Here is a 57,671-nt window from a genome sequence, read left to right on the forward strand (position 1 = left end):
AGGGCTATCTGGGGAATTAACGACTGTGGAGTGTACAAGAACTTGTGAGTAGACAGAACTTCGGTTCGTCAAAAGCATACACGATGAAGCAGTAAGTAGTGTTTGTGAGAACCTACAATTCTCAATATGAGTATATTTGCACATATTTTGAGTAGCAGAACATATGCCAAGAAAAAAGACAGCCGTATTTGTGACTGTGATCACAGCACTTCTTGTTGTAATGGTGCTGTCAGTTGCAATGAGCGTGCATCACTATGAGAAAACTGTTTTAATTACGCTGGATGCTGCAGGTGAACAGGCAGCAGAAAATGAGACTGGATTAGCAGAAATTCGACGACAGCTAGAGGCTGATAAGGCAGATGCTTCAACGGGAACCATGTTTTGGAATGGTTCTGTTTGTGTTACAAAGTATCGCGCCTGGGGCGGCAGAACGACAACATATTATGTATGCCCTTATTTAAGTGCAGTATCGACAGAAACAATAGGTGATACACCAAAGGAGTGGACAGTTTCGCTTTCATTTGCCATGTGTGCAACACAGGGAGAGGAACTTGTTAATTTTAATAAAAAATTTGCTGTGCGAGATATCGAATTAAATTGCCGTGCAGGAAAGGATGCAGCAATCTTGTCAGCGGCATATAATGATATGGATATGACAGATATTAATGGAGATCTTCTTTCGTATACATTCCGTGACAAGGAAGAACTGACAACTGATACAAGTGTTTATGCGAAGTTGATGATGGTATCAAAAAAATCGCTGAATCAAATTGAGGCGGAAGCTAAGGAAGGAACAGATGAGAAAGATAGTGTTATGGTAAACTGGGCATTTCGTCTTGAGGAAGATGGCCGCCTAGTCAATAATTTTGATGGCGTTCAGGTGGAAATTCCGTACACAATGGAGGAAACAAATGATTGATCATGGAACATTGCTGTCCATTCCGTTTCTGAAAAAGAGCCGTTTTACCGGATCAGACAGAGGAATGCGCTACAGCATCTATAAAGTAGAAGAAACGCGTGTAATACCAAACGATGCATCTGAGGAAGCACCAAAGGAAGAAAAAGTAACGCTTCTAGAGGCAGCCGCCTGTCCAGGACCATTTTCCGTGGATTTTACAAAGCCAGAGCTGTTTACAAAAAAGCGTTTTTCATTTGATGATGAAGGTCGTGCAGCCGCAGTTGACTGGCTCAATGAGCTCTACGAAGAAAAGCGCGAGTTCTTTGAGGATGTTTATATTCATCCGGATAAATATTATAAAGAGCATCATAAAACGGACGAATAAAAGGTTTGTATGGCAAGACACTTGCATATTTATCAAAATGTGGTATGATAGCAAAGGCAAACATTGCAGCTTTTGTTGTTAAGAATTGCAAAGAAAGGGAAAAATTATGAGCAAGCAGAATCTGGCGGTTATTTTTGGAGGACAGTCCTCTGAGCATGAGATTTCATGTATGTCCGCATCTAATATTATTCAGTGCATTGATGCACAGCGTTACAATATCATTTTAGTAGGAATTACAAAGGAAGGTCATTGGGTAGAGGCCGCTGATCTTAATGCAGTTCAGGATGGATCCTGGAGACAGTCAAAGACAAGTATTGTATTGTCACCAGATGCAACTAGAAAAGGTCTTTATCGTATGAGCGAGGACGAAAAGGCACAGTTTGTTCATCTTGATGTGATTTTCCCGGTACTGCATGGTTTATACGGAGAGGACGGAACTGTTCAGGGCTTATTTAAGCTTGCAGGTATTCCGTTTGTTGGATGTGGTCTCTTTGCATCAGCTGCCGGTATGGATAAGCTTTACACAAAGATTATAGTCGATACCCTTGGCATACGTCAGGCAAAGTATGTTCCTGTTTACAAGGAAGAGCTGCCTAAAATGGATGAGGTAGTTGCAAGAGTAGAGAGTGCACTGGAATACCCAGTATTTGTAAAGCCGTCAAGAGCTGGCTCCTCTAAGGGTGTAAATAAGGCAGCAAACAGAGAGCAGCTTAAGAATGCATTGATTGAAGCAGCAGATAACGACAGAAAAATTCTGGTAGAAGAGACTATTATCGGCCGTGAGGTTGAGTGTGCAGTTCTCGGAAATCTTGATGTAAAGGCATCTGGTGTTGGTGAGATTCTTTCAGCAGATGAGTTCTACGATTTTGATGCAAAGTATTACAATTCCGAGTCTAAAACACTTGTTGATCCGCCGATGCCAGAAAATATGCGTGAGCAGATTCGTGAGGATGCTGTAAAAATCTTTATGGCACTTGATGGAAGAGGACTTTCAAGAGTTGATTTCTTCTTAACTGAGAGCGGTGTTGTGTTTAACGAAATCAATACCCTTCCTGGATTTACAGCAATTAGTATGTATCCGATGCTTTGGGAAGCACAGGGCATCCCGAAGAAAGAGCTTGTTCAGAAGCTGATTGATCTTGCATTCGAGCGCTGATTATAGTTGTGCAGGCAGGGTCTATATATAGAAAGGCAAGTGAAAAACATGACAAAGGACGTACTTGTAACGGTGCGTGGACTTCAGATGACACCGGACGGAGACGATACTATCGAAGTGACAACGACTGGAAAGTATTATGAAAAGGATGGAAAACGCTATCTTTTCTATGATGAGATTGGCGATGATACCAACCTAATTGTAAAAAATTCGATCCAGATTACAGAAGAACATGTATCTGTCAGCAAAAAAGGGCTGATCAATGCGCAGATGAATTTCGAGAAGGAAAACAAGCTTGTCAGTGTATATGAGACGCCTTATGGACAGATGGAGATGGGAATTTACACCACGGGGATCTGTCTGGATGAACAGGATGATTTTTTGGAACTGAAGCTAAAGTATCTGCTTGAGATCAACAACCAGCATATCAGCGACAGTGAAATTCTGGTTCAGATTCGCCCACAGCAAAACTGATCAGAAGATAGTAAAATAAAAAGCCATGTATCAATGCGATACACGGCTTTTTGTTTGCTGCTTTATTTATTTTTCTTTCCCTTAGACTCTGTTTTCTCAGCAGTTGTATTCTTTGCGCTCTTATCTTTTTTGAAGCGTGCAAAGAAACCTTTCTTCTTCGGCGGTGCCGGGATTGCTCCGCCGCGTACACTCTTAATTTCGGTGATGTAAATACCGCTGACAACAGCCTTGACTTCTTTCTTTACCGGAAGGATTTCATATACCTTCGGGTCGGCAATAAGAGTCATGATTCTAGGACCAACCTTTGCTTTTACAAAAGGCATCTTCATGCGGCGCATGTACTTTGGAGTCTGTTGCAAAACCATATCAGGAAGATTTGCATCCTTAAGTTTCATTTTCTTTTTGTCGATAATTAACATGGATAGCGTTTGTTTCATCGCATCCATCTGCTCTTGAGAAACGGCCTGTTTTCTCTGCATTTTGGAGCCTACAAAATAAAGCACTACCAAAAGCACAAGAATTACGGCAAGAATAATGAGCAAAATTTGCCACCAAGTCATTTGGCTTCCTCCTATCTGTCGTTCTGCCTTCTGCAGAACATTATCAGAAATATTATAACATCTTAACAAATAGGTTGCAACACAAATTTATCTTGAATTTGTCTTGAAATAAGTCATATTGAAAGAAAACGCAGAATAAAATAGATGGGGAAATAGATTTGCTTAGGAAAGGCGGTGCTATAATGAAGGGAAAGATCGTGACATTAGTATTATTATTTTTGGCATCGCTTTTGTTTCCGTATACTATGACGATTCTTTGTTTTGATACTGGTTTTATGTCTTATCAGCCAGAAGATTTGTATAGCGTGGTTCTTGAAAATGAAAAAACAGTTTCAGCAGAACAGTATCTTGTTGGCATTTTAGCGCAGGAGATAGATCCTTCAATGGAGCAGGAAACATTGAAGGCACAGGCTATTTTAGCAAGAACGTGGCTGTATCGTGCTATGGGAACAAAAACTTCTGTCTCAGAGAGTGAGCTTGCCATTCATGCGATGACGCTTTCACAGATGAAAGCAGTGTGGGGCGATGATGAATATCTATATTATGAAAAATTATATGCAGCAGTGATTGAAACTGCCGGGCAGTGCCTTTATTATGGTGATGGGCTTGCAGCACCGCTTTTTCATAAGATCAGCGCCGGGATGACGCGCTATGACCAGACAGGAGATTGTCCGTATCTTGTTGGTGTCGATTGTGTGTATGATGCTGAATCACCGGGATATCAGACGGTAAAACAATTTACAAAAGAAGAATTTGCAGGTAAGCTTAACCAGATTGATGATACGAGACAGCTTTCGGTACAGGTGAATGCAGCGGATGTGGCGCTGACACTTGATGCACAGGGTTATGTTATGAATTTACAGGTGTCAGAGATTAGTTTTTCAGCAGAGGAAGCAGCGTTGGCACTAGGTATTCCGTCACTTTGGTTTCGACTTGAAGATTACGCAGATACGATTAGAGTAATCGCAAAGGGTATTGGACATGGATATGGAATGAGTCAGTATGGAGCAGACAGGTATGCAGGGGAGGGACGAGATTATAAATGGATTTTACAGCATTATTTTCAGGGATGTGAGGTAAAGGACAGTTCAAGCAGATAAAAGCTTTAAATATTTCTTTGTTTCTTCGTATAACCGCACAAATATTGGCAAGAATAGGACTAAAGGGAGCAGGAGAAAGTTCCTGATCGCCTAATATACATTGTGCAGTTGTAATCGCACAGAAATGGAGATCATTATGAGAAAGTGGTATGCGTTTTTATCGGGGAAGAAGATGCTTGGCATTGGACTTGGCGCAGTCGTAGCACTTACTGCACTTTTGGCAGTGAATTTTTATCGTGAGCAAAATGACAGGTATGTGACAACAAATGGGAGTGAAGCGCTGACACAAGCAGAACAGGCTAATAAAACACAATCAGATGGGATGCCGTCTGAGGCAAATCAGGTGGCAGAGGAGATGAACCATGAGCTTCCAGTTGGAAGTGAAGTTGGCGAGCAGCAGCTCGCAGAGCAGTCAGGGGAAAGTGAGGAGCTTGCCGCAAATGATGCGTCTGGACAGAATGCAAATCAGGACAGTATCCAGAATACAGAACAGGCAGCATCAGATGAAGTGGCAGAGGTTGCAGGTCAGACAAGCCTTGTATCCATGAATTTAAATTTTGACTCATCAAAGAAGCTTCAGTGGCCAGTTGCAGGAAGAGAGCTTATCAAGTCTTTTTCAATGGACGGACTTGTATATTATCCAACATTAGAGGAATATAAGGTGTGCCCGGCAATTATGGTACAGGCAAAACCAGGTGATGCCGTTTTAGCGCCGGCAGACGGCGTTATCTCAAAAATCGCAGCAAATGAGGAGATTGGAACATATCTTTGCGTAACGCTTGGCGATGAATATCAGGCGATTATCGGAAATATGGACAATGTTTCAGTGGCAGAAGGTGATTATGTATTAAAGGGAACTGTGCTTGGCGGACTGGCAGAGCCGACTAAATATTATGTCACAGAAGGACCTAATTTATATTTTGAACTGCAAAAAAATGGAGAGCCGGTTGATCCGCTTGATTATCTTGAGTGACAGAGCTTTGATACCAGATTGCAGGCAAGCTTGTACCGATTTTGGCTTTATGCTCTTTTAACCTAGGTATCTTCAAAAATAAATCATGAAAAAACGCGCAGGACCTAAATTCTGCGCGTTAAAATTATTGCAGCAATATAAAGCCGCATCTCGATGTTAGATTGTTTCATGTAATTACGGCCGAATGCCCTTTGACATGTTGCTGTTGTGGTAGCGCGGATCAAGAGTTACATCCTCGCCAAACCACTTTGGAGGAATAAAGCTTCTGGCAGCAGATTCATCAGGAAACTCAACCTCAACGAGCAGTACACCGTTTAAAGCACCGTCAAAAATATCTAGCTCGGCAGTCAGATCGTTACCAATCGGGATGCGGTAGCGTGTCTTTGAAATTACAGTGCCGTCAGCTTTTACAATAAGATGCTCATAGGCTTCTTTTGTAAGCGGCAGGTTATATTCCTCACGAACCATCATGCCAGCTCCTTTGTATGTCATATAATAAGAATCACCGTCTCTTCGCACGCGCACGACAGGGGCAGTACACAGATATCCCTGTTCGATGCGTGTGTGTGGATATGATTCCAAATTGTCAGGAAGCTTAACTGGGACAAATTTACGTTCAATTTCCATAATAAATACCAGGCCTTTCTATTGTTTATTGAAGTTCACGAGAAAAGTTTGCGAACCGTGAACGCCTATAATGATTTTCAGAAATCAGTATATCCCATGTTGACAGATTCATCAAGATTTTTTATACTGAGGTCAAAAAAAGAAAGGCAGGAAAAAAATATGGTTTACGCATTTATGGCAGATGGCTGTGAAGAGGTTGAGGCATTAGCAGTGATTGATCTTCTTAGAAGAGCAGGAGAAGAGGTAGAGCTTGTTTCTATACATAATAAAGATATGACACAGGGCTCTCATGGAATTGGAATTAAAAATGATGTCATGCTAAAAGATATTTTTGTTGATGCAGCAGATACTTTATTTTTGCCGGGCGGCGGTGTTGGAACTAAGAACTTAAAAGCGTGCGAAGAGCTTTCTAAGCTGCTTGTTTCACACAATGCAAAGGGTGGACGTATTGCAGCAATCTGTGCAGCGCCGAGTGCACTTGGCATTTTAGGCATTTTGGAAGGAAAGAATGCAACATGTTATCCAGGCTTTGAAGACCAGTTAAAGGGAGCTAAGTTTAAGGCCGTTCCAGTTGTTACCGATGGAAATATTACAACAAGCCGCGGCATGGGTACATCTATATTGCTCGGACTTGAGTTAGTAAAGCTGCTAAAAGATGAGGAAACATCAAAGAAGCTCGCAGAAGCAATTATGATGCCGTAATTATCGCTTGCAATTTTGAGGCTTGTGTTGTATAATCGTATATTGCAGACATATGACTAAAATAGATAGTAGTTAGATGTGGCAAGCGTCATATGATAAGGACGAAAGTTTTTTTAGGAGGAACCAGTAATGAGTGTACAGGTAGAAAATCTGGAAAAGAGCATGGCAAAGCTGACAATTGAAGTCAGCGCTGAGCAGTTTGAGGCAGCCATGCAGAAAGCATATATCAAGAACAAGGGCAGAATTCAGCTGCCTGGTTTCCGCAAGGGCAAGGCACCTCGTGCTATGATCGAAAAGATGTACGGCGCAGGTATCTTCTATGAGGACGCGGCAAATGAGATTATTCCGGAAGCTTACGAAGAGGCAGCAAAGGAGAGTGGTTTAGTAATCACTTCTCAGCCAGAGATCGACGTAACACAGATCGAGAAGGGCAAGTCCTTCATCTTTACTGCAACTGTAGCAGTTAAGCCGGAAGTAACTCTTGGCGAGTATAAGGGTCTTGAGTATGAGGCACAGCCGGTAGAAGTTACCGACGAAGAGGTTGAGGAAGAACTGAAGAAGGTTCAGAATCAGCAGGCAAGAACTGTAACTGTAGAGGATCGTCCGGTAGCTGACGGTGACATCGTTACCATCGACTATGAGGGATTTGTTGACGGAACTGCATTTGCAGGCGGCAAGGGTACAGATTATGATCTGACCATCGGCTCTCACAGCTTCATCGATACTTTCGAGGAGCAGTTAGTTGGCAAGAATGCTGGCGAGGAGACTGAGGTTAACGTTACCTTCCCAGAGCAGTATCATGAGGCTAGCCTGGCAGGAAAGCCGGCTACATTTAAGGTAACTGTTAAGGCAATCAAGGCTAAGGAACTGCCAGAGCTTGATGATGAGTTCGCAAGCGAGGTTTCCGATTTCGAGACTCTTGATGAGTACAAGGCTGATTTAAAGGCTAAGGCTTTAGAGCGCAAGGAGAAGGAAGCTAAGACTGCAAAGCAGAACGCTTTAGTAGACAAGGCTGTTGAGAATGCATCCATGGAGATCGCAGACGCTATGATCACTTCTCAGGCACGCAACATGGCAAATGATTTCGCACAGAGACTGCAGATGCAGGGCATGACTGTTGATCAGTATCTTCAGTACACTGGTCTGACAAGAGAGGCTCTTGTTGATCAGATGAAGCCGCAGGCTGAGACTCGTATTAAGAATCGTCTTGTTCTTGAGGCAATTGCTAAGGCTGAGAACATCGAAGTTTCTGACGAAGAGGTTGAGGCTGAGATGCAGAAGATGGCAGACGCATACAAGATGGAACTTGACAAGGTTAAGGAGTATCTTGGTGAGGCTGGCAAGGATAGCTTAAAGGATGATCTGGCTGTACAGAAGGCAGTTGATCTGATCGTAGACAGCGCAAAATAATTTGTAACTATAAACAGAGGCAGCGGCAGGAAGCCGCTGTCTTTTGGAAAGGATATGGTGACATATATGGCATTAGTACCTTATGTGGTGGAGCAGACAAACCGCGGAGAGCGTTCTTATGACATTTATTCCCGTCTTCTCAAAGAGAGAATTATTTTCTTGGGCGAGGAAGTGAATAATGTAACAGCAAACCTGATCGTGGCACAGCTGCTGTTTTTGGAGTCTGAAGATCCAAACAAGGATATCAGCTTTTACATCAACAGCCCGGGTGGTTCCATCAGCGATGGTATGGCAATTTACGATACGATGAAGTACATCAAGTGTGATGTATCTACAATCTGCATCGGTATGGCAGCCAGCATGGGCGCATTCCTTTTATCAGGAGGAACCAAAGGCAAGCGTTATGCGCTTCCAAATGCGGAGATCATGATTCATCAGCCGTCTGGTGGTTCCCAGGGTCAGGCAACTGATATGAAGATCGTTGCTGAACATATTCTGAAAACAAAGGCACGCATGAACAGACTTATGGCAGAGCATACAGGCCAGCCAGTTGAGAAGGTTGAGGCAGATACCGAGAGAGATAACTGGATGACAGCTGAAGAAGCAAAAGCATATGGCTTGATTGATGAGATTATCACGAATCATTGATGATTAAAGGGGATTGACTATGGCAACAAGATCAGAGGATTTACGCTGCTCTTTCTGTGGAAAGTCGCAGAGACAGGTGCGCAAGCTGATTGCGGGATTAAACGGAAGTTACATCTGCGATGAGTGTACTGAGATTTGCTACGAAATTCTTCAGGAAGAAGAAAATGGCGAGGAAGAAGCAGGCGGATATAATCCAGGAGACATTAACCTGTTAAAACCAAAGCAGATCATGGAGCATCTCAACCAATACGTAGTTGGACAGGATGAGGCAAAAAAAGCACTGGCAGTAGCTGTGTACAACCATTATAAGCGCATTACCCACATTGAAGAGAGCAGTGACGTTGAGATTCAAAAGAGTAATATTCTCATGCTTGGTCCGACTGGTTCAGGAAAGACTTACATGGCACAGTCGTTGGCGAAGTTACTCAATGTTCCGTTTGCAATTGCAGATGCAACTTCTCTGACAGAGGCCGGTTATGTGGGTGAAGATGTTGAAAACATCCTGTTAAAGCTGATTCAGGCAGCCGATTATAACATCGAGCGTGCAGAATACGGTATCATTTATATTGACGAGATTGATAAGATCACGAAGAAGTCTGAGAATGTATCTATTACCAGAGACGTTTCCGGTGAAGGTGTTCAGCAGGCATTATTAAAGATTTTAGAGGGAACCGTAGCAAGCGTTCCGCCGCAGGGTGGAAGAAAGCATCCGCATCAGGAGCTTTTACAGATTGATACCACCAACATTTTATTTATCTGCGGAGGTGCATTTGACGGTCTTGAAAAGATTGTAGAGAGCCGTCTTGGAAGTGGATCAATTGGATTTGGCGCTGAGATTATTGGAAAGGATGAGCGCAGCATCAGTGAATTGTTTGCGCAGGTGCTTCCAGAAGATTTGGTAAAGTTTGGACTTATACCAGAGTTTATCGGACGTCTTCCTGTTATGGTATCGCTTGAGCAGCTTGACGAGGCAGCTCTTGTAAAGATTCTTACAGAGCCGAAGAATGCGATTACAAAGCAGTACACGAAGCTGTTTGATATTGACGGTGTAAAGCTCACCTTTACAGAAGATGCAGTCAAAGCGGTTGCGAAGAAGGCACAGGAAAGAAAGACCGGTGCAAGAGGCTTACGAGCAATTCTGGAGTCCGTCATGATGGATACCATGTACGAGTTGCCTTCTGATGATACAGTAGGAGAATGTATCATTACTGAGCAGACAGTAGAGGGAACAGAAAAGCCGCAGATCGTGCGCCGCGATATTGAGGTTGTAAAGCGGGAAGAAAGAGCCCGCAGATTCCTGAATAAATCCGGGGAGACTGCCTGACAGTCTCCCCCTTTCTATTTTTATAAGGGAGAAAAAAAGTGCAAAATACATTAATTACAATCGCTCTGCGTGGAATCACCGTATTGCCGCGTATGAGGATTTATCTGGATATGAACAGGCCGATGTCGATTGCAGCGGCGACCAATGCACAGAAGACAAATCAGAATGTATTTCTGGTTGCACAGAAGGATCCGAGTGTGGAAAATCCGGGGCAGGAGCAGCTAGAGCAATTTGGTGTTATTGCGCAGGTAAAACAAATTATTAAGGGGCCCGAAGACAGCTTCCGTGTGCTGGTCACAGGTCTGCAGTCGGCAAAGCTAGAATCAATTGAGGAATATGTGCCAAATTTGATTGCAAGGGTGACTGTTTTTGAGTCAGAAAAAAGCGATGAACAAGAAATACTGGCAGATGATTTAGACAAAGAGGATCAGGAAAAAGAAATTGAGAAAGAGGCTAAAATTCGTGTACTCAAGGATCTGATTGAACAATACTGCCGTGTTCAGCCAAAGGCCAGCAGGGAACTGGCCAATTTGCTGCTGCAGCACATGGATATCGGAGGCTTTTGTGCACTTATCGCATGCAATTTGCCTATGAAGCAGCAGGAACGTCAGAAATATTTGGCCGCATATCCGGATGAGGAAAAACGCTACGAATTTATTTTGGAGTGGCTAAGCAACGAAACGCTTGTAGAGCGATTTCGCGCAGAATACCAGAGCAAGGTGAAAAATGCGCTTGATAAGCAGCAGCGTGACTATATTTTGCGTGAACAAATGCGCCTTATTCGAAAGGAACTTGGTGAGGGAGCAGAATCTGCGGCAGACCGCTACGAAAAACAGCTAAAAGAGCTTAAAGCACCAGAAGAAGTAAAAAAACAGCTTGAAAAAGAAATTAAGCGTCTGCGCAGCAATCCGATGGATGGTCCAGAAAGCAAGGTTAGTCAGAATTATATTGAGACATTGCTTGAGATGCCATGGGAGGAGCGCACCAAAGAGCATATCTTGATACGTGCAGCAAGAGAGGAACTTGATAAGGATCATTATGGTCTTGAAAAGGTAAAGGAGCAGGTGTTAGAATTTCTTGCTGTCAGACAGCTGCAAATGAATGCGCAGGAAGCTGATAAAGAGCAGGAAAAAACACAGCCGCGAAAAGGCGGTCGTATTCTTTGCCTTGTAGGACCGCCTGGAACTGGAAAAACATCAATTGCCCGCTCCATTGCTTCTGCATTAAATCGTAAGTATGTGCGCATCAGCCTTGGTGGTGTGCATGATGAGGCTGAGATTCGCGGTCATAGACGAACATATGTCGCGGCGATGCCGGGGCGTATTGCGCAGGCCATCAAAAAGGCAGGTGTTATAAATCCTTTAATGCTTCTTGATGAGCTTGATAAAATGGGAAGCGACAGTTTGCATGGAGATGTATCATCTGCTATGTTAGAGGTACTTGACCCAGAACAGAACGCAACATTTACAGATCACTATCTTGAGGTACCGCTTGATCTTTCCAATGTATTATTTGTCGCAACAGCAAATAATTTACAGACAGTTCCGCAGCCATTACTTGATCGTATGGAGATCATAGAGGTCAGCAGCTATACTGAAAAAGAAAAATATCAGATTGCCAGTCGTTTTCTGCTTCCAAAGCAGATTGAAGAGGCAGCGCTGCCAGAAGGTCTATTAAGAGTGGATCAGAGTGCACTTGAAAAGGTGATAAGCGGATATACAAAAGAGGCGGGTGTTCGTGGACTTGAAAGACAGCTTGCTATTATTTGCCGCAAGGCTGCTCTAAAATATCTTGAGGAAAACTGCGAACAAATTGAAGTCACACCAGACAATTTATCAGATTATTTAGGCAGAGAGCGCTTCCGCAAAGAAGAAATAGCAGCAAAGGGCGAGCCAGGAATTGTCAGAGGTTTGGCATGGACAAGTGTAGGTGGTGTAACTCTTGAAGTTGAAGTAAATGTAACACCGGGTAAGGGTCAGATGAAGCTGACAGGAAAGCTTGGTGATGTCATGAAGGAGTCAGCGCAGGCAGCACTTAGTTGTGTACAGAGTGTGGCAGGTGAGTATGGTATTGAAAGTGATTGGTTTGAAACACATGACATACATATTCATATTCCAGAGGGTGCAGTGCCAAAGGATGGTCCGAGTGCCGGAATTACGATGGCAACGGCAATTCTTTCTGCAGTAACAAACCGTGCAGTGCGGCCGGATGTAGCAATGACTGGTGAGATTACGCTTCGTGGTCGTGTACTTGCGATTGGTGGCTTAAAGGAAAAACTTCTCGCGGCGAAGGCAGCAGGTGCAACGCTTGTATTTGTGCCGGCTGATAACCGTGCAGATTATGAGGAGTTGACAGATGAAGTAACAACAGGGCTGTGTGTGCGCTTTGTAACGCATATGCGCGAAGTTATAAAGGAGGTTTTTGAGGCATGATTATCAAATCAGTCAATCTGGAGACAGTCTGCGGTATAACGAGCAAGCTTCCAGAAAATGAATTTTCAGAATTTGCATTTGCGGGAAAATCAAATGTAGGAAAGTCTTCTTTGATTAACGGTCTGATCAGCCGTAAGGCATATGCGCGTACATCAGCAGAGCCGGGAAAGACACAGACGATTAATTATTATAAGGTCGAGTATCGCGAGAAGTCTCAAAAAGAGATAGAAGCACAAGGCCTTGACGCTTCCTATGCGCAGGAAAAAAGTGTTTATTTTGTTGACCTGCCAGGATACGGCTTTGCAAAGGTTTCAATGGAAACAAAGGAAAAGTGGGGAAAAATGATAGAGAGCTATCTGCACACCTCAAAGCCGTTAAAGGGAGTATTTTTGCTCGTAGATATTCGTCACAAGCCGTCCGCAAACGACTGCCAGATGTTTGACTGGATGGTTAACTCAGGCTTTTCACCAGTTGTCATTGCAACAAAGCTCGATAAGATTAAGAGAAGTCAGCTTTCAGCAAGAGTAAAAGAGATACGAAGTACACTTGGAATGAAATCAAGTGAGGTATTAATCCCGTTTTCTGCTGAGACTAAGCAGGGACGCGAGGAGATCTGGGCGTATATAGATAGTAAGAATGAAGAATAGTTTTTACTTGCAGTTTCTCCACATTTATGTTATACTTCACTGTGAATTATCAGATATTCGAGATAGGAGGATGAAGATATGAAGGAAACTAAGACCTTAACAAGCAAGACTTTGCAGAACACCATGGCAAAGGGTGGCTGTGGCGAGTGCCAGACTTCTTGCCAGTCCGCATGTAAGACTTCCTGTACAGTAGGAAATCAGAGCTGCGAAAACAACAAGTAATTTTTCTGGACTTGGTTGATGGAAAGCCGGGGAGGAAACTCCTCGGTTTTCCATTGTATGCATTTTTATGATACCAGGGTCAAAAGCTCCAAAAGCCGTTCGTGCTTGCACGATTAGGTTTTTGAGCTTGGGACCCGCAAAAACATGAGGATGCAGCGATTTTCAAGGAAAATCAGCGAATCCGAATGTTTTTAGAATTGCGAAAGTTGCATAGCAACGGAGCAATTCGTGGATATCAGTTGGGGGCAAAATACCTTTTGACCCCAACATCATTTTTATGAAGAAGGATAAAGATAAGAAAGGTTGAATAGTAGTGATACATCAATATAAGAGCCATGGCTACAACATTGTTATGGACGTAAACTCCAGCGCTGTACATGTAGTAGATGACGTGGTATATGATATGATTCCTGTATATGAGAAGCAGGAAGACAAGGAAGCCATTTTTGCTTCTCTTGACAGTTACCCAAGAGAAGAGCTTGAGGCGGCCTACGAAGAGATCACCCGTTTAAAGAATGAGGGAATGCTGTATACAGAAGATATTTATCAGAAGTATATGACAGACTTCAAAAAGAGAAAAACGGTAGTGAAGGCACTTTGCCTGCATATTGCCCATGATTGTAATCTTGCCTGCAAGTATTGCTTTGCTGAGGAAGGTGAGTATCACGGACGTCGTGCACTTATGAGCCTTGAGGTCGGCAAGAAGGCACTCGACTTTTTAGTTGCAAACTCTGGAAACCGCAGAAATCTTGAGGTCGATTTCTTTGGTGGTGAGCCTCTTATGAACTGGGATGTCGTAAAAGAGCTTGTAAAATATGGAAGATCTCTTGAAAAAGAGCATAATAAGCTGTTTCGTTTTACACTGACCACAAACGGTGTGCTTTTAAACGATGAAGTAATGGAATTTTGTAATAAAGAGATGAGCAATGTGGTGCTTAGTCTTGATGGAAGAAAAGAAGTAAATGATAAAATGCGTCCTTTTAGAAACGGAAAGGGAAGCTATGATTTAATCGTTCCAAAATTCCAGAAGTTTGCAGAAAGCCGCAATCAGACAAATTATTATGTTAGAGGAACATTTACAAGAAATAATCTTGATTTTTCAAAGGATGTGCTTCATTATGCTGATCTTGGTTTTAAGCAGATGTCTATGGAGCCGGTTGTTGCATCACCAGAGGATGATTATGCAATCCGTGAAGAAGATCTGCCGCGTATCCTTGAAGAATATGATAAGCTTGCTGATGCTTATTTGGAATATCGAAAAGCTGGAAAAGGATTTAATTTCTTCCACTTTAATATTGATTTGACACAGAGTCCATGCGTGGCAAAGCGTTTGTCAGGCTGTGGCTCTGGAACAGAATATCTGGCTGTCACCCCGTGGGGTGATTTCTATCCGTGCCATCAGTTTGTTGGACAGGAAGAGTTTTTACTTGGAAATGTTTATGATGGTATTGTAAAGCAGGATATATGCGATGAATTTAAACAGTGCAATGTATATGCAAAGCCAGCCTGTCAGAATTGCTTCGCGAAGTATTATTGCAGCGGCGGCTGTAATGCAAATGCATACAACTTCACAGGTTCTATCACAGGTTCCTACGATGTTGGATGTAAGATGCAGCAGAAGCGTATCGAGTGTGCCATCATGATTAAGGCAGCACTTGCTGACATGGAAGAAGAGACAGGGGCATCTGCTGATGTTGCCGGTGAAATCTCCCACGTGTGTTAACATGAATTAGTACGGATCTTAGATCTGTATGAAAAAGGAGACTATCTTAGACAGCCTCCGAATAGAGAAGGAGATAGAAAGATGAGCAAGAAAAAAGGGATTATCCGTCTGGTTGTGCTTTTGGCAGTCATCGCATTTGTCGTATACACAGCCGTCAGCGGCCTTGGAAGTGATCGTTCAGGAAGTTTAAACGACATCAGCCTTGGTCTTGACCTTAGAGGCGGTGTCAGCATCACCTATGAGGCAGTAGGCGATGTAAACAGCCAGGATATGTCCGACACGAAGGCAAAGCTTGAAAAACGTGTGCAGGATTATTCAACTGAAGCACAGGTTTATTTTGAGGGATCTGACCGTATTACGGTAGACATTCCAGGTGCAACAGATGCAAATGCAGTTTTGCAGGAGCTTGGAAAACCAGGTACCTTGATTTTCTGTACGGATTCAAGTGATCCAGAGGGAACCAAGGTCATGGACGGAAATCAGATTAAGGACGCACAGGCCGGTGCAAGAAGCAATGCAACAACAAATGCAAGAGAGTATGTTGTAAATCTGACGCTGACATCTGATGGTGTCGAGGCATTCTCAAAGGCAACAGAGGAGTTAGCACCTAAAAAGGGCAGAATTTACATTATGTATAACGGCGAGGTGTTAAGTGCCCCGACTGTAAATGAGCATATTGCGTCTGATACATGCTCCATCACTGGTATGGGTGATCTTGAGGCAGCACAGACACTTGCTTCCAATATTCGTATCGGAGCACTGCCTGTTCAGCTGCAGGAGATGCGTTCTCAGGTAGTTGGTGCAAAATTAGGACAGGATGCAGTTCGTACAAGCCTTATGGCAGGTGTGATCGGTCTGATCTTAGTATTTGCTTTCATGATTATCTACTATCGTATTCCAGGTTTGGCAGCATCTATCGCGCTTGTTATGTATACTGCGTTTGTAATTGTTCTGTTAAGTGCGTTTAACGAGGAAATTACACTGACACTTCCAGGTATTGCCGGTATTATTCTTGGTATTGGTATGGCTGTAGATGCAAACTGTATTATCTTCGCACGTATCCGTGAGGAGATCGGAGCTGGAAAGAGTGTTCGTACAGCAATTGATGCAGGATTTGCTAAGGCATTTTCTGCAATCATCGATGGAAATGTTACTACATTGATCGCAGCAGGTGTTTTGTATTTTATCGGTTCTGGTACAGTAAAGGGCTTTGCTCAGACATTGGCTCTTGGTATAGTTGTATCCATGTTTACAGCACTTGTAATTACAAAGAATATCTTGAAGAGCTTTTATGCAGTTGGTCTGCAGGATGAAAAGCTGTATGGAAAGACTGTTTACACAAAAACATTTAACTTTATTGGAAAAAGAAAGCTGTTCTACAGCGCATCAGGTATTGTTATTGCAATCGGTATTGTTGCGATGGTAGTCAGTGGTGTAAAGGGTCATATCTTCAACTACAGTCTTGATTTTATTGGCGGTGCTTCCACTAGCGTAACCTTTAATGAGAATTACAGTGTTGAGAAACTCGAAAGTGATGTACAGCCAGTTGTAAGCGAGGTAACAGGTGACAATGATATCCAGATGACACCTGTAACAGGAAGCAACGAGGTTATCATTAAGACAAGAACACTTACTGTAGATGAAAGAGATGCACTTTACAGTAAGCTGTCAGAGACCTTTGGAGTAGATGAGAGTACCATTCAGACTGAAAATATCAGTGCTGCAGTCAGCAGTGAGATGAAGCGTTCTGCAATTTTGTCTGTCATTATTGCAGCAATCTTTATGTTAATTTACGTATGGATTCGTTTCAAGGAGTTTAGCTTTGGTGCAAGCTCTGTTCTTCCGCTTCTTCACGATGTCTTTGTTTTACTGGCATTTTATGCAGTGCTTCGCTGGACTGTAGGAAATACGTTTATTGCTTGTATGCTGACTCTCGTTGGATATTCTATCAATGCGACAATTGTTGTATTTGACCGTATCCGTGAGAATTTGCACACTAACAAGAATTTGGCAGAAGTTGTCAATGTTTCTGTTACACAGACATTGTCACGAAGCATCAATACCTCTTTGACAACTCTTATCATGGTAGTAGTTCTTTATATTCTTGGTGTAACATCCATCAAGGAGTTTGCACTGCCGCTTATCGTAGGTGTTATCTGCGGATGCTATTCTTCTGTATGCATCGCAGGCTGCCTGTGGTATGATTTAAAGAACGCTCTTGACAAGCGTAAGGCAAAGAAGGCTTCTAAATAAGGTAAGTAATAATGGAATATGAAATTTTAAAAACAGAGGGACGGGCTAAAAGAGCCCGTGTCTCTACCGTTCATGGAGAAATTCAGACACCTGTATTTATGAATGTTGGTACAGTTGCCGCAATTAAAGGTGCTGTATCAACAATGGATTTAAAGGAAATCCATACACAGGTAGAGCTGTCCAATACGTATCATCTTCATGTAAGAACGGGAGATAAGCTGATCAAGCAGTTTGGCGGTTTGCATAAATTTATGAATTGGGACCGCCCGATTCTGACAGATTCCGGCGGTTTTCAGGTATTTTCTCTTGCCGGAATGAGAAAGATTAAGGAAGAAGGAGTTTACTTCCAGTCTCATATCGATGGCCATCGTATTTTTATGGGGCCAGAGGAGAGTATGCAGATTCAGTCTAATCTTGGTTCTACTATTGCAATGGCATTTGATGAGTGTCCGTCTTCTGTGGCAGACCGCAGCTATATCCAAAACAGCGTAGAGCGTACCACAAGATGGCTTGCACGCTGTAAGACAGAGATGGCACGTTTAAATTCACTTGAGGATACAATAAATCCGCATCAGCTGTTGTTTGGAATTAACCAAGGCGGTGTTTATGAGGATATCCGTATTGAGCATGCAAAACGCATAAGCGAGATGGATCTTGATGGTTATGCAGTCGGCGGACTTGCAGTTGGAGAAAGCCATGAGGAAATGTATCGCATTTTAGATGCAGTGGTACCATATTTGCCAAAGAATAAGCCAACTTATTTAATGGGTGTTGGAACTCCGGCAAATATACTTGAGGGTGTTGACCGCGGAATTGATTTCTTCGACTGTGTATATCCAAGCAGAAACGGCCGTCATGGTCATGTTTATACAAAGCATGGCAAGCTTAATCTGTTTAATGCCCGCTATGAGCTTGATTCAAGACCAATCGAGGAAGGCTGTCAGTGTCCGGCATGCCGTGCTTATAGCAGAGCGTATATTCGTCATCTGCTAAAAGCAAAGGAAATGCTTGGCATGCGTCTGTGCGTTCTTCACAATTTGTATTTTTATAATAATTTAATGACTGAAATTCGTGAAAGCATTGACAATGGATGCTTTGCGGAGTATAAAAAGAATATGCTCGAATCTATGGCTGCCGGTCCACAGGACTAAGTCATATTCACCTCGGGGCATTGCCTTAGAATTTTAGATTCGAATACGAAATTACAAGCTGCATATGCAGCGGAAATGAGAGGAAACTATGAAGAAGAAGTTAGCAGCTGCAGCGGCAGTTATGACCGCACTGTTTTCTATGACAGGATGTGCGACAACAGCAGACGGTGCCGCAACTGGCGCAAATGGAGCAACCAGCCTGATTATGATCGTTGGCTATATGGTAATCATCATCGGTGTTATGTATTTTGTTGCAATTCGTCCTCAGAAGAAGGAGCAGAAGAAGCAGTCTCAGATGTTATCTGCACTTGAAGTTGGCGATATCGTTTTGACAACTTCCGGTTTTTACGGAACTGTTATCGATATTACAGATGATACAGTAATCGTAGAGTTTGGAAACAATAAAAACTGCCGTATCCCGATGCAGAAGAGTGCAATCGTAGAGGCTGAAAAGCCAGACGCTGAATAATCAAGATATAATAAAAGAGCTACTGACATACTAGAATGTATGCCGGTAGCTCTTTTTTATTTGCGCTTTCGTTCTTCACGTTTTTCTTTTTCAGCAGCTTTTGCTCGTTCATCAGAGGCATCCTGACGTCTTTTTAATTCATCAATGACACCTGTTACAACCTGTTTTTTCATGTATATATCATAAATCGTCATGCACAGAAACGTAAATAGCTGCAGGTAAGAATCTTTCTCATCATCATCGCAGGAAAAAGTTTCCTTTGAAGTCTCAAATTTATGGCGAAGATCGTCTGCAAGCGGTTTGATGCCATTATCTGCGTATGAAAAAATCTTACTATAAATTTCGGCAAAATTAGGAGAACTGTTTTCATCCCAGAAATGCTGTGTCAATGGCTTTAGCATAGTTTCAATATCGCTGATTGACAGAAAACTTTTCATATAGTAAATAAGAATCAACTGTAGGATATGATTTTCTGTGTATTTTTTTCTGACCGGAGAAGGAAGCAGGTTGTTTTTGGCGTAATTATTGATCATAGTTTTTGTTAAAACCTTATCCTCATCATAGCGCCTTGTAGCACCAAGATGTGTATCCATAAAGGTTGTCACCTGATCCATGTAAAGGTCAATGTTCGGAATCTGATCAGCGTGTATATAGTCAAAAGAGCTGATTTTATCAAGCAGCTGTGAAAAAAGCTCATCGTTAGTCATTTAAAGCCTCCTAAATATTGTGTAGCAATGTTGACGTTCACGGGACGCCCATTCACAAAACCGCACGTTCCGTGCGTCGTTGCAAAACGTCTAACTGGATGCGTGAACTGTAATAACTACATTATATCGTTTTCAAAACCAGATAGCAAGAGAAATTTTCAAAATCCTAGTGACAAACACATAAAGATACGATATAATAAAGTTAACAAGTTAACAAACATAGGTTTTTTTAAAGGAGGAAACGACTATGGGAGTAATTCAGAGATTTAAAGATATTATGTCAGCTAACATCAATGCTATGCTTGATAAGGCTGAGAATCCGGAAAAAATGATTGATCAGTACATGAGAAACCTTGAGGACGATTTAGGCAAGGTAAAGGCAGAAACAGCGTCAGTAATGGCTGAAGAAGCGCGTGCAAAGAGAGCTTATGACGAGGCACTTGCAGAAGTTGAGAAGTATCAGAAGTATGCAGAAAAGGCTGTTGCAGCAGGAAACGACAATGATGCAAGAGTATTTTTACAGTCAAAGAAGACAGCACAGTCTAAGCTTGAGGGCTTAAAGCTTACATATGACACAGCAGCAGCAAACGCACAGAAAATGCGTCAGATGCATGATAAGCTTGTAAATGATATTTCAGATTTAAGAGCACGCAAGGAAACTATCAAGGCGAAGGTAGCTGTTGCGAAGGCTCAGGAGCGTGTAAATCAGGTCGGATCATCATTAAGGGGTGTGTCAAACAATATGTCAGCATTTGATCGTATGGAGGAAAAGGCAAATAAGATGCTCGATACTGCAAATGCTATGGCACAGTTAAATGAGTCTGCAGATACAAATGTAGATGATTTGGCACGTAAGTATGATCTTGATGATGTGGCAGGTACATCTGATATTGATGATGAATTAGCGGCACTGAAGGCAAAACTTAATTAACTACAAAAATAAGGAAGGTTGACGAGTATGGGATTATTTGGTGGACAATTCTCCAGTGTTGTAGAGTGGAAAGAATACTCGGATGATATTATTTTCTGGAAGTTTCCAAGCAGCGAGATCAAGAAGGGGAGCCGTCTGATTATTCGTCCGGGACAGGACGCGATCTTTATGTATAATGGAAGAATCGAGGGTATTTTCCGTGAAGAGGGAAACTTTGATATTTCTTCCGATATTATTCCATTTTTATCTACACTGAAAAGTTTTACATTTGGATTTAACACACCGCTGCGTGCAGAGGTGCTGTTTATCAATACAAAGGAATTTACAGTAAAATGGGGCACAAAAAATGCGATTAATCTGCCAGTTCAGGGCTTGCCTGGCGGTATGCCAATCCGTGCATTTGGTACATTTAGCTTCAAGGTTTCTGATGAGCAGGTTTTAATCGACAAAATTGCCGGCATTAAGTCAGAGTTTAACGTAGAGGATATCAAGGAACGTGTAATGTCTATGCTTGATATGCTGATGATGAAGTGGATTTCAAAAGAAGGAAAGGATATGTTTAACCTTCAGGCAAATGCATACGACATCGGCAAGGGTATTGCATCAGATCTTGATATGGAGATGGTAAAGATCGGAATTGCTATTACAAGCTTTACGATTCAGAGCGTTTCCTATCCGGAGGAGGTTGCTAAGATGCAGCAGAAGGCGGCAGCTCAGTCCATGATCGGAAATGTAAATACATATACACAGATGCAGATGGCAGATGCGCTTACACAGCCAAACACAGCAGCCGGCAGCATGGCAGGCAATATGGCTGGTATGCAGATGGGTATGGCAATGGGTCAGATGATGGGCCAGATGATGAACGGCAATATGCAGAATAATGCACAGCAAAATCAGGCAGTTCCATCTTCAAATGGTACTGTGCCGAAGTTCTGTCCGAACTGTGGAACACCGACAAATGGTGCAAGATTCTGCTCAAACTGCGGTACAAAGCTTGCATAATTACAAAAATATAAAAAAGATAATGGAGGGAGACTGTGCGTACAGTCTTTCTTCCATTTTTATGGAGGAAAAACGTGTCCGATATTTTACAGTCATTAAATCCAGTTCAAAAAGAGGCGGCCAGCTGCACTGAGGGGCCGCTTTTGATACTTGCAGGAGCAGGCTCAGGAAAAACGCGTGTGCTGACGCACCGTATTGCATATTTGATTGAGGAAAAGGGAGTAAATCCATGGAATATCATGGCAATTACCTTTACAAATAAGGCAGCGCAGGAGATGCGGGATCGTGTCGACCGCCTGGTTGAGTTCGGGGCAGAGAGCATATGGGTAGCGACATTCCACAGCTCTTGTGTGCGCATTCTGCGAAGATATATAGACCGTCTTGGATATGATAATCACTTTACGATTTACGATACAGACGACCAAAAGAGTGTAATCCGAAAGGCAGTTAAAGAGCTTGACCTTGATCCTAAGCAATATAGGGAAGGACCGCTGCTTGGTGTAATTTCAGCGGCCAAAAATGAAATGATTGAGCCACAGGATTTTGAAACACAGGCTGGCGGAGATTTTCGCATGTGCCAGGAGGCAAAAATCTATAAAGCATACCAGAAAACATTAATTGATAATAACGCAGTTGATTTTGATGATTTGCTTCTTTTGACAGTTCGTCTGCTACGCGAAAATAGAGATATTTTAGAAGCTTATCAGGAACGTCTGCGCTACATTATGGTTGATGAGTATCAGGACACTAATTCAGTTCAGTTCGAGCTGATTCGCCTGCTTTCTGGAAAATATCATAATTTGTGTGTGGTTGGAGATGACGATCAGTCTATCTATAAATTTAGAGGTGCAGATATTACAAATATTTTAAGCTTTGAGGAGACTTTTCCAGGTGCAAAGGTTGTCAAGCTTGAGCAAAATTATCGTTCCACAAATAATATTCTTGAAGCCGCAAACTCAGTAATTGCAAATAATGCACATCGAAAGGAAAAACATCTTTGGAGTGAAAATGGAGAAGGAAAAGAGGTTTCCTTTATTCACTACGAGACTGCTTATGGTGAGGCAGAAGATGTAATTGACAAGATACAGACATCAGTTCATATGGGAAAGCATCAGTATCAGGACTGTGCAATTCTTTACCGTACAAATGCACAGTCACGCGCATTTGAAGAGAAATGTATTAAAAAGAGTGTACCGTATCGTCTTGTCGGTGGTGTGAATTTCTACCAGAGACAGGAAATCAAGGATATTTTAGCCTATTTAAAGACAATTGACAGCGGACGTGATGATCTGTCTGTTACAAGAATTGTCAATGTGCCAAAGCGTGGAATTGGGCAAGTGACGTTAAATAAGCTGGCTGTCTATGCTTCTGAGCATGGAATGCGGCTATTTCAGGCAATGGAGCAGGCAGAACAGATTCCAGGAATTGGAAAGGCAGCTGATAAGATAAAAGGCTTTGTCAATCAGATCATGGTATTTCGTGCGCTTGCAAAGGAGCTAGATGCAGCAGAGCTGATCGAAAGCATCTTAGAGCAGACTGGCTACTTAGAAGAGTTAGAAAAGCTTGAGGAAGATAAGGCACAGGCAAAACAGGAAAATCTTGATGAATTTCAGAATAAAGCAGCTGACTATTATGCAAATCATGATGAAGCAGCGCTTACTGACTTTTTGGAGGAGGTAGCGCTTGTAGCAGATATTGACAACATGGACAGTGAGGCAGACAGTTTAACATTAATGACACTGCATAGTGCAAAGGGACTCGAGTTTCCAGTTGTCTATATGACAGGTATGGAAGAAGGACTTTTCCCAAGCTACATGTCAATGAACAGCGGTGATCCGGGAGATATCGAGGAAGAACGAAGACTTTGCTATGTGGGTATTACAAGAGCAATGCAGCAGCTGACGCTGACAGCAGCAAAGCAGCGTATGGTTCATGGAAATATTCAATACAGTGCAATTTCGCGTTTTGTTAAAGAACTGCCGCAGGAAAAGCTTGACTGGAAGGAAGAGACATTCGGAGGTCTTTTTAAGAAAGGACCATCTATGACTGCAAACTCACTGTCAGGCAGTTTGTTTGGCGGTTCATCTTCTATGTCATCAGGCAGCTCATTTAGTGCATCACAGGGAAGTCAAACGGCAAAAAAGACAAACTATGATAATGTCTTTGATTTAAAGTATGCAAAAGCATTCTCAAGTCCAAAGCCAGATAGTCTTGACTACAAAGAAGGCGATAGAGTTTCCCATATCAAATTTGGAAAGGGAACAGTGCTTGCAGTCGAAGATATGAAAAAAGATTATCAGGTAACAGTTGAGTTTGATACAGCAGGCGTAAAAAAATTGTTTGCAGGATTTGCAAAACTTAAAAAGATTTAATAAAATTTATCTAAAACGACAAAGATAAAGCTAGTAATTTTACAGATCATATGGTATACTATTCTAAGATTGATCTTTAGAAAAAAGAAAGGATGGGTTTTATGGCAAAGTTTGATGATCTGCTGCAGGCAGTAAAGGTTCATGAGGTTCTCAAGTCTAAGGAAGAGAATGAGAAAAAGTGCAAATTTTGTTATGTGATTGCAGCAATCGCTGTAATTGCAGCAATTGCAGGTGCAGCATATGCACTGTACCGTTATCTGAAGCCGGATTATTTAGATGATCTGGATGATGATTTTGATGATGACTTTGACGACGATTTCTTCGATGATGATGACGAAGAAGAGGAGAAAGAAGACGAGGCTAAAGAAGAGGAATCTGATGAGGCTGAGGAAAAATCTGAGGATGAAGAGTCTGATGATGAGGATGAAGACTGATCTGACATCAATAGGTAAGTAAATAAAAATGATATCCCCGCCGCAAAACGGCGGGGATTTTAGTTCAAGAAAAGGAGATGTGTATGAAAAAAGGCGAGATTTATGAGGGCCGCGTGCAGGAGGTCCTTTTTCCAGACAAAGCGATTGTCGTGACAGATGAAGGGGAAACTGCACAGGTAAAATATGGCATCCCAGGTCAAAAATTACGTTTTCGTGTAAAGAAAAAGAGAAAAGAAAAAATAGAAGGCATTTTGCTTGAGATATTAGAAAAGTCAGCTGATGAGACTGCCTGTCTTTGTGAGTGGGCAGGAAAATGCGGTGGATGTCTGTATCAGACGCTTCCATACGAAAAGCAGCTGGCAATTAAAGAAGCACAGATTAAGAAAATGCTTGATAATGGCGGCACCGATTATACATTTGAAGGAATAGTGTCTAGTCCTGTTGTAAGCGGATACCGCAATAAGGTAGAGCTGACATTTGGTGATTCTTATATGGGAGGTCCTCTTGCACTTGGTATGCATCAAAGAGGCAGCTTTTATGATATTGCGGGTATTGAAACATGTCAGATTATGACACCTGATATGCGTATGGCTGCAATGGCAGTGCTTGACCATTTTTCAAAGCTGAATATTCCATTTTATCATAGAATGCGCCATGAAGGTGTTCTTCGTCATTTGCTGCTTCGCTCCAGCGCTGCAACGGGAGAACTTTTAGTCGCCGTAGTTGCTTCTTCACAGGCAGATGCGTCTACTATGCAGCTTGCAGAATTGACAGAAAAATTAAAGGCGCTGCCATTAGAAGGCAGCCTTGCAGGTGTTTTACATATTACTAATGATTCACTTGCAGATGTAGTGCAAAGCGATCATACAGAAGTTTTATACGGCAAAGATTGGATTACTGAAAAGTTACTGGGACTTTCATTTTGTGTTACATTGTTTTCGTTTTTCCAGACAAATTCAAGAGGTGCCGAGCTTTTATATCAGACAGTAAGAGATTATATTGGAGAAACAAATCAGAAGGTAATCTTTGATCTCTACAGCGGAACTGGCACAATTGCCCAGATTTTAGCACCTGTGGCAAAGCATGTGACTGGCGTGGAGATTGTTGAGGAAGCAGTAGAGGCAGCGCGTGTCAATGCCAAATTAAATGGACTTGATAACTGCAGCTTTATAGCAGGTGATGTGTTAAAGGTTGTTGATGATTTGACTGAGAAGCCAGATCTGATAGTGCTTGATCCGCCAAGAGATGGTATTCATCCAAAGGCGCTTCCTAAGATTATCGCATTTGATGTACCAACAATTGTTTATGTTTCCTGCAAGCCCACAAGTCTTGTGCGTGACAGAGAAGTATTAGAAGCAGCGGGCTATCGTATGGTAAAAGCAAGAGCCGTTGATATGTTCCCGGCTACTGGAGGAATTGAGACAGTCGCATTATTTCTTAAAAAGTAATAAGGAATCGTACTTGTTTTCAGACGCTTTAGATGATATACTATCAACAAGATCAAAAATATAAGAATAAATATAAGGCGAAAGGGGAAAAGTATGGTAAATTATTCAGAAAGACCAGAATTGCAGTATCATATTCAGCTAGGTAAAGGTGATGTAGGCCACTATGTGCTTCTTCCAGGAGATCCGAAGCGTTGTGAAAAGATTGCAGCTCATTTTGACAATCCAGTGAAGATGGCGGATAGCCGTGAATATGTGACATACACAGGATATCTTGAAGGAGAGAAAGTTAGTGTAACGTCAACTGGTATCGGCGGTGCTTCTGCATCAATTGCAATGGAGGAGCTTGTAAAGATTGGTGCCGATACATTTATTCGTGTCGGAACATGTGGAGGTATGCAGATTCCTGTAAAAAGCGGTGATTTAGTGATTGCAACAGGTGCAATTCGTATGGAAGGGACAAGCCGTGAATATGCACCAATTGAATATCCGGCAGTTGCTGACTTTCATATGGTTCAGGCGCTTGTGCAGGCAGCAGAAAAGGGAAAATATCCGTATCATGTTGGTGTTGTTCAGTGTAAGGATGCATTTTATGGACAGCATGAGCCAGAGACAAAGCCTGTCAGCTATGAGCTTTTAAATAAGTGGGAAGCATGGAAACGCTTAGGATGCCTTGCATCAGAGATGGAGTCAGCGGCATTATTTGTTGTTGGAAATTATCTTCGTGTGCGCGTTGGATCTATCTTTTTGGTTGTGGCAAATCAGGAGCGCGCAAAACTGAACATGGAAAATCCAGTTGTTCACGACACGGAGCTTGCAATTACAACAGCAGTGGAGGCACTAAGAGACATAATAAGAAAGGATAAAGCAAATGAGTAATAACAATATCCTGGTAATCGGAATTGCGGGAGGAACAGGCAGCGGAAAGTCGACACTTACAAAACAGCTTGTAAATCACTTTGGCGATCAGATTACTGTGCTTAAGCATGATGATTATTATAAGGCGCACGATGAAATGACGTATGAGGAAAGAACACATTTAAATTATGATCATCCGAATGCATTTGACACCGATCTTATGCTGCAGCATCTGCGTCAGTTAAAAAAAGGTGAGCCAATCAACTGTCCGATTTATGATTACACAGTTCACAACAGAAGCCGTAATTTTCAGGTGATTTACCCGACAAATGTGATTATTGTTGAGGGAATCCTGATTTTTGAAAACAAAGAGCTGTGCAAGGAAATGGATATTAAGATTTTCGTTGATACAGATGCTGATATTCGTATTATCAGAAGAATCCAGCGTGATGTAATTGAGCGTGCGCGTTCATTAGAGTCTGTGATTTCACAGTATATGAATACGGTAAAGCCAATGCACGAGGAATTTGTAGAGCCGAGTAAGAAGAATGCAGATATTATTGTGCTAGAGGGTGGTATGAATCTGGTAGCAATGGATATGATTAAGAATCGCATTCGCCAGCATCTGTCTGCACAAACACAAGTTTAATATTTTTGCTTTCAAATGTAAAATAAAAGAAGAAATTTTGAGAAAAACACGTAAGGTGACTGTTGACGACACAAAAGCAACGTGTTACAATGGACAAGAATCGGAGCGTTATCAAAAAACGCAGCATCTAATAAGGAGGAGTCGACGATGAGAAGGAAACAACTTTTTGCCGTTTTGATGGCAGGTTCTATGGCAGCATCTCTTGCTGCTTGTGGCAAGACTGACACAAAGAAAACTACAGCAGCAACTGAGAAGAAGACAGAGGTAGCTACTACTGAGAAAAAAACAGAGGTAGCTACTACTGAGGCAAAGACTGAGAAGGCTACTGAGAAGGAAACCGAAGCGGCAACTGAGAAAGAAACAGAGGCAGCAACTGAGGCAAAGACAGAGGAAGCATCTAGCGAGGAAGCAACCGAGGCAAAGACCGAGGAAGTGTCCAGCGAAGAGGCATCTTCTGAAGAGGCAAGCAGTGAGGACGTTTCCGCACAGGCAGAGACAGAGGAAGAGTCCAGCGAAGTAGCAACTGAGGCTAAGACCGAGGAAGCATCTAACGAGGAAGTATCTATTGAAGAGGTATCTTCAGAGGAAGCATCCAGTGAGGAAGCATCTAGTGAAGAGGTATCTTCAGAGGAAGCATCCAGTGAGGAAGCATCTAGTGAAGAGGCATCTTCAGAGGAAGCATCCAGTGAGGAAGCATCTAGTGAGGAAGCATCTAGTGAAGAGGCAACCGAGGCTAAGACAGAGGAAGCATCTAGTGAAGAAGCATCTTCAGAGAAAGCATCTAGTGAGGAAGCATCTTCAGAGGAAGAGACCGAAGCAGAGACTGAGGAAGATATCGATGGAACTGGATTTAAGATCGGTATGGTTACTGATGTCGGCGGTGTAAATGATGGTTCCTTCAACCAGTCCGCATGGGAAGGCTTACAGAGAGCAGGCGAGGCATTCGGCTGTGAAGTTAAGTATATTGAGTCTAAGGGTGATGCAGATTATGTTCCGAATATCGAGAGCTTCTTAGATGAGGATTATGATCTTATTGTATGTGTTGGATACATGATGGCTGATGCTGTTCGTGATGCAGCAGAGCTTTACCCGGATCAGAAGTTTGCTATCATTGATGATGCTTCTAATGCAGATCTGGATAATGTAACATGTATGATGTTTGAGCAGGAGCAGGCTTCCTACTTAGTAGGTCTGGCAGCAGGCTATACAACCGAGAGCAATATCGTAGGCTTCGTTACTGGAGCAGCAAATGAGACAATGAACTCCTTCGGTTATGGTTACTGTGCAGGTGTTCTTGATGCAAATCCAGATGCAACTATCCTTCAGTACAATGCAAACAACTTCGGTGATGCAAGTGGTGGAAAGACTGCAGTAAATACCATGGTAACAAAGGGCGCAGATGTAGTATTCCATGCAGCAGGTGGTACTGGTATCGGTGTTATCGATGGATGCAAGGAAAATAAGATCTGGGCAATCGGTGTTGACTCTGACCAGAGCCCACTGGCACCTGAGACTATCCTGACTTCCGCTTTAAAGAGAGTTGATAACGCTTGCTACGATGCAACAAAGAAGACTATTCTTGGAACACTTGAGGGTGGTGTTGAGACATACGACCTGGCAGCAGGCGGTGTTGATATCGCTCCGACCACAGACAACCTGTCTAAGGATGTTCTTGAGAAGATCGAGGATGCAAAGAAGGATATCATTGCTGGTGATTTGGTAGTTCCAAAGAATCAGGAAGAGTTCGAGGAAAAGTACGGCGACGTATACGAGCTGGACTAATTGGTGGATAATGCCATAACGAGGTGGCAGTGACGTGGTCACTGCCATCTTTTTTGCACAGTAACTTATAAGTTGCTGTGTGCAATTACGGCTGGGTGGTATCGTGATTAACGATAAACAGCCAAAAAGAGGAGAATAGATTATGAGAAAAATATTTGCATCAATGACAGCAGTTTCAATGGCAGCAGCAGTAATGCTTGCAGGATGTGGCTCAAACAGCAGTGATAAGAAAACTACTACAGCAGCTTCAACAAAGGCAACAGAGGCAGCAACCGAGAAGAAGACCGAGGCTGTGACTGAAAAAGAGACAGAAAAGGTATCTTCAGAAGAGGCTTCTTCTGAGGAAGTTTCTTCTGAAAAGGCTTCTGAGGAAGCATCTAGCGAGGTAGCTTCTAAGGAAACAGAAGCAAAGGCAGATGAAAATGCAAAAGTCCGCGTTATTGATATTGACCTGACAAGTGAGCAGTATGCATTTGGCGTAGATAAAGAGCAGCCAGAGCTGTTAGAGAAGACAAATGAGTTCATCGCAAAGATCATGGAGGACGGAACATTTGATGAGATCTGTAATCATTACTTTGGCGATGGAGAGCCGGTTATGGTAAAGTCTGCAGAATATGATGAGTCTAAGGATCAGTTAGTCGTAGCAACTAATGCAGGTTTTGAGCCATTTGAGTATATGAAGGGTGAAGATTACTGTGGTATCGATATGGAGATGGCAGCACTTCTTGCTGATTATTTAGGCAAAGAGCTTGTAATTCAGAACATGGATTTTGATGCTGTATGTCTGGCTGTTGGACAGCAAAAGTGTGATATCGCAATGGCAGGACTTACTATTACTGATAGCAGAAAAGATCAGGTAACATTTACTGATTCTTACTATAATGCATCACAGAAGCTGATTGTTGCAGCAGATGATACGACGTTTGACGCATGCAAGACAAAGGAAGATGTAGAAGCTATCTTTAAGACCTTTGACAGCAAGACAAAGGTTGGTGCACAGAACGGAACAACAGCTCAGTTTTATGTTGAGGGAAGTGCAGATCTTGACTTTGCAGGATTTGATATGACACTTGTAGGATATAAAAATGCTTCCTTAGCTGTACAGGATCTTCTGAATGGAAACTTAGATTATGTCATGGTTGACGCAGCACCAGCAGCTAGCATTACAGCAGCAATTAATTCACTGTAAGGAGTAACAGGATGGGAGATTTTGGTCGTAAAATAGACCGTTTTATTGAGATTTTCGTGGAGCAGCGTGGATATGTCCGTGTGCTTGAGGGCCTTCAGAATACTGTTATGATTGCGGTAGTAGGTCTATTAGTTGGTGTTCTGATTGGAACATTGATTGCTTCGGTAAGAGTAATGCCAAAGTATAAGCTTCTTCCGCGTGTATTGAATGGCTTTTGTAGCTTTTATGTGGGGCTGTTTCGCGGAACGCCAATGGTTGTGCAGCTTCTGGTGTGCTACTATGTACTGCTTCCTCTTTTGGGAGCGCATATGACAGGTGTGCAGGTATCTATGCTTGTCTTTGGCTTAAACAGCGGAGCTTATATTTCAGAGATGATGCGTGCGGGCATTGAGTCCGTCGATCCGGGACAAATGGAGGCAGGAAGAGCAGTCGGACTTAGTTTTTCGGTCACTATGATCAAAATCGTCATCCCACAGGCTGTAAAAAATATTTTGCCGACACTTGGAAATGAGTTTATCGCACTTGTCAAGGAGACATCAGTTGTAAGCTTTGTTGGAGCTGCCGATCTTTATGTTGCATTCAACTATATCGGAACAAACAGCTACGAGTTTATGGTACCATATCTTGTAATGGCACTTATTTACATTGTGATTGTACTTTTGATCAGCCTTGGTATTAAATTAATGGAAAGGAGCCTGAAGAAGAGTGATAGACGTAATTGATTTGAAGAAAAACTTTCATGATCTTGAGGTTCTCAAGGGAATTAACTTTAAAGTAGAGAAGGGTGATATTGTTGCAGTTATTGGCCCTTCTGGTTCTGGAAAAAGTACATTCTTACGATGCCTGAATTGTATGGAAGATCCAACATCAGGAAAGATCATTTTTAATGGTGTTGATATTGCAGATATGAAGGTAGATATTAATGTTCATCGCCGTCATATGGGTATGGTATTTCAGCATTTTAATTTGTTTAACAATAAGACAGTGTTGGAAAATATTATGCTGGCACCAGAATATGTACGCTGTAAAGAAGCAAAAAAGCTAAAAACAGGAAAGAGCAAAAAGCAGATCCACGAGGAAGTAAAAAATGAGGCAATGGAGCTTTTAAAGCGCATTGGTCTTGAATCCAAGGCAGATGTGTATCCATCAACACTTTCTGGTGGTCAAAAACAGCGTGTCGCAATTGTGCGTGCACTTGCCATGAATCCGGATGTAATTTTATTTGACGAGCCAACAAGTGCGCTTGATCCAGAGATGGTAGGAGAGGTACTTGATCTTATGAAGAGCGTTGCTGCAGAAGGTATGACCATGATCGTTGTCACTCATGAGATGGGCTTTGCAAGAGAAGTTGCAAATCGTGTTATCTTTATGGATGATGGCCGTATTTTAGAGAGTGGTGATCCTAAGGAATTTTTTGCAAATCCGAAAACACAGCGTGCACGTGAATTTTTATCTAAGGTGCTGTAATATAAGGCAAAGAATCGTCACATGACATAGTGACGGTTCTTTTTTCTTGAAAAACTCTTTACTAAAAGCAAAAAACAGTATAGAATATAAATGAGAAAGTAGCGTTTAATACTAAACTCTTAAATAGAACAACACTTTAATGCGGCAACAAAAGCAGGCTGTATTAAAGTGTTGTACCAATTTAAGTAAGCTTAAGAAAGGATGGTGCCATTTTGAGACCAATATCAATGGAACGTGTGGAAAACACAAGACAAGAAATATTAAATATTATCACAAGCCGTAAGCTGACACATGAGCAGAAGCTGACTAACCTTGCAGGACAGGCAGACTCTTTGCTTGAGGTACTGGATCTTCCAGACGGACTCGAAGAGCTTCTTGAGCCGGTTGAGGGAAAGCAGTGTATCTGTGATCTGTTTGAGGGCCATGCACCGGTAAGACCGAGATACATTGTCCCGGACTATGCAAAGTTTATGAGAGAAGGAAGCAAGTTCTTACAGCTTGACCCGCCGAAGGATATCTACGAGGCAATCAACTCTCTTCTGATTTTCTATAAGAATGTTCCAAGTGTCACCAATTACCCGGTTTATTTAGGAAACATTGATGAGCTGCTTGAGCCATTTATGGATGATGTGGACGAGGCACAGGCAAAGAAGCTGTTTAAGCTGTTCTTTACCCATATCGACCGCACCGTTCTTGATTCCTTCTCCCATGCGGACATCGGACCAAAGGCTACCAGAGCAGGACGTTTGATCTTAGAGGTAGAGCGTGAACTTTTAGATGCAGTACCAAATATTACGATGAAATATGATACTGATATCACACCAGATGATTTTGGTATCGAGTGTGTGAAAACAGCACTTAAGACGGCTAAGCCGAGCTTTGCAAATCATAAGATGTTCAAAAAAGAACTCGGTGAAAATTATGTCATCGCTAGCTGCTACAATGGTCTTTTATTAGGCGGCGGTTCCTATACGCTGTGCCGTCTGATTCTTGGTAATATCGCAAAGCGTGCAAAAGATAAGAAGGACTTCTTCGAAAATCAGCTTCCATATGTAATGGAGCGCATGGCACTTTATATGGATGAACGCATTCGTTTTGAGGTGGAGGAGAGCGGCTTTTTCGAGAGCAACTTCCTTGCAAAAGAAGGCTTTATCCACAGAGATCGTTTCACCGCAATGTTTGGTATGGTCGGCATGGCAGAGTGTGTCAATATTCTGATGGAGCTTGAGGGCAAAAAGGGCCGCTTTGGTCACGACAAGGAGGCAGATGACCTCGGTGTTGAGATTATGGAGGCAATCAATGCATTTAATAACGCACATGTAAATCCATACTGTGAGGCAACAGGCGGTCATTTTCTCTTACATGCACAGGTCGGCATCGCACAGGATAAGAACATCACTCCTGGAACGAGAATTCCGATTGGTGAGGAGCCGAAGGAGCTGATTGATCAGCTGCGCCATTGCAGCCGCTTCCACAAGTACTTCCCATCTGGTACCGGCGATATTTTCCCAGTAGACGTGACAGTACACAAGAATCCACAGTTTGTTCTTGACATCGTAAAGGGGGCATTCCAGGCTGATCTTCGTTACCTGTCCTTCTATGAGAGCGACGGCGATGTAATTCGCGTCACCGGATACTTAGCAAAGCGTTCCGAGATTGAAAAGTATCAAAAGGGTGAGAGTGTGCTGCAAAATACAACGCAGCTTGCAACAGGTGCAACTGAAAATGGTCATGTTCAGGAAAGAAGGATTCGGTAATGATCACTGCACCGGTCAATAAAATTATTCCATTTAGCAGCGTAGATGGTCCGGGAAATCGCACGGCCGTATTTTTTCAGGGCTGTAACTGGGATTGCTGTTATTGCCATAACCCAGAGACAAGAAATATGTGCAAAGGCTGTATGGCCTGTGTGCAGGTCTGTCCTGTGGGGGCACTTCAAAATGAAAATGGCAAGGTGCATTTCTTTCCAGAGCGCTGTGTAGGATGCGACACCTGCATCAAAACATGTCGTTTTGGAAGCAGTCCACGTATCTGTAATTTGACACCAGAAGAAACTTTTGAACAGATCAAAAAGCAGATTCCATTTATCAGCGGCGTCACTGTTTCTGGAGGCGAGTGCAGTCTATATTGTAAGTTTGTCGAATCATTATTTAAGCTTTGCAAAGAAGCTGGTTTAAATACGATGATGGACAGCAACGGCAGCACACCGTTTGCTGGAAAAGACGATCTGTTAGCGGTTACAGACGGTGTTATGCTTGACATTAAGGTATTTGGCGAAGAGGATCATTTAAAAGTTACTGCGATGCCAAACAAGAACACGCTTGAGAATGCAGTATTTTTAGCAAAGATGGGAAAACTTTTTGAAATTCGTACCGTCATTGTACCAGGTCTGTTTGACATTGAAAATACAATTATTAAAGCTGGAGAATTGTTAAGGCCATATCAGAGTATTCATCCAGTGCGCTACAAACTCATCTCATACCGTCCTTTTGGCGTCAGGGAAGAGTACAGGACTTATCAGAGTCCGTCAAAGGAGTATATGGAACAGCTAGAAGAGCTTGCTTATAAGAGTGGCTTTGATGATGTTGTTACCACATAAAGAAAAAACATAGTCGAAATAGACAATTGTTTTAAATGCTTATAACAGACGAAGGAGGAGGAAGAGATGGAGAGAATCAGTCATATGGACATGACGAAGCCAGCCATCGAAATGCGTGAAATTGTCAAGAAATTTGGCGATTTTACAGCGAATGACCATGTTAATCTGCTCGTTCACAAGGGTGAGGTTCATGCAATCCTTGGTGAGAATGGAGCTGGAAAGAGTACACTTATGAATGTGCTCTATGGCCTGTATCAGCCAACATCCGGACAGATTTTTGTTGGCGGAAAAGAGGAAGTGATTCACAGTCCAAGCCGTGCTATTGAACTTGGAATTGGTATGGTTCACCAGCATTTTATGCTTGTACAACCATTTTCTGTCACAGAAAACATTATCCTTGGAATGGAGCCGATGAAAGGTCTTACGGTAGATCTAAAGACAGCGCGCAAGAGGGTAGAGGAGATTTCAAAGCGCTACAATATGCAGGTAGATCCGGATGCCAAGATTGAAGATATTTCTGTTGGTATGCAGCAGCGTGTGGAGATTTTAAAGGTTCTCTATCGTGGTGCAGACATCCTGATTTTGGATGAGCCGACTGCATCGCTGACGCCGCAGGAGATCACAGAGCTTATGGAGATTATTTCCAATCTGACAGCCGACGGAAAATCCGTTATTTTGATTACTCATAAGCTAAAAGAGATTACAAGCTGTGCTGATTATTGTACGATTATCCGTCAGGGAAAATATATTGATACAGTCAAAGTCAGTGATGTTAATGAAAATGATCTTGCAGCCATGATGGTAGGCCGTAAGGTTGAGTTTAAGGTAGAAAAGAAGGATATCAAGCCGGGAGAGGTTGTTCTTGAAGTGAAGGATATTCATGGAAAGGACTACCGCGGTGTTGAGATTTTAAAGGGACTTAATCTGTCAGTTAGAAGAGGTGAGATTGTAGGTCTTGCCGGTGTCGATGGAAATGGACAGACAGAGCTTGTTGAAATTTTGACAGGATTGAAAAAGGGCGATTCAGGTGAAGTCCTCATTAACGGCAAGAATGTTTTCAACAAAAAACCAAAGGAAATCTTTGAGAGCGGCATCACAAGTATTCCAGCTGACCGCCAAAAGCATGGTCTGGTGCTGGAGTTTTCTGTTGCTGAAAATCTGATTTTGCAAAATTACATGAAGGAGCCGTACTCAAAGAAAGGTGTCTTGAAAAAGGATGCCATTATGGCTCATGCAAAGGATCTTGTAGAGAGGTTTGATATTCGTCCGGCAGGAAGTGAGTCTCGTCCGGCGGGAACGCTTTCAGGCGGAAATCAGCAAAAAGTTATTATTGCAAGAGAGATTACAAATGATAAGGATCTGTTGATTGCTGTTAACCCGACTCGTGGTCTTGACGTTGGTGCTATTGAGTTTGTACATCGCTACTTAGTCGAGCAGCGAAATAAAAATAAGGCTGTGCTTCTCGTTTCTTTTGAGCTGGATGAGATTATGAGTGTATCTGATCGTATCGAGGTTATCTTTGACGGACAGATTACAGGAAGTATGCCGGCGGCAGGTGCAGATGAGAAGACCCTTGGAATTATGATGGCAGGAGGAAAGCAGCATGAAGCATAAGAAAAGTATATTAGAAGGAAATATTATCTATACGCTGTTTGCAATCCTGATCGGATTTTTAACAGGTGCAATTATTCTGGCGATTGCAGGAATGAATCCAGGTGTTATTTACGCAAAGCTGTTTACTGGTATTTTTGCAAAACCGAAGTTTTTAGCGTGGTCAGTTGTCTATGCAACACCTTTAATTTTTACAGGTCTTAGTGTGGCTTTCTCTTTCCGCACAGGTGTATTTAACATTGGTGCAGAGGGCCAGTTTGTAGTGGGAAGTCTTGCAGCGACTGTAATCGGAATGTTTTGTCCGCTTCCGGCAATAATTACAGTTCCGCTTTGTCTAATTGCAGCAGCAGCAGCAGGTGCTGTGTGGTCTGCATTTTGTGGTCTGTTAAAGGTAAAAAAGGGAATCAATGAGGTACTTTCCTTTATTATGATGAACTGGATTGCTTACTATCTCTCTAACTATATTGTAAATCTTCCTGGAATTAAGGCGCCGTCAAAGGAAGCAACCATTGATATTTTGGACAATGCCAAGATGTTGCTGCCGCTGTCAGTGCGTCAGATGACAGGATGTACAACAATAAATTATGGAATTATTATTGCAATTGTTGTTGCCGTGATTATATGGTATATCATCAATAAGACAACGCTTGGATATGAACTTAGAAGCGTTGGATTTAACAGTCATGCTGCTGAGTACGGCGGTATTAATTCTAGTGCATCTGTTATGAAGGCACTTGCTATCTCTGGTGCACTAGCAGGTCTTGGCGGTGCGGTACAGATTCTTGGAAATGCAATGCATATCGCACAGTTTGCCGGACAGGAAGGCTTTGGTTTCCAGGGAATTACAGTTGCGTTAATCGCAAGTTCCAACCCGATAGGCTGTATCTTTGCTGGACTTTTCTACGGTGCAATGAAGTACGGTGGTTCTAAGTTAAACCTTGTTGGTGCACCAAAGGAGGTTCTTGATATTATCATGGGTGCGATCGTTTTAATTATTGCGATCACACATGTATTCAAGGCATTTGCTCAGAAGAAGATGCAGAAGGGAGGAAAGTAAGATGAATGAATTTATAAAAGATTTCGGACTTTTAATTAACGCGATGCTGATCGCAACGCCTCCGCTTCTGTATGCGGCGCTTGGTTCTTGTATTTCAGAGCGAAGCGGTGTTGTCAACATCGGTATTGAGGGAATGATGACAGTAGGTGCATTTACAGGTGCAGCGCTTTGCTATTTTATTCCAGGTTCACCATGGCTAGCTTTTGTACTTGCTGGAGTAGCCGGTGCGCTTGTTGCAGTGATTCATGCATTTGCCTGCATCACCTGCAACGCAGATCAGACAATTTCTGGTACTGCCATTAACTTTTTGGCACCTGGTATTGCAATTTTTATCTGTCGTGTATTATTCGCAGACAGTACTGATACACCGGCAATTACTGATGACGCAAGCCGTCTTCCGAAGCTTCTTGACGGTGTATTTCCGTCAGGTTCCTTCTGGAATAATGTATTAAATATCCATGTGGCAGGCTACATTTGTTTTATCTGTGTGGCGATTGTCTGGTTCTTGTTCTACAAGACAAAGTTTGGTCTTCGCCTTCGCGCAGTAGGTGAGCATCCACAGGCTTGTGATACCCTTGGAATCAACGTAACAAAGACACGCTATATTGCCGTTATCTTATCGGGCTTTTTCTCAGGTCTTGGCGGTGCCTATATAACTATGGCAACTACAAACCAGTTTAAGCCAGCCGTTATCGTAGGTCAGGGCTTTATGGCAATTTCTGCTGTTATTTTTGGTAAATTTACACCTCACGGCGCCATGCTTGCATGTATGCTGTTTGGTCTTTGCAGCGGTGTAAAGGTTCTGGCAGGAACAAGCAATATTATTTCCCCGAACTTAATTTCCATGATTCCGTATATTGTAACAATTCTGGCACTTGTATTGTTTGTCGGAAAGGCAAGAGTTCCGGCTGCAAACGGAAAGCCATATATCAAATCTAAGTAATAGGAATATGTATATGAATATTGATGCAGAAGTTTTAATTAAGGAAGCAATTGAGGCTAGAAAAATGGCCTACACGCCGTATTCTCATTTTAAGGTAGGCGCTGCGCTTCTTACAGCTGATGGAAAAATTTATCGTGGCTGCAATATTGAAAATGCAGGCTATACGCCGAGCAATTGTGCGGAGCGTACTGCATTCTTTAAAGCTGTCAGTGAGGGAGAACGCTCTTTTGCGGCAATAGCAATTGTAGCAGGTCCAGAAAATGGCGATCTTGTGCTGACTGCACCATGTGGTGTATGCCGTCAGGTTATGATGGAATTTTGTGATTATGAGACCTTCCCAATTATTCTGGGAACCTCACCGAAAGATTATAAAATCATGACCTTAAAAGAAATTCTTCCGCTTGGTTTTGGACCGAAGAATTTAAACATTGAGCTTTGACAAATAAAAAAAATTGAAAAATGCTGACCTAGGGGAAAGACTTTAGGTTGGCATTTTTTATTGATTTTTATAACTTATTCAATGAAATTGGTAAAATTGAATTGAATTGTTTGAAATTTTGTGCTATGATAGGTGCAGAAATCACATAGAAAAAGCTGCATGGCAGCGAAAGAGAGGTAACAAATGGCAGAAGAAAAGATGCAGGCAGCAAAGGTTCTGCTTAAAAATCCATACAGACAGGTAATACTTCAGGATTATAATAAGACATTAGAAAGTCATAAATTCCGTAAAAAGGCAGAAGAAATTGAAAATGAGCTTTCATGGTTTACAGGAAAAAGCAGCCAGTACAGAGTAGAGGATCGTCAGGGCTTCTTTAAACATTTTCAGGAGCATTATGCAGGCAAAAAGCATGCACCATTAGCACCTATGTATCGCCCGCTTAGCTCCTACAAGTTTGGCGAGGAACCGCAGATTGTTTATTTCATGATGCTTTTTGTAAAGAAGGATGAGGATTTAAAGCAGTTCCAGAATGATCATCCGAATCGTCAGGAGGTGCTTTCTAGTGATGTGCTTCGTATTCGCTATCTGAAGCTTCGCAATGAATATCGTCTGCTTGGAGCTTTGCTTGACAGCTTAGATAAGGGTGTTGGCGCAATTGAGGTAACTATTGCAGAGCATTTTGTAACTGATTATACTCAGAATATGGATAAGTTAAGCATATCCCAGTTAAACAGCCGTTTCTTCCGCTCATTACGTGCACAAAAGACTGATCAGAGTTTTGCACTGTTAGAGCTTTTAAAGGAGAAGGATGCACCGGATACAGATTATATGGAGCTGCTTGCAACATATAATGCAAGAGATTTTGAAAAGTTAGTTGAGCTCGCAGATAAGTTCCCGAAGGAAAACAGAAACTATCAGCCAGTTATGGTACTTCGCACAGAGGCACAGGCTCGTCTTGGAAATATTCAGGGATTTATTGACAGCTTTAAGGCAGTTGATGATGAGGTAGTTGATACAGTTCATTTCCTGTTCTTATTGCAGGAGCTGATCACTCATGCAGATTATAAGGAACTGGATAATGATGAATTTGATCTTTCTATTCAGGAGCTGTTAAAGAGCAAATTTAAGCAGGTAGAATCCTCAACATTTGCAGGTCCGGTTAGCAGAAACTTTGTAAACTTCCTGCTTGAAGGTCTTCCGATTGCAGAGGAGCTTGCAGCAATTAAGAAGGAAAAGGGTGAGGATGCAATTCCACAGGATCGCTTAGATCGTCTGTATCAGCTGCAGATGGCGCTCGATCTTTATCCAAATGAGGATGTGAGCAGCTTAATTGATATTGAAACTATTGAGGAAAATGGATCTGCAAAGAGCAGAGAGAAGATTGGCCGTCTGGCACTGAGTCTGCTTCTTGAGAAGAGCCAGGATAAGAGCTTTGATAATATTTATCTTGCATTCCAGGCACTGGCACGCATGGGACTTCAGAAGGCATTTGTAAGCAATGTTGAGAACAATTTGCCAGCGCTTGTTCAGTTTGGAAGAAGTGGACAAAGAAGAGCATTTGATCTTATTAAGGCCGCTTATATTGCAAAGAAAGGTGCAGGTCTTGATACAGCAGAGCTTGAGAAGATTCTGACAGAAAATAATATTAGTCTTGAGACTGAAGAGAAATAAATCCGCAGCTATGCTGCCGGAATGCAAAAAGGGGCAGCTGCTTTTTGAGCAGCCGCTCTTTTTGTTACCATGATCTATGGATAAACGCCTTTTGATTCGTTCCCGGGTACGGCAAAAGACGATATGAAGACAGTATGTACAGAATATCTTGTTTTATTCTGTTTGACACGAGATTTTCACCGGCATTTGTGCCTGAAATAAAAGGCACAGGAAGATATGAGGATTTAAGAATGGAAGAACGATATTTGCAGCTTTTGGCAAGAGAATACCCAAACCGTCAGGCGGCGCTGTGCGAAATCGCAAATTTGACAGCAATGAGCAGCCTGCCAAAAGGAACAGAATATTTTTTTAGTGATCTACATGGGGAGCATAAGGGCTTTTCAGAGTTGATGAACGGTGCATCAGGAGTAATTCGTGAGAAGATTCGTATTCAATTTCAGGATGTACTGACTAATCCACAGCAAAATCAGCTTGCCAATTTGATTTATGATCCGGTTAAGGTACTTAGTTTGATGCATGAGTATGGCAGAGATACAAATGAATGGATGAAGAATACTATTTTTTATCTGACGCAGCTGTGCCGCAGTGTCAGTGCTAAATATTCACGTGTGCATGTGAGAAGCAAAATTCCGCATGAGTATGATTACCTTATGGAAGAACTTTTGTATCCAGGTCAGGACGAGGGCCGTTTAGAATATGGAAGCAGCATTATTGAGGCAGTTGTGTCAAGTGGGCTTGCAGATACGTTTATTCCCCAGTTTTGCAAGTTGATCCGCAGTCTGACAATGGATTGGATTCATGTAATTGGTGATATTTTTGACAGAGGACCACGCCCAGACAGGATCATGGAGGAATTAATTGAATATGGCGATGTTGATATTCAGTGGGGAAATCATGATATTTCATGGATGGGTGCTGCATGCGGAAACCGCGTATTAATTGCAAATGTTGTGCGCATGGGAATTAGCTATAACAATTTTGACTGCCTTGAAGATGGTTATGGAATCAATTTGCGTCCTTTATCAGATTTTGCATCAGAGGTTTACCGCGATGATTTATGCGAGCGCTTTTTGCCAAAGGTATTAGATGAAAATGTCTATGACAAGGTGGCAAAGAGTCTGTCGGCTAAGATGCATAAAGCGATGGCTGTTATTCAGCTAAAACTCATTGGCCAGATGGTGCACCGTCATCCAGAATATCATATGGAAGACAGAAATTTGCTTGAACATATTGATTACGAGAAAGGACTGTATAAGTATAATGGAATTACGTGCCCGTTAACTGATACTAATTTTCCAACGGTTGATCCACAAAATCCGCTTGAGCTTACACAAAAGGAAGCGCAGCTTATGGATGTGTTAGCTGCATCATTTGCACACAGCGAAGCTTTGCAGCGTCATGTGCGTTTTCTTTACAGCAGCGGAAGCATGTATTTATGTATGAATGGAAATCTGTTGTTTCATGGCTGTATTCCGATGAATGAAGATGGAAGCTTTGAAAGAGTCGAGGTGGATGGAGAAAAATATGCTGGCAGGGCGCTGCTTGATCGTCTTGAGCGGGCAGCGAGAGAAGCCTATTTTCTTCCTAAGGATCACCGGGATAAGCAAAAGAATGTTGACAAGATGTGGCTTTTGTGGTGCAGTGCACAGTCACCTTTATTTGGTAAGAGCCGAATGTCTGCATTTGAACGATATTTTACAAAAGAGAAAGCACTGCATGAGGAGGTATATAATAGCTATTATCGTCTGAGTGCAGATTCACATGTGTGCGAACAGATTTTAAAGGAATTTGGAGTAGATCCTGTACATGGTCATATTATAAATGGTCATGTTCCTGTTCGTCAAAAAGATGGTGAAAATCCGGTTAAGGCAGATGGAAAGTTATATGTAATTGATGGAGGATTGTCAAAAGCTTATCAGGCCAAAACTGGTATTGCAGGCTACACGCTGATTTTTAATTCACATTATCTTGCACTGGCACAGCATCATGATTATATTTCACATCCGTTGTCTAAGCCAGAATCAGATGATATGCCAACTCTTCAGATTACACAGAAAATGGACAAAAGAATACTTGTATCAGACACGGATGCAGGCAAGAAGCTTTCTCAAAGAATTGAAGAACTGAGCCTTCTTGTAAAGGCATATGAAAATGGCAGTTTTGTAGAGCGGGCTATCGCTGCATATCCAAAAACGACTCCGAGTCTTCATATGGAAACTATGGAAATTGTACGATAACGTTAAAACAAACACGAATATTCATAGAGATATTGACGAAAAACATAAAAAGGTGTATGATATATCTGTCTATTCGTAATTTCAGAAAAGGTTTTGTAGGAACCGGAAAGGTAAGGAAAGTTATGAAGTACAAGATTATGGAATACGATGATGTGCTGAAGCTTTATGAGGCTGACCTAGATCTGCGCGTCAATGATTATCATAAAAAAAGGGAGGAACTTATTGGCGCAAATGGATCAATTGTGGATTTTGCCAATGGACATGAATATTTTGGTATACACAGAACATCGGAAGGGTGGGTTTACCGTGAGTGGGCACCGGGCGCTTCTAAGATGTATCTGGCAGGTGAGTTCAATGGCTGGAATCACAGAAAACATCCAATGGAGCGTTTAGAAAACGGCGTTTTCGAGATAAAGCTTTCTAAGGATACGCTGTGGAATGGATGTAAGGTCTTAGCAATTGTAGAGCATGATGGTCAGGAGCTTGAGAGAATCCCACTGTATGCACGCAGAGTTGTTCAGGATCCTACAACCTATCTTTGGAGTGCAGAGGTTTATGATCCAGAGACACCATTTGCATGGACGGATCAGGATTTCCACAGTGAACTTCCGCCGTATATTTATGAGTGTCATGTTGGTATGGCTCAGGAGGAGAGAAAAGTTGGTTCTTATCTTGAATTTGCAGATAAGATACTTCCGCGCATACAAAATCTTGGATATAATACTATTCAGATTATGGCTATTATGGAGCATCCTTACTACGGTTCCTTTGGTTATCAGATCGGCAGCTTTTTCGCACCAGCTTCTCGAAGCGGTATGCCAGAAGATCTGAAATATCTTGTAAATAAGGCACATAGTATGGGTATTCGTGTGCTGCTTGATGTTGTACATTCTCATGCGGCAAAGAATACACGTGAGGGAATCAACGAGTTCGATGGAACAGATTACCAGTTCTTCCACAGTGGCGCAAGAGGCTATCATCAGGCTTGGGATACCAGATTGTTTAATTATGGAAAGAATGAAGTTATTCATTTCCTGCTTTCAAATTTAAAGTACTGGATGAAGGAATTCCATTTTGATGGTTTCCGTTTTGATGGTGTTACAAGTATGCTTTATCTTGATCATGGTCTTGGAACAAGCTTTGACAATTATGACAAGTATTTTTCCATGAACACAGATATTGAAGCAATTACTTATCTTACATTGGCAAATGAGCTTATTCATGAGGTAAATCCGAATGCAATGAGTATCGCAGAGGATATGTCAGGTATGCCAGGCATGTGTATTCCAATTGAAGAGGGCGGTATTGGTTTTGATTATCGTCTTGCAATGGGTATTCCAGATATGTGGATCAAGTTCTTAAAGGAATACAAGGATGAAGATTGGGATATGTGGAAGCTTTGGCATGAGCTTACCAGCCACAGACCACATGAGAAGGTAATTGCTTATGCAGAGTCTCATGACCAGGCACTTGTTGGTGATAAGACAATTATGTTCCGTTTATGTGATAAGGAAATGTATTGGTCTATGGAGAAGAATACCCAGAACTACATCATTGACAGAGGTGTGGCACTGCACAAGATGATTCGCTTTATTACGATGACACTTGGCGGCGAGGGCTATTTAAACTTCATGGGCAATGAATTTGGTCATCCAGAGTGGATTGATTTCCCGAGAGAGGGCAATGGCTGGAGCTATCATTATTGCAGACGTCAGTGGAGCTTAGTTGACAATCCAAACTTAAAGTACTGCTGGCTGAATGATTTTGATAAGGCAATGATTTCCTTCACAAAAGAGCATCATATCTTAGAAGATGAGAACCCATACAATATGTGGGTACATCAGCAGGATGATATGATGATTTATGAGAAGGGAAATGTTGTATTTGCATTTAACTTCCATCCAAATCGTTCTTTTGAGGGCTATTTTGTTCCAGTATCTAAGGCTGGAAAGTATCATGCTGTATTGACATCAGATGAGAGCAGATTTGGTGGACAGGATCGTATTGCGAAGGACGTTGTCTATAATACGGTTGAACTTCCAGATGGAAGAACAGGCTTCTTTGCTTATCTGCCAAGCCGTACAGCAGCAGCATTTTGCAGAATCGAGGATGCAGTATCAAAAAAAGAGACTGCCGCAGCTAAGGATGCGGTAGAAAAACCAAAGAGAGGCCGTCCGAGAAAAGCAAAGACAGAAGAACTCACAGAGGCAGCAAAGACAACAGAAAAGCCAACTAGATCAAGAAGAGTAAAAAAGGAAGCTGCAGAAGAAGTACCGGCAGAGAAGCCAAAGAGAGGTCGCCCAAGAAAGGTTAAGGAACAAGAACCAGAAGTGACGCCAAAGAAAGAGGCAGCAGAGGTACCAGCAGAAAAACCAAAGAGAGGCCGTCCGAGAAAAAAGCCAGTTGAGGCAGCGGCACCTGAAAAATAATTATTATATAATGATATGAAAAAGAGGAACTGTTTTGCAGTTCCTCTTTTTCATATCATTAGCGTTCTGCTTCCATCCAGCCATTAAATTTCATGATCTTAGATTTTTGCAGTCGTTCATCCTGACTGTCACAGCAGCGGTATTCTCGTGGTGACATGCCGATCATACGGCTGAAATAACGGTTAAAGCTGGAAATTGAATGAAAACCAACATCTTCCGATATATTTAATATAGAGTTTTCAGTTGAGCGAAGCAGATAGCACGCTTTATTGATACGTACAGTGTTTAAATATTCGAGTGGGCTGCGTCCCATTGCCAGATTGAAAATTCGGCGAAAATGGGTTGGACTTAATCCGCATAGCTCTGCTAAATAATCCATCGAAAAGGTTGTCATATAATTTTGCTTGATATACTCAAGTGCCGGGACGATTGAGAGCGTAGAGGCACTGTCTAACGTTTCTGGTGCAGCTTCCTGCTTAGGAAGAAAATTAACGGCGTCAATCAGTAGTGAAAGAAAATCAGAACGAACCTTTAAGTGATGATTAGAAGGCTTTTCCTGTATTGAGTAGCATATTTGGTTAAAATAAAATGAAACAGAAGGGCTATGACCTGCTGGAATTAAAAAAGCAGAATTTATTTTTCGAAGCAGTTCTGATGTTTGCTTAGCATATCCGCCAGTCAATGGGTCAAGAAGCTCCTGCGGATCGACAAACAGGTATGTCCAGAGACTTTGTGTACCAGGTGCACTATATGTTGTGTGAGGAATGTTTCGTGCAATTATGGTAATATCGCCAGCCGAAAAATGGCGGCTTTCTTTTTGGATAATTAGTGTACCTTCTCCTTCGTGACAAAGACCAATTTCAAGACAGTTATGAAAGTGAAGATTGGCACTTGGAACATCAGAAATCCACCACTGGTTTCCTGTCAGCAGCAGAATAGGAAATTCAACACGAAGCGGGTAATTACGAAATTCAGTAATAATATTTTTTTGTTTAGCCATAGTATACTCCATTAATGATAATGATTTTATATAAAATCATCTGTTAGTGTTACTTCTATTCTAAAGTAACATGTCATCTTTGTCAAATTAAAAAGCAGAGGGCGGCTATGAATACACAAAATATATGAAAAGGGTTGAAATTGCATAGTATATGAAAAGGTTTGATTAGAAAAAATGATAGAGTGTGCTAAAATGAAGACAATCAAGGGCAACATATTGCACTATAAAAAAGAGAAAGGAGGAGACAAACTATGGCAAAAGCTACAATTAGCAAGGGCGTAAAGACAAAAACGACCTGGGCAAATGCTTTGAAACGGGACTGGCAGTTATATCTGCTTTTGATGATTCCGGTTGCTTTAGTTGTGATCTTCAATTATGCATCATATGGCGGCATTCGTATGGTATTTATGGACTATAAACCTGCAAAGGGTTATGCCGGCAGTAAATGGGTAGGTTGGGCAACGTTCCAGAAGGTATTTAAGGATAAGGATTTTATCCGTGCGTTAAAGAGTTCTATCGTATTTAACCTTTTGGATCTGGCAGTTGGTTTTCCAATGCCAATCATTCTGGCATTGATTTTAAATGAACTTCGCTTTCCGCGTTTTAAGAAGGTTACGCAGACTATTCTTTATCTGCCTCATTTCCTTTCTTGGGTTATCGTCGGAAGCGTTGCTTATCAGATGTTCCGTCCAACCACTGGTATGGTAAACGTATTCTTAATGAATGCAGGTATTATCCAGAATGGTATTCCATTTTTGACTGAAAAATGGCACTGGGCAGTAACCTACCTGTTAATCGGTGTATGGCAGGGAATGGGCTGGGGTACCATTATTTATCTGGCAGCAATCACTGGCATTAGTGGTGAGCTTTATGAAGCAGCTATGATCGATGGTGCAAACCGTTGGCAGCGTATGTGGAACATTACGCTTCCTGGTATCAGAGGAACTGTTGTTACATTGCTTATCATGAATCTTGGTAAAGTTATGGGAAGTAACTACGAGCGTCTGGATCAGTTTGGAAATACGCAGGTTAAGGATTTCTCTTATCAGCTTGCTATCTATATTTACGATAAAGGTCTTGCAAGTGCAAAGTTTAGTATGGCAACTGCCGTAGGTTTGTTCCAGTCTCTGGTAGGACTTGTACTTGTTTTGTTATCTGACCGCATTGCAAAGATGCTTGGTGAGGAAGGATTATTATAAGGAGGGTGAATTGTCATGGCAAAGAAAAATAAAGAAAATGACATTGTTACCGACGGTAGCAGAGCCATAACTAAATTTCATGTCAGCGACGTCGTGATGGTGGTCATCCTTGTGATCCTGTGTGCGACTTGTGTAGTTCCATTTATTCACTTGCTGGCAAAGTCTGTTTCAAGTAATACAGCAGTTTTGGCAAAAAGAGTCAGCTTTTGGCCGATTGGCTTTAATCTGGATGCATATACATCCATTTTTGAGGATGGTTCGATGGTTAGTTCCTTCCTGTACAGTGTAATAGTTACATTAGTGTTTACATTAATGGGTATGATTGCTTGTACATGTGCAGCTTATCCACTGTCAAGAAAGAGATTAAAGGGAAGAACGTTCTTTACCTTTATCCTGATGTTTCCTATGTATTTTAGTGCAGGTTTGATTCCTACATATCTGCTGTATTCTGATTTACATATGCTTGATACTGTGTGGGTATTGATCTTACCATTAATTTATGCGCCATACAACATGTTAATTATGAAAACCTACTTCCAGTCCAACATTCCGGACAGCTTAGAGGAGGCAGCATTTCTTGACGGTGCAACGAACTTCCAGATCATCTGGAAAATTGTACTTCCACTGTCAAAGCCAATTTTGGCAACTCTGTCACTGTTCTATGCAGTAGGACGTTGGAACTCTTATGCAGATAATAAATACTATATTCGTTCTGAGGGTTTAAAGATGGTTCAGTATAAGCTGTCACAGCTTGTATCTTCTGCATCAGAGGCGCAGACAGCACAGCTTTCTGGTGAGGTTGTTGTTACAAGTACACCAGAAGTACTTCAGGCAGCATGTATTATGTTCGTAACTATTCCGATCATTTGTGTATATCCGTTCTTACAGAAATATTTTGTAAAGGGTGTTATGATCGGAGCTGTAAAGGGCTGATTGGGATTCAAAAAGATTTTATTACAAATCGTTACGTGAATTATAGAAATGACATAAAAGGAATTTGACAACAAGGGGCAATAAGATACGATATAACGTCGTTGCCTGCTGAAGGCGGCGGCAAAATATATAACGATCTTTATATAAGGAGGAATTTTACTATGAAAAAGAATCTTCGCAAGGTATTCGCCGTATCAATGGCAGGTGCTATGGTAGCAGGATGCATTCCGGCTATGGCAGACGAGGCAGCTTCTACCACAAATTGGGAGCCATTTGCAGAAACCGTGACTCTGAGAGTTCCAGTTTATGACAGAGGTGCAGAAGGTGTTCCGGATGTTTCCAATAACTATTGGACCGGCTGGATTCAGGAGAATTTTGGAGATCAGTACAACATTAAGGTTGAGTACGTTCCGATTACAAGAAGTGATGTTATGACATCATACGCACTGCTTGCAGCAGATCAGAACCTGCCGACAATCCTGATGGAGTATGATTATCCGAAGGTAGCTCAGTGGGCAGATGATGGTTATCTGGCAACCTTTAGCATGGATGATTTTAAAGAGGTAGCTCCTACCTATTATGCATCCATGGAAGAGGGTGGACGTCTGATGTATAGCACACTTGGCGGTGAGACATACTTTGCACTTGCCGAGAGACCATATTATGATACCGTTTATTCTTTCCAGACATTTGTTCGTATGGACTGGTTGGAGCAGGTAGGATATGATCATGTACCGACTAAGCGTTCAGAGTATCTTGATGCTATGAACAAGATCATGGAGGCAGGTCTTTGTGAGCATCCAGGCGGCGGTGCAATGCTGACTGGTGTTGGATCTGACCAGAATCAGGCATACAGAACTTATCCTTGCAACGAGGAAGAGTGGGCTATGTACGGCGATTACAACATTCCAGCACTTGGATGGGAGCCAAACTACAACCTGTTAAAGAGAGCAAATGAGGATTACAATTCTGGTATCACTGATCCAGAATATTACATCATCGACTCTGAGACAGCAAAGGCAAACTTCGTAAATGGCAAGAGCTACAGCTACAGCGGATATGTAAGTGCAAGCACAGATTTCCTGAATGCATTCTATGATCAGAATCCGGATGGAAAGTTAGCAATCACTCCAATCAGCGCTGAAGTAGATGAGTCTGGTGAAGACGGAATCGTAACAGTTCCGGCATGGAGAGCAGAGAACCCATTTGGTATGATCGTTGGATTCTCCAACACTGCAACTGATGATGAGTTAAAGGCTGCATGGATGTACATGGAGTGGTTAAGCCAGCCAGAAAACCTGTACACCTTCCAGTGGGGTATCGAGGGCGAGAACTACAACTTAGACGAAGAAGGCAACCCAGTTACCGTTAGTGATTATAATGGTGAGTACAAGCAGGGCTTCAACAACAGCAAGGACTACTGGTGTATCGTAAAGGAAAAGAGAACATTTGATACTGTTGAAGAGAATATCAAGGCTGATACTCCGCAGGATCTGCCGCAGAACTTCACAGATGATATCATTAAGTATTACTATGATCGTCTTGCAATCGCTGATCAGTATGGTTTAAGTGACTGCCAGTTCTCAGTAGTAATCGCTGCACAGTCCGAGTATCAGAACACCTTAGGTGAGCTGTACAAGGAGTTCAGAGATGCGCTGACCATGTGTAAGCCAGAAGAATTTGATGCAATGTATAAGGATTATGCACAGCAGTATGCAGATCAGGGATATCAGGAAGTTGTTGATGAGAGACTTGAAGCATTCCAGGCAGGAAACAGCACAAGACTTCCAGAGAACCAGAAGGCAGCTGACGCTGAATAATTCTGAAAAGTTATTCAAAAATGAATTAAAAGTGAAATAAAAAAATTACCCGTTGCTGATTTTATAATCGGCAGCGGGTGATTTTTTATGAAATAATCGGCACAAACTTCGCGCGGTTGCGAAGCGGATGATTCAGGTTGATTGCACCAGGACGCGGACAAGCTTTTCTGTGATACCTGTTTCATTGGCATATGGCCAAGAAGTGGTATGCATCATAACGCTTGTTCCCCCTTAAATCAGAATTGAAATTCATATTTTGAAAATGCAGTGCAAAGGCGAATGCCAGACTCCGCATCTTCCTTTGAGATAACGCTGCTGCTGCAGTGAGCGTAACGAGTGACAACAGAAATACCGCCGGCGCGGACGCCAAAGTTTGAAAGATTCATACTGGAGGCATCGCAGCCGCCTTTATCAATGACTTCATACTGGAATGGAATATCTTTATGACGGCAGCACTGCTCCATGGCAGCAATGACATCCTCATCACACAGAACAGATGGATCTGCGACCTTGATACCGATTCCTTCGCCGATTGCATTGCTTCCAGTCAGATCACACGGATAATCATGTGCCGGGGTAACGTCAACAGCGATGCCAATATCAGGTTTAATAAAGGCAGCAGTTGTCTTAGAGCCGCGGCAGCCAACCTCCTCCTGAACGGTAAATACATAATAAATGTCATTAGGATAAGTTCCGTCATTTTCACGAAGTGCTTCAATTAACTGAAAGCAGCCAACTCTATCATCAAATGTCTTTGAGCAGACAAGATCATTTGCAAGAGGAAGATATTCGCCGCAATAGCCGCATACAGAACCAACATGGACGTATTTAAGTGCATCCTCCTTGGATTTGGCACCGATATCAATAAATAGTGAATTAGGATCATTGTGTGCTTCCTCAATATTTTTCATGCTACTGACAACACCATAGATTCCATTTCTAAAAACGACTCTCGTGTTGTAGGCAGAGGCAGTCCAGTTCCAACCGACATTGCATACTAAAAGACGTCCATCATCCTCAATTTTCTTTACCATGAAGCCAATTTCATCCATGTGAGCAGCAAACATGATTTTCTTAGAGTGTGGTCCGCATTTGCCTTTTTTAACGGCAATCAGACTGCCGAGCGGATCAATAATCAGTTCATCTGCGTATGGACGCACCTCCTGTTCAATCAATTCGCGTACCTTTTTTTCGTATCCGGCGATGCCCTGAGTTTGGGTTAAGCGGATTAGAAGTTCTTCATTTCGCATCGCAAATACCTCCCTATTTTTGACTGCATAATTAATGATACAAATATTTGTGCAAGCCTATGAAGATTTTATCACCTTAAAAAATGGAATGCAATACGTGATTACCGAGTTTGATTTTTTTTATAAATTAGTGCAAGCCCCTTAAGCATTAAGTCAGGATCGTATGAAATTGATTCCTCACAGTACGTAAGGATTGCTGGTGCGATACCACCTGTGGCTACTACAATAGCATTTTCGCCAATTTCTTTTTTGATGCGGCGAATCATGCCGTCAATCATTGCAGCGTTGCCAAAGAGGGAACCGCTTTTCATGCAGTCAATTGTATTGCTGCCTATCACGTGCTTTGGCGCCTCTAAACTGATAAAAGGAAGCTGAGATGTCTGAGATGATAGCGAGTTTAGTGCGACAGAGGCACCAGGGGCAATTGCACCGCCTATATACTGGCGCTTATCATTTATAACAGAAAAAGTCGTTGCAGTTCCCATATCAATAATAATAGAAGGAACTGGATAAGCAGCTATAGCGGCAACGGCTGTCACCACAAGATCGCTGCCAAGCTGGGTTGGATTGTCAATACGAATAGAAAGACCTGTTTTTACGCCAGGTCCGACGATCAGCGGTTCTTTAGGAATTAATTTTGTCAGCGCTGTCTTTACAATATTCGATAAAGGTGGAACAACAGATGAGATAATGCTGCCATCTACCTGTGCGCGAGAAATAGAGTGAAGTTCAAAAATGAGCTTAAAATCAATGGCATATTCAAGCTCTGTCTTATCGGTACGTGTAGAGAGGCGTTCTGTAAATAAAACGTGATCAGCTTCAATTCCTCCAACTACAATATTTGTATTTCCAATATCAACTGCAATAATCATAACAATCTGCCTTTCTGTGAGAACAACATTATGCAGAAAGAATATCATGATAAAACAGGAAAAACAAGTATCATTTTGGGTATAATAAAGGAAAAAAGGAGCTGCTTACATGAAAAATATTAAAAGAAAAACAAAGCCTGATTGGAATAAGCTGACAGCAGAAGATCTGCAAAAGCTTGAAATTGCAGAGGAGATAGGTGTGATTGACAAAATCTATTCAGGCGGATATGGAAATCTTACATCAAAAGAATCGGGAAAAATCGGAGGAATTCTTGCTGCCAGAAACAAAGCAAAGAAGAAGTAAAGAAACAGGTTGAAAGAAAGTGCGGAATCCATTATACTAAAAGTATAGAGATTATTATGAAGAAATGGAGGATTCAAAATGGATCACGCAAAGCTGTTAAATAAAGTAGACCACACACTGTTGGCACAGGGAGCAACATGGGAGGAAATTCGTCAGATTTGTGACGATGCTATCCGTTTTAAGACAGCATCCGTATGTATTCCGCCGTCTTATGTAAAGCAGGCAAAGGGTTATGTAGGCGATAAAATGAAGATTTGTACTGTAATCGGTTTCCCAAATGGCTATAACACTACGGCTGTAAAGGAGTTCGAGACAAGAGATGCAATCGCAAATGGTGCAGATGAGATTGATATGGTAATCAATATTGGATGGGTAAAGGACGGTAGATATGATCTTGTTGAAGAGGAAATCCGCTGCATTAAGGCTGCATGCGGTGACAAGATTTTAAAGGTTATCATTGAAACTTGTCTTTTGACAAATACAGAGAAGATTCGTATGTGCGAAGTAGTAACTGCGGCAAAGGCAGATTTTATTAAGACTTCTACTGGATTTTCCAAGGCAGGTGCAACATTTGATGATATCGCACTTTTTGCTTCACATGTAGGTGAGAATGTGCAGATTAAGGCAGCCGGCGGAATTTCATCCTTTGCAGATGCAGATGAGTTTGTAAAACTTGGCGCTGACAGACTTGGAACAAGCCGTCTTGTAAAGATTGAAAAACAGCAGTAAATAAGATTGACAAAGACTACTGTAAGGACGTATACTAGCAATGTTGAAAAAATGGATTATGATGCGCTTATTAGCATCATGCAGAGGAGGAGAGGTTATGAAAAACAACAGCATTAAAACCGTTGTTGCCGTTGGAATTGGCGCAGCACTGTTTTTTGTACTGGGACGTTTTGTGGCAATTCCAAGCCCGGTTCCAAACACAAATATCAGCTTGCAGTATGCAGTACTTGCATTGTTAGCAGCAATGTACGGACCAGTAGCAGGCGGTCTGATCGGATTTATCGGACATGCACTGATCGATTTATCATGGGGTGGAAGTCCATGGTGGAGCTGGGTAATCACATCCGCATTTGTAGGTGTTGTGATTGGTATGTTTGCAAAGAAGCTCAATGTACAGGAAGGTGTATTTGATAAGACAAAGACAGCTATCTTCGCAATCGCTAATGTGGCAGCACATGTGATTGGCTGGGTAGTCGTAGCGCCAGTACTTGATATTTTAATTTACGCAGAGCCTGTAAAAAAGGTATTTGCGCAGGGCGTATTTGCTGCAATCTCCAATAGTATCACAGGAGTGATTGTTGGAGGACTGTTAATTGTGGCATATACAAAGACCATTGCAAAGAAAGGTTCTCTCGATAGAGAATAAAACTTTGACAAAGCCTTCTCATTTAGCTGAAAAATTTTCGGCTTGTGAAAAGGCTTTGATTTTTATTGTTTTTATGAGGTATTTACATGACGAAGAAAAAGTCCCCTGTTATTTCATTTGAAGATTTTTCATTCCAATATCGGGCACAGAAAAAGCCGACACTGACAGGGATCAATCTGAATATTTATCCGGGAGAAAAGGTACTGATCGCAGGACCTTCCGGCAGCGGAAAGAGTACGCTGGCAGGCTGCATCAACGGGTTAAACCCATTTTCTAATCCTGGTGAGAGTACAGGCAAGCTGATTGTAGATGGCGTAGATGCGATGCACAGCAGCATTTTTGAATTGTCAGCTCATGTAGGAACGGTGCTGCAGGATCCGGACGGACAATTTATCGGTCTGACGGTGGGCGAGGATATTGCGTTTGCATTGGAGAACAGCTGTACACCTCAAGACAAAATGCATGAAATTACAAAGCATGCGGCAGAGTTAGTTGGAATTGAGAATCATTTAGATTACGCACCGCATGAGTTATCAGGTGGACAAAAGCAGCGAGTCAGTCTTGCTGGTGTTATGGTTGATGATGTGAAGATTCTTCTTTTTGATGAGCCGCTTGCTAATCTCGACCCAGCTGCAGGAAAGCAGGCAATTGAACTGATTGATGAGATTCAGAAAAAGACGGATACAACTGTTTTAATCATTGAGCATCGTCTAGAGGATGTACTTTGGAGAAATGTGGATCGTATTGTGCTTGTAAATGAAGGTACAATTCTTGCTGATCTGACGCCAGATGAATTGCTTTCAACAAATCTGCTTGGAGATAATGGTATTCGCGAGCCACTCTATATAACTGCTATGCGTTATGCAGGAATAGATATTACAAAAGAAAAAAAACCGGCTCATGTGGATTATGTTGTTTTAGATGAGCAGGATAAAGAAAAGCTAAGAAACTGGTTTTTCGCGCAGGCATTATCATACAAGGAACCAGAAAAAGAGACACTTTTGGAAGTGAAAAATTTAAGCTTTGGCTATAATAAGGGGCAGCAGACGCTGAAAAATGTCAGTCTGTCTGTAAAAAAAGGCGAGATGGTAAGCATTGTGGGACGAAATGGTGCCGGAAAATCAACCTTTTCAAAACTAGTATGCGGTTTTGAGGATCCTAATCAGGGAGAAATATTTTTTGAAGGACAAGATCTTTTGAAGGAAAATATCAGAAGCCGTGCCAAAAAGATTGGATATGTCATGCAAAATCCTAATCAGATGATTTCTAAAACAATGATTTACGATGAAGTAGCGCTTGCGCTTCAAAAGTCTGGAAAATCTGAGGAGGAAATTCGCAGGAAGGTCGAAGATACTTTAAAGGTTTGTGGTTTATATCCGTTTCGTAACTGGCCAATTTCGGCACTTAGTTTTGGACAGAAAAAGCGTGTGACCATTGCAAGTGTTCTAGTGCAGGATCCTAAGTTAATTATTCTAGATGAGCCAACGGCAGGACAGGATTTTAAACATTACACGGAAATTATGGAATTTTTGCGTGGATTAAATGAGAAAGGCGTTACTGTTATCATGATTACACATGATATGCATCTGATGTTAGAGTACACACCAAGAGCGCTTGTATTTTCTGATGGACAGCTGATTGCCGATTGCAGAGCATCACAGGTGCTGTGTGATCCATCACTTGTAGCGCGCGCCGCATTAAAGGAAACGAGCCTTTTTACGCTGGCAAATCGCTGTGAAATCACGCCGCCGGAAAGCTTTGTAGAGAGATTTATTCATGAAGACAGGGAGGTTCGCAGCCATGGCCGCTAAAACGGTATTAAATTATCTAGAACGCGACAGTGTGATTCATAAAATGACGGGAACGACCAAGCTGGCGTTTTTCCTGCTCTTTACCTTTGCCAGCATGATTACATACAACACCTGGGTATTGCTCGGATTGTTTGCTGTAAGTCTTGTTGCATTTAGGCTAAGCCATATTAAGTACCGTGAAGTGCGCTTTATGATGATTTTCATGCTTGTATTTTTGGTACTCAATAATTTATTTATTTTCTTATTTGACCCGAATCAGGGAACAACTCTTTATGGCACCAGACATGTACTGTTTCATTTATTCTGGCGCTATGATGTGACAGCAGAACAGTTATTTTACATGCTGAACATTTCACTGAAATATTTTGTGGCGCTGCCAGTTGCAATCCTTTTTATCTCGGCAACCAATCCAAGTGAGTTTGCTGCCAGCTTAAATAGCATCGGAATTTCCTATAAAGTAGGCTATTCTGTTGCAATTGCACTTCGCTATATTCCTGATATTCAGAGAGATTATCACAGCATAAGTCAGGCGCAGCAGGCAAGAGGAGTGGAGCTTGGCAAAAACGAGCACTTTTTTGCCAGACTGAAAAACTCGGTAAACATTTTATTGCCGCTTATATTAACAAGCTTAAACCGAATCGACACGATCTCCAATGCGATGGAGCTGCGTGGCTTTGGTAAAAATAAAAAGCGCACATGGTATACAAAAAGACCATTTGCACGAAGAGATTTTATTGCAATTGCAATTGGCGTGGTGCTGCTTGCCATAAGCTTATTCGTGACAATCCGGTTTGGAAGGTTTTATAATCCATTTGTGGGTTAATTGATTTTAACACTAATCATTAATGTGAGTTTAAGTAGAGAGGAGAACAATAAATGGAAGTATTCGAATGCATCAAAACAAGAAGAAGTGTAAGAAGATTTGAAGATCGCCCAGTAGAGCGTGAGACGATTCAAAAAATCGTAGATGCTGCAATTTGGGCACCATCATGGAAAAATTCTCAGACCACGCGCTATACTGTGGTAGACAAACGAGAAATCATTGATGATATCGCAGAAAATGGCTGCTGCGACTTTGCCTTTAATACAAAGACACTTAAGCAGACACCAGTATTGATTGTGGTATCGTATGTAAAGGGCATCTGCGGTTTTGAAAAGGATGGCTCCTACAGCACCGACAAAAAAGAAGGTTGGCAGATGTTTGACGCTGGAGTAGCAGCACAAACATTCGCACTCGCTGCTCATGCACAGGGAGTTGGAACGGTTATGCTTGGTATCTATGACGCAGCGTATATTCAGGAAAAGCTTGGCATTCCACAGACAGAGGAAGTTGCCGTGTTACTTGCTGCTGGATATGAAAAATTTACACCAGATGCACCGACAAGAAAGACGGCAGAGGACGTGCTTCGCTTCGTGTAAATGATCTCAATTAATTTGTTGCTTTTTCTAATGGAGTTTGATGTGACATTTCGATAAATAAAAAATTCAACGGCCTTTGCTCAAATAAACAGCAGACCGTTGAATTTTTTTATTTTACTATCTGACGGACATCATCAAAAAGCTGCAGGTCATTTGCTGTAAGCTTTAAATTTGTTTCATATTTGCGTCCGTCGGCTGTTGTAATAGTAATTTCGGCAATAGTGCCTTCCTGCATGACGTTACCGTCAGAGACAGCACGTAAAAAAAGCGGAAACTTCGGGTGAGCTGCTGCAAAGCGGTCCCAGGAAGCCTTTAACTGAAATATTTTAGCTGGGTTCATTTCAAAAATCCTTTCTGTACTTTTGTATAGATATTTTATCATTACTGCATGATACATGATGCTACAGAAAGGATTTTATCATATGACAAGTAACATCGTCAAGGGATGCCCTTAGCAGTGTTTTTTATTATCAAAGGCCGGATTGTAAGCATAAACATTTTTCGGAAGGCCTTCCTGAACATGGACGAGTGCTTCACCGAAACGCTGGAAGTGGACAATTTCGCGTTGGCGCAGGAAACGAATAGGATCACAAATTTCTGGATCGCTTATTAAGCGCAGGATATTATCGTAGGTGGAGCGTGCTTTTTGTTCAGCAGCGAGGTCTTCCGTCAGATCAGTGATGGGGTCACCCTTGACCTGAAAAACGCA

Annotated in this window: 54 protein-coding genes (1 of these 54 running past the window's edge); 46 read left to right on the forward strand and 8 right to left on the reverse strand. The window is 42.0% G+C overall.

Features of this window, described 5'->3' with window-relative positions; genetic code table 11:
• Positions 1 to 163: 163 nt before the first annotated feature.
• The 4 genes from WJP93_RS05660 to WJP93_RS05675 all read left to right on the forward strand — a co-directional run bounded on the left by WJP93_RS05660 (position 164) and on the right by WJP93_RS05675 (position 2,913).
• Positions 164 to 919, forward strand: a complete 756-nt coding sequence (locus WJP93_RS05660) for a hypothetical protein (protein ID WP_118612392.1) — start codon at positions 164 to 166, stop codon at positions 917 to 919.
• Positions 912 to 1,283: a hypothetical protein gene (locus WJP93_RS05665; RefSeq protein WP_337547279.1), complete on the forward strand. Its 372-nt coding sequence runs from the start codon at positions 912 to 914 to the stop codon at positions 1,281 to 1,283. Before WJP93_RS05660 ends, WJP93_RS05665 begins: the two co-directional genes overlap by 8 nt.
• Positions 1,284 to 1,389: 106 nt before the next feature.
• The gene (locus WJP93_RS05670; protein WP_337547280.1) at positions 1,390 to 2,439 is read left to right on the forward strand and encodes a D-alanine--D-alanine ligase family protein; all 1,050 of its coding nucleotides are present in this window, start codon (positions 1,390 to 1,392) and stop codon (positions 2,437 to 2,439) included.
• A 48-nt stretch (positions 2,440 to 2,487) separates the two neighbouring features.
• A complete protein-coding gene (locus tag WJP93_RS05675; RefSeq protein WP_337547281.1) occupies positions 2,488 to 2,913 on the forward strand; it encodes a DUF1934 domain-containing protein in 426 nt (141 codons plus the stop codon).
• A gap of 62 nt (positions 2,914 to 2,975) precedes the next feature.
• Here the strand turns inward: WJP93_RS05675 and WJP93_RS05680 are convergent, their stop codons facing one another.
• On the reverse strand, positions 2,976 to 3,473 hold the full coding sequence (locus WJP93_RS05680; protein WP_227100441.1) for a hypothetical protein: 498 nt from the start codon (positions 3,471 to 3,473) through the stop codon (positions 2,976 to 2,978).
• Between the two features lie 182 nt (positions 3,474 to 3,655).
• Here WJP93_RS05680 and WJP93_RS05685 point away from each other — a divergent pair, with 182 nt between their 5' ends.
• Together WJP93_RS05685 and WJP93_RS05690 are read left to right on the forward strand one after the other, a co-directional pair.
• A complete protein-coding gene (locus tag WJP93_RS05685; RefSeq protein WP_337547282.1) occupies positions 3,656 to 4,573 on the forward strand; it encodes a SpoIID/LytB domain-containing protein in 918 nt (305 codons plus the stop codon).
• A 136-nt stretch (positions 4,574 to 4,709) separates the two neighbouring features.
• Positions 4,710 to 5,546: a M23 family metallopeptidase gene (locus WJP93_RS05690; protein WP_262536545.1), complete on the forward strand. Its 837-nt coding sequence runs from the start codon at positions 4,710 to 4,712 to the stop codon at positions 5,544 to 5,546.
• 174 nt (positions 5,547 to 5,720) lie between these two features.
• Here WJP93_RS05690 and WJP93_RS05695 read toward each other — a convergent pair whose 3' ends face one another.
• The gene (locus WJP93_RS05695; RefSeq protein WP_118612398.1) at positions 5,721 to 6,173 is read right to left on the reverse strand and encodes a CYTH domain-containing protein; all 453 of its coding nucleotides are present in this window, start codon (positions 6,171 to 6,173) and stop codon (positions 5,721 to 5,723) included.
• A 159-nt stretch (positions 6,174 to 6,332) separates the two neighbouring features.
• Between WJP93_RS05695 and WJP93_RS05700 the strand changes: the two genes are divergently transcribed.
• The 11 genes from WJP93_RS05700 to yajC all read left to right on the forward strand — a co-directional run bounded on the left by WJP93_RS05700 (position 6,333) and on the right by yajC (position 19,154).
• Entirely contained in the window at positions 6,333 to 6,875 is a 543-nt protein-coding gene (locus WJP93_RS05700) for a DJ-1 family glyoxalase III (RefSeq protein WP_066558532.1), read from the forward strand.
• 129 nt (positions 6,876 to 7,004) lie between these two features.
• Complete coding sequence (tig, locus tag WJP93_RS05705; RefSeq protein ID WP_227100437.1) at positions 7,005 to 8,285, forward strand: trigger factor; 1,281 nt, start codon at positions 7,005 to 7,007, stop codon at positions 8,283 to 8,285.
• A gap of 66 nt (positions 8,286 to 8,351) precedes the next feature.
• Positions 8,352 to 8,933 carry an ATP-dependent Clp endopeptidase proteolytic subunit ClpP gene (gene clpP / locus WJP93_RS05710; RefSeq protein WP_227100436.1) on the forward strand — a complete coding sequence of 194 codons (582 nt, stop codon included), beginning with the start codon at positions 8,352 to 8,354 and terminating at the stop codon, positions 8,931 to 8,933.
• A gap of 19 nt (positions 8,934 to 8,952) precedes the next feature.
• A complete protein-coding gene (gene clpX / locus WJP93_RS05715) occupies positions 8,953 to 10,257 on the forward strand; it encodes an ATP-dependent Clp protease ATP-binding subunit ClpX (RefSeq protein WP_337547283.1) in 1,305 nt (434 codons plus the stop codon).
• 38 nt (positions 10,258 to 10,295) lie between these two features.
• On the forward strand, positions 10,296 to 12,689 hold the full coding sequence (gene lon, locus WJP93_RS05720; RefSeq protein ID WP_337547284.1) for an endopeptidase La: 2,394 nt from the start codon (positions 10,296 to 10,298) through the stop codon (positions 12,687 to 12,689).
• Complete coding sequence (gene yihA, locus WJP93_RS05725) at positions 12,686 to 13,336, forward strand: ribosome biogenesis GTP-binding protein YihA/YsxC (RefSeq protein WP_337547285.1); 651 nt, start codon at positions 12,686 to 12,688, stop codon at positions 13,334 to 13,336. The genes lon and yihA overlap by 4 nt, the downstream gene beginning before the upstream one ends.
• A gap of 78 nt (positions 13,337 to 13,414) precedes the next feature.
• Positions 13,415 to 13,558: a six-cysteine ranthipeptide SCIFF gene (gene scfA, locus WJP93_RS05730; RefSeq protein WP_066558499.1), complete on the forward strand. Its 144-nt coding sequence runs from the start codon at positions 13,415 to 13,417 to the stop codon at positions 13,556 to 13,558.
• Positions 13,559 to 13,871: 313 nt separating this feature from the next.
• Positions 13,872 to 15,281 (forward strand): thioether cross-link-forming SCIFF peptide maturase, encoded by a 1,410-nt coding sequence (scfB, locus tag WJP93_RS05735; protein ID WP_066558497.1) that lies wholly within the window; start codon positions 13,872 to 13,874, stop codon positions 15,279 to 15,281.
• Between the two features lie 81 nt (positions 15,282 to 15,362).
• Complete coding sequence (secD, locus tag WJP93_RS05740) at positions 15,363 to 17,534, forward strand: protein translocase subunit SecD (protein WP_337547286.1); 2,172 nt, start codon at positions 15,363 to 15,365, stop codon at positions 17,532 to 17,534.
• An 11-nt stretch (positions 17,535 to 17,545) separates the two neighbouring features.
• Complete coding sequence (gene tgt, locus WJP93_RS05745; RefSeq protein ID WP_337547287.1) at positions 17,546 to 18,685, forward strand: tRNA guanosine(34) transglycosylase Tgt; 1,140 nt, start codon at positions 17,546 to 17,548, stop codon at positions 18,683 to 18,685.
• Positions 18,686 to 18,890: 205 nt separating this feature from the next.
• Positions 18,891 to 19,154, forward strand: coding sequence for a preprotein translocase subunit YajC (gene yajC / locus WJP93_RS05750; protein WP_066558570.1), 264 nt, complete (start codon positions 18,891 to 18,893; stop codon positions 19,152 to 19,154).
• Between the two features lie 56 nt (positions 19,155 to 19,210).
• On the opposite strand, the gene WJP93_RS05755 is transcribed toward yajC, so the two are convergent.
• The gene (locus tag WJP93_RS05755) at positions 19,211 to 19,861 is read right to left on the reverse strand and encodes a DUF1836 domain-containing protein (protein WP_337547288.1); all 651 of its coding nucleotides are present in this window, start codon (positions 19,859 to 19,861) and stop codon (positions 19,211 to 19,213) included.
• A gap of 247 nt (positions 19,862 to 20,108) precedes the next feature.
• Here WJP93_RS05755 and WJP93_RS05760 point away from each other — a divergent pair, with 247 nt between their 5' ends.
• The 20 genes from WJP93_RS05760 to WJP93_RS05855 all read left to right on the forward strand — a co-directional run bounded on the left by WJP93_RS05760 (position 20,109) and on the right by WJP93_RS05855 (position 44,979).
• Positions 20,109 to 20,792: a PspA/IM30 family protein gene (locus tag WJP93_RS05760; RefSeq protein ID WP_227100397.1), complete on the forward strand. Its 684-nt coding sequence runs from the start codon at positions 20,109 to 20,111 to the stop codon at positions 20,790 to 20,792.
• 27 nt (positions 20,793 to 20,819) lie between these two features.
• Positions 20,820 to 21,797: an SPFH domain-containing protein gene (locus WJP93_RS05765; RefSeq protein WP_337547289.1), complete on the forward strand. Its 978-nt coding sequence runs from the start codon at positions 20,820 to 20,822 to the stop codon at positions 21,795 to 21,797.
• 74 nt (positions 21,798 to 21,871) lie between these two features.
• Positions 21,872 to 24,169: a DNA helicase PcrA gene (gene pcrA / locus WJP93_RS05770; RefSeq protein ID WP_337547290.1), complete on the forward strand. Its 2,298-nt coding sequence runs from the start codon at positions 21,872 to 21,874 to the stop codon at positions 24,167 to 24,169.
• Between the two features lie 101 nt (positions 24,170 to 24,270).
• Positions 24,271 to 24,603 carry a hypothetical protein gene (locus WJP93_RS05775; protein ID WP_227100394.1) on the forward strand — a complete coding sequence of 111 codons (333 nt, stop codon included), beginning with the start codon at positions 24,271 to 24,273 and terminating at the stop codon, positions 24,601 to 24,603.
• An 83-nt stretch (positions 24,604 to 24,686) separates the two neighbouring features.
• Entirely contained in the window at positions 24,687 to 26,051 is a 1,365-nt protein-coding gene (rlmD, locus tag WJP93_RS05780) for a 23S rRNA (uracil(1939)-C(5))-methyltransferase RlmD (RefSeq protein ID WP_262536562.1), read from the forward strand.
• A 93-nt stretch (positions 26,052 to 26,144) separates the two neighbouring features.
• Positions 26,145 to 26,927 carry a uridine phosphorylase gene (gene udp / locus WJP93_RS05785; RefSeq protein WP_337547291.1) on the forward strand — a complete coding sequence of 261 codons (783 nt, stop codon included), beginning with the start codon at positions 26,145 to 26,147 and terminating at the stop codon, positions 26,925 to 26,927.
• On the forward strand, positions 26,920 to 27,555 hold the full coding sequence (gene udk, locus WJP93_RS05790) for a uridine kinase (RefSeq protein WP_066558481.1): 636 nt from the start codon (positions 26,920 to 26,922) through the stop codon (positions 27,553 to 27,555). The genes udp and udk overlap by 8 nt, the downstream gene beginning before the upstream one ends.
• Positions 27,556 to 27,702: 147 nt before the next feature.
• Positions 27,703 to 29,337 carry a BMP family ABC transporter substrate-binding protein gene (locus WJP93_RS05795; protein WP_337547292.1) on the forward strand — a complete coding sequence of 545 codons (1,635 nt, stop codon included), beginning with the start codon at positions 27,703 to 27,705 and terminating at the stop codon, positions 29,335 to 29,337.
• A gap of 142 nt (positions 29,338 to 29,479) precedes the next feature.
• Entirely contained in the window at positions 29,480 to 30,526 is a 1,047-nt protein-coding gene (locus WJP93_RS05800; protein ID WP_337547293.1) for a transporter substrate-binding domain-containing protein, read from the forward strand.
• Between the two features lie 11 nt (positions 30,527 to 30,537).
• Entirely contained in the window at positions 30,538 to 31,248 is a 711-nt protein-coding gene (locus tag WJP93_RS05805; protein ID WP_066558479.1) for an amino acid ABC transporter permease, read from the forward strand.
• The gene (locus WJP93_RS05810; protein WP_066558478.1) at positions 31,232 to 31,993 is read left to right on the forward strand and encodes an amino acid ABC transporter ATP-binding protein; all 762 of its coding nucleotides are present in this window, start codon (positions 31,232 to 31,234) and stop codon (positions 31,991 to 31,993) included. Before WJP93_RS05805 ends, WJP93_RS05810 begins: the two co-directional genes overlap by 17 nt.
• A 212-nt stretch (positions 31,994 to 32,205) precedes the next feature.
• Complete coding sequence (locus WJP93_RS05815; protein ID WP_337547294.1) at positions 32,206 to 33,750, forward strand: YjjI family glycine radical enzyme; 1,545 nt, start codon at positions 32,206 to 32,208, stop codon at positions 33,748 to 33,750.
• Entirely contained in the window at positions 33,750 to 34,592 is an 843-nt protein-coding gene (locus WJP93_RS05820) for a YjjW family glycine radical enzyme activase (RefSeq protein WP_337547295.1), read from the forward strand. The genes WJP93_RS05815 and WJP93_RS05820 overlap by 1 nt, the downstream gene beginning before the upstream one ends.
• A gap of 84 nt (positions 34,593 to 34,676) precedes the next feature.
• Positions 34,677 to 36,206: an ABC transporter ATP-binding protein gene (locus WJP93_RS05825; protein WP_066558556.1), complete on the forward strand. Its 1,530-nt coding sequence runs from the start codon at positions 34,677 to 34,679 to the stop codon at positions 36,204 to 36,206.
• Positions 36,196 to 37,260, forward strand: a complete 1,065-nt coding sequence (locus WJP93_RS05830; RefSeq protein ID WP_118612410.1) for an ABC transporter permease — start codon at positions 36,196 to 36,198, stop codon at positions 37,258 to 37,260. The genes WJP93_RS05825 and WJP93_RS05830 overlap by 11 nt, the downstream gene beginning before the upstream one ends.
• Position 37,261: 1 nt before the next feature.
• The gene (locus WJP93_RS05835; RefSeq protein ID WP_308732008.1) at positions 37,262 to 38,203 is read left to right on the forward strand and encodes an ABC transporter permease; all 942 of its coding nucleotides are present in this window, start codon (positions 37,262 to 37,264) and stop codon (positions 38,201 to 38,203) included.
• A gap of 13 nt (positions 38,204 to 38,216) precedes the next feature.
• Entirely contained in the window at positions 38,217 to 38,642 is a 426-nt protein-coding gene (locus WJP93_RS05840) for a cytidine deaminase (RefSeq protein WP_066558467.1), read from the forward strand.
• Between the two features lie 183 nt (positions 38,643 to 38,825).
• Positions 38,826 to 40,313, forward strand: coding sequence for a hypothetical protein (locus WJP93_RS05845; RefSeq protein WP_337547296.1), 1,488 nt, complete (start codon positions 38,826 to 38,828; stop codon positions 40,311 to 40,313).
• 230 nt (positions 40,314 to 40,543) lie between these two features.
• On the forward strand, positions 40,544 to 42,550 hold the full coding sequence (locus tag WJP93_RS05850) for a fructose-1,6-bisphosphatase (RefSeq protein WP_337547297.1): 2,007 nt from the start codon (positions 40,544 to 40,546) through the stop codon (positions 42,548 to 42,550).
• A gap of 122 nt (positions 42,551 to 42,672) precedes the next feature.
• A complete protein-coding gene (locus tag WJP93_RS05855; protein ID WP_337547298.1) occupies positions 42,673 to 44,979 on the forward strand; it encodes an alpha amylase C-terminal domain-containing protein in 2,307 nt (768 codons plus the stop codon).
• Between the two features lie 58 nt (positions 44,980 to 45,037).
• On the opposite strand, the gene WJP93_RS05860 is transcribed toward WJP93_RS05855, so the two are convergent.
• Positions 45,038 to 45,979, reverse strand: coding sequence for a helix-turn-helix domain-containing protein (locus WJP93_RS05860; protein WP_337547299.1), 942 nt, complete (start codon positions 45,977 to 45,979; stop codon positions 45,038 to 45,040).
• A 251-nt stretch (positions 45,980 to 46,230) separates the two neighbouring features.
• Here WJP93_RS05860 and WJP93_RS05865 point away from each other — a divergent pair, with 251 nt between their 5' ends.
• From WJP93_RS05865 to WJP93_RS05875, 3 genes are all read left to right on the forward strand, one after another.
• Positions 46,231 to 47,178 carry an ABC transporter permease subunit gene (locus WJP93_RS05865; protein ID WP_066558456.1) on the forward strand — a complete coding sequence of 316 codons (948 nt, stop codon included), beginning with the start codon at positions 46,231 to 46,233 and terminating at the stop codon, positions 47,176 to 47,178.
• A gap of 15 nt (positions 47,179 to 47,193) precedes the next feature.
• Entirely contained in the window at positions 47,194 to 48,111 is a 918-nt protein-coding gene (locus WJP93_RS05870; protein ID WP_082868500.1) for a carbohydrate ABC transporter permease, read from the forward strand.
• Between the two features lie 161 nt (positions 48,112 to 48,272).
• Positions 48,273 to 49,931, forward strand: coding sequence for an extracellular solute-binding protein (locus tag WJP93_RS05875; protein WP_337547300.1), 1,659 nt, complete (start codon positions 48,273 to 48,275; stop codon positions 49,929 to 49,931).
• A 236-nt stretch (positions 49,932 to 50,167) separates the two neighbouring features.
• On the opposite strand, the gene WJP93_RS05880 is transcribed toward WJP93_RS05875, so the two are convergent.
• Together WJP93_RS05880 and WJP93_RS05885 are read right to left on the reverse strand one after the other, a co-directional pair.
• Positions 50,168 to 51,181 (reverse strand): M20/M25/M40 family metallo-hydrolase, encoded by a 1,014-nt coding sequence (locus WJP93_RS05880; protein ID WP_337547301.1) that lies wholly within the window; start codon positions 51,179 to 51,181, stop codon positions 50,168 to 50,170.
• A gap of 101 nt (positions 51,182 to 51,282) precedes the next feature.
• Positions 51,283 to 52,053, reverse strand: a complete 771-nt coding sequence (locus WJP93_RS05885) for a type III pantothenate kinase (protein WP_337547302.1) — start codon at positions 52,051 to 52,053, stop codon at positions 51,283 to 51,285.
• A gap of 109 nt (positions 52,054 to 52,162) precedes the next feature.
• On the opposite strand from WJP93_RS05885, the gene WJP93_RS05890 reads away from it, so the two are divergent.
• From WJP93_RS05890 to WJP93_RS05915, 6 genes are all read left to right on the forward strand, one after another.
• Positions 52,163 to 52,357, forward strand: a complete 195-nt coding sequence (locus tag WJP93_RS05890; RefSeq protein ID WP_337547303.1) for a small, acid-soluble spore protein, alpha/beta type — start codon at positions 52,163 to 52,165, stop codon at positions 52,355 to 52,357.
• Between the two features lie 78 nt (positions 52,358 to 52,435).
• Positions 52,436 to 53,086: a deoxyribose-phosphate aldolase gene (gene deoC / locus WJP93_RS05895; protein WP_337547304.1), complete on the forward strand. Its 651-nt coding sequence runs from the start codon at positions 52,436 to 52,438 to the stop codon at positions 53,084 to 53,086.
• Between the two features lie 97 nt (positions 53,087 to 53,183).
• A complete protein-coding gene (locus WJP93_RS05900; RefSeq protein ID WP_118614871.1) occupies positions 53,184 to 53,732 on the forward strand; it encodes an ECF-type riboflavin transporter substrate-binding protein in 549 nt (182 codons plus the stop codon).
• Between the two features lie 86 nt (positions 53,733 to 53,818).
• A complete protein-coding gene (locus tag WJP93_RS05905) occupies positions 53,819 to 55,543 on the forward strand; it encodes an ABC transporter ATP-binding protein (protein ID WP_337547305.1) in 1,725 nt (574 codons plus the stop codon).
• Positions 55,533 to 56,366, forward strand: coding sequence for an energy-coupling factor transporter transmembrane component T (locus tag WJP93_RS05910; RefSeq protein ID WP_308731295.1), 834 nt, complete (start codon positions 55,533 to 55,535; stop codon positions 56,364 to 56,366). The genes WJP93_RS05905 and WJP93_RS05910 overlap by 11 nt, the downstream gene beginning before the upstream one ends.
• Before the next feature lie 53 nt (positions 56,367 to 56,419).
• Positions 56,420 to 56,962 (forward strand): nitroreductase family protein, encoded by a 543-nt coding sequence (locus WJP93_RS05915; protein ID WP_337547306.1) that lies wholly within the window; start codon positions 56,420 to 56,422, stop codon positions 56,960 to 56,962.
• Between the two features lie 109 nt (positions 56,963 to 57,071).
• On the opposite strand, the gene WJP93_RS05920 is transcribed toward WJP93_RS05915, so the two are convergent.
• Both WJP93_RS05920 and WJP93_RS05925 read right to left on the reverse strand, forming a co-directional pair.
• On the reverse strand, positions 57,072 to 57,302 hold the full coding sequence (locus WJP93_RS05920; protein ID WP_227101817.1) for a hypothetical protein: 231 nt from the start codon (positions 57,300 to 57,302) through the stop codon (positions 57,072 to 57,074).
• A 111-nt stretch (positions 57,303 to 57,413) separates the two neighbouring features.
• A protein-coding gene (locus tag WJP93_RS05925) for a manganese catalase family protein (protein ID WP_066557737.1) crosses the window boundary here: on the reverse strand, positions 57,414 to 57,671 show its 3' portion. It continues 348 nt past the right edge of the window; 258 of the gene's 606 nt are visible here — the last part of the coding sequence; its start codon lies beyond the right edge, outside the window — the gene reads right to left on this strand; the stop codon is at positions 57,414 to 57,416.

This window comes from Anthropogastromicrobium sp. (genome assembly GCF_037349415.1).
GTDB classification, from domain to species: Bacteria; Bacillota; Clostridia; order Lachnospirales; family Lachnospiraceae; genus Anthropogastromicrobium; species Anthropogastromicrobium aceti.

Excerpts from the sequence above, each read along its gene's own strand:
- WJP93_RS05660 (WP_118612392.1), top strand. The coding sequence starts at position 164 with ATGCCAAGAAAAAAGACAGCCGTATTTGTGACTGTGATCACAGCACTT.
- WJP93_RS05665 (WP_337547279.1), top strand. The coding sequence starts at position 912 with ATGATTGATCATGGAACATTGCTGTCCATTCCGTTTCTGAAAAAGAGC.
- WJP93_RS05670 (WP_337547280.1), top strand. The coding sequence starts at position 1,390 with ATGAGCAAGCAGAATCTGGCGGTTATTTTTGGAGGACAGTCCTCTGAG.
- WJP93_RS05675 (WP_337547281.1), top strand. The coding sequence starts at position 2,488 with ATGACAAAGGACGTACTTGTAACGGTGCGTGGACTTCAGATGACACCG.
- WJP93_RS05680 (WP_227100441.1), bottom strand. The coding sequence starts at position 3,473 with ATGACTTGGTGGCAAATTTTGCTCATTATTCTTGCCGTAATTCTTGTG.
- WJP93_RS05685 (WP_337547282.1), top strand. The coding sequence starts at position 3,656 with ATGAAGGGAAAGATCGTGACATTAGTATTATTATTTTTGGCATCGCTT.
- WJP93_RS05690 (WP_262536545.1), top strand. The coding sequence starts at position 4,710 with ATGAGAAAGTGGTATGCGTTTTTATCGGGGAAGAAGATGCTTGGCATT.
- WJP93_RS05695 (WP_118612398.1), bottom strand. The coding sequence starts at position 6,173 with ATGGAAATTGAACGTAAATTTGTCCCAGTTAAGCTTCCTGACAATTTG.
- WJP93_RS05700 (WP_066558532.1), top strand. The coding sequence starts at position 6,333 with ATGGTTTACGCATTTATGGCAGATGGCTGTGAAGAGGTTGAGGCATTA.
- tig (WP_227100437.1), top strand. The coding sequence starts at position 7,005 with ATGAGTGTACAGGTAGAAAATCTGGAAAAGAGCATGGCAAAGCTGACA.
- clpP (WP_227100436.1), top strand. The coding sequence starts at position 8,352 with ATGGCATTAGTACCTTATGTGGTGGAGCAGACAAACCGCGGAGAGCGT.
- clpX (WP_337547283.1), top strand. The coding sequence starts at position 8,953 with ATGGCAACAAGATCAGAGGATTTACGCTGCTCTTTCTGTGGAAAGTCG.
- yihA (WP_337547285.1), top strand. The coding sequence starts at position 12,686 with ATGATTATCAAATCAGTCAATCTGGAGACAGTCTGCGGTATAACGAGC.
- scfA (WP_066558499.1), top strand. The coding sequence starts at position 13,415 with ATGAAGGAAACTAAGACCTTAACAAGCAAGACTTTGCAGAACACCATG.
- secD (WP_337547286.1), top strand. The coding sequence starts at position 15,363 with ATGAGCAAGAAAAAAGGGATTATCCGTCTGGTTGTGCTTTTGGCAGTC.
- tgt (WP_337547287.1), top strand. The coding sequence starts at position 17,546 with ATGGAATATGAAATTTTAAAAACAGAGGGACGGGCTAAAAGAGCCCGT.
- yajC (WP_066558570.1), top strand. The coding sequence starts at position 18,891 with ATGATCGTTGGCTATATGGTAATCATCATCGGTGTTATGTATTTTGTT.
- WJP93_RS05755 (WP_337547288.1), bottom strand. The coding sequence starts at position 19,861 with ATGACTAACGATGAGCTTTTTTCACAGCTGCTTGATAAAATCAGCTCT.
- WJP93_RS05760 (WP_227100397.1), top strand. The coding sequence starts at position 20,109 with ATGGGAGTAATTCAGAGATTTAAAGATATTATGTCAGCTAACATCAAT.
- WJP93_RS05765 (WP_337547289.1), top strand. The coding sequence starts at position 20,820 with ATGGGATTATTTGGTGGACAATTCTCCAGTGTTGTAGAGTGGAAAGAA.
- WJP93_RS05775 (WP_227100394.1), top strand. The coding sequence starts at position 24,271 with ATGGCAAAGTTTGATGATCTGCTGCAGGCAGTAAAGGTTCATGAGGTT.
- rlmD (WP_262536562.1), top strand. The coding sequence starts at position 24,687 with ATGAAAAAAGGCGAGATTTATGAGGGCCGCGTGCAGGAGGTCCTTTTT.
- udp (WP_337547291.1), top strand. The coding sequence starts at position 26,145 with ATGGTAAATTATTCAGAAAGACCAGAATTGCAGTATCATATTCAGCTA.
- udk (WP_066558481.1), top strand. The coding sequence starts at position 26,920 with ATGAGTAATAACAATATCCTGGTAATCGGAATTGCGGGAGGAACAGGC.
- WJP93_RS05795 (WP_337547292.1), top strand. The coding sequence starts at position 27,703 with ATGAGAAGGAAACAACTTTTTGCCGTTTTGATGGCAGGTTCTATGGCA.
- WJP93_RS05800 (WP_337547293.1), top strand. The coding sequence starts at position 29,480 with ATGAGAAAAATATTTGCATCAATGACAGCAGTTTCAATGGCAGCAGCA.
- WJP93_RS05805 (WP_066558479.1), top strand. The coding sequence starts at position 30,538 with ATGGGAGATTTTGGTCGTAAAATAGACCGTTTTATTGAGATTTTCGTG.
- WJP93_RS05820 (WP_337547295.1), top strand. The coding sequence starts at position 33,750 with ATGATCACTGCACCGGTCAATAAAATTATTCCATTTAGCAGCGTAGAT.
- WJP93_RS05825 (WP_066558556.1), top strand. The coding sequence starts at position 34,677 with ATGGACATGACGAAGCCAGCCATCGAAATGCGTGAAATTGTCAAGAAA.
- WJP93_RS05830 (WP_118612410.1), top strand. The coding sequence starts at position 36,196 with ATGAAGCATAAGAAAAGTATATTAGAAGGAAATATTATCTATACGCTG.
- WJP93_RS05835 (WP_308732008.1), top strand. The coding sequence starts at position 37,262 with ATGAATGAATTTATAAAAGATTTCGGACTTTTAATTAACGCGATGCTG.
- WJP93_RS05840 (WP_066558467.1), top strand. The coding sequence starts at position 38,217 with ATGAATATTGATGCAGAAGTTTTAATTAAGGAAGCAATTGAGGCTAGA.
- WJP93_RS05845 (WP_337547296.1), top strand. The coding sequence starts at position 38,826 with ATGGCAGAAGAAAAGATGCAGGCAGCAAAGGTTCTGCTTAAAAATCCA.
- WJP93_RS05850 (WP_337547297.1), top strand. The coding sequence starts at position 40,544 with ATGGAAGAACGATATTTGCAGCTTTTGGCAAGAGAATACCCAAACCGT.
- WJP93_RS05855 (WP_337547298.1), top strand. The coding sequence starts at position 42,673 with ATGAAGTACAAGATTATGGAATACGATGATGTGCTGAAGCTTTATGAG.
- WJP93_RS05860 (WP_337547299.1), bottom strand. The coding sequence starts at position 45,979 with ATGGCTAAACAAAAAAATATTATTACTGAATTTCGTAATTACCCGCTT.
- WJP93_RS05865 (WP_066558456.1), top strand. The coding sequence starts at position 46,231 with ATGGCAAAAGCTACAATTAGCAAGGGCGTAAAGACAAAAACGACCTGG.
- WJP93_RS05870 (WP_082868500.1), top strand. The coding sequence starts at position 47,194 with ATGGCAAAGAAAAATAAAGAAAATGACATTGTTACCGACGGTAGCAGA.
- WJP93_RS05875 (WP_337547300.1), top strand. The coding sequence starts at position 48,273 with ATGAAAAAGAATCTTCGCAAGGTATTCGCCGTATCAATGGCAGGTGCT.
- WJP93_RS05880 (WP_337547301.1), bottom strand. The coding sequence starts at position 51,181 with ATGCGAAATGAAGAACTTCTAATCCGCTTAACCCAAACTCAGGGCATC.
- WJP93_RS05885 (WP_337547302.1), bottom strand. The coding sequence starts at position 52,053 with ATGATTATTGCAGTTGATATTGGAAATACAAATATTGTAGTTGGAGGA.
- WJP93_RS05890 (WP_337547303.1), top strand. The coding sequence starts at position 52,163 with ATGAAAAATATTAAAAGAAAAACAAAGCCTGATTGGAATAAGCTGACA.
- deoC (WP_337547304.1), top strand. The coding sequence starts at position 52,436 with ATGGATCACGCAAAGCTGTTAAATAAAGTAGACCACACACTGTTGGCA.
- WJP93_RS05900 (WP_118614871.1), top strand. The coding sequence starts at position 53,184 with ATGAAAAACAACAGCATTAAAACCGTTGTTGCCGTTGGAATTGGCGCA.
- WJP93_RS05905 (WP_337547305.1), top strand. The coding sequence starts at position 53,819 with ATGACGAAGAAAAAGTCCCCTGTTATTTCATTTGAAGATTTTTCATTC.
- WJP93_RS05910 (WP_308731295.1), top strand. The coding sequence starts at position 55,533 with ATGGCCGCTAAAACGGTATTAAATTATCTAGAACGCGACAGTGTGATT.
- WJP93_RS05915 (WP_337547306.1), top strand. The coding sequence starts at position 56,420 with ATGGAAGTATTCGAATGCATCAAAACAAGAAGAAGTGTAAGAAGATTT.
- WJP93_RS05920 (WP_227101817.1), bottom strand. The coding sequence starts at position 57,302 with ATGAACCCAGCTAAAATATTTCAGTTAAAGGCTTCCTGGGACCGCTTT.